The organism is Streptomyces sp. NPDC051315, assembly GCF_044455165.1.
In the GTDB taxonomy this organism is placed as follows: domain Bacteria; phylum Actinomycetota; class Actinomycetes; order Streptomycetales; family Streptomycetaceae; genus Streptomyces.
In genome coordinates, this window is sequence record NZ_JBITEN010000023.1 from 56,725 (window position 1) to 113,162 (window position 56,438).

Genomic DNA, 56,438 nt, shown 5'->3' on the forward strand with positions numbered 1-56,438 from the left:
GGAGAAGCAGGGCGGCAGCGACGTCCGGGCGAACACGACGTCGGCGCGGCCGCTCGCCGAGGACGGTACGTACGTGCTGACCGGGCACAAGTGGTTCTGCTCGGCGCCGATGTCGGACGCCTTCCTGGTGCTCGCGCAGGCCCCGGAGGGGCTGACGTGCTTCCTGGTCCCGCGGGTGCTGGAGGACGGCACCCGCAATCCGTTCCTGCTGCAGCGGCTCAAGGACAAGCTGGGCAACCGGTCGAACGCCTCGGCCGAGGTCGAGTTCGACGGGACGTGGGCGCGCCGGGTGGGCGAGGAGGGGCGCGGGGTGGCCACCATCATCGGGATGGTCACGGCGACCCGGCTGGACTGTGTGCTGGGTTCGGCGGGGCTGATGCGGGCGGCCGTCGCGCAGGCCGCGCACCACTGCGCGTACCGGGAGGCGTTCGGCGGGAAGCTCCTCGACAAGCCGTTGATGCGTAATGTTCTGGCCGATCTCGCGCTGGAGACGGAGGCGGCCACGACGCTCGGACTGCGGCTGGCGGCGGCCTACGACGACGGCGGCGAGCAGGAGCGGGCGCTGCTGCGGATCGCGGTGCCGGCCGCGAAGTACTGGGTGACGAAGCGGTGTACGCCGGTGACGGTGGAGGCGGCGGAGTGCCTGGGCGGCAACGGGTACGTGGAGGAGTCGGGGATGCCGCGGCTGGTGCGTGAGTCGCCGCTGAACTCGATCTGGGAGGGCGCGGGCAACGTCCAGGCGCTGGACGTGCTGCGCGCGTTGCGGCGGGAGCCGCAGGCACTGAACGCCTATCTCCAGGAGGTGGGTCGGGCACGGGGTGGCGATCACCGGCTGGACGCGGCGATCAAGGACCTGTTGACCGACCTGGCGGATCTGGACGGGGCGGAGGCGCGGGCGCGGCGGCTGGCGGAGCGGTTCGCACTGGTGCTCCAGGGGGCGCTGCTCGTACGGTTCGCGCCGCCGGAGGTCGCCGACGCGTTCTGTGCGTCGCGGCTGGGCGGTGACGCGGGAGCGGCGTTCGGGACGCTGCCCCACACGCTGGATCTCCAGGCGCTGGTGGAGCGGGCCCGGCCACTACCCTGACCTGGGCCGGACAGGTGCGGGGGTGGTGCTGCGCCGACACGGCACCACCCCCGCCGCAATGGCCCTGCGAGGCCAGTAACGCCGCTCGGGACGGCGTGCCACAAGTTTCGGACCCCCGCGTGGATGTTGACCAGGGTTGCAGGGGGTTGCAACGTGTCGGACACGGTGTCCGGAGTGTGCCCCTCCGTCACGGGCGGACGGCAAGATGGGACCTCGAGTAAGACCGGAAACAGTCGGCGCAGGAGCTTGACATCCGGTCCTGTGCTTGTGCGCTCTCCGGGGAGGCCCCAGTGGCGAAGTCGCCGATGACCGTGCCGCAACTCGCGGCCGTCGACGCCGCGCGGGCGGCGCGGATGCTCAGTGAGGTGCGGGAGGCGAGACTCGCCGGGCAGCGGGCTCGCGTCGCGCCGCGTCCCGTGATCGAGCAGTCCTGGGAGCGGATGCTGCGCGGTGGCGTCGATCCGGATCACGATGTCAGAGCCGGGCTGCTCAGTGCCGAGGAGGTGCGGCGGCGGCGGGAGGAGTCACCGTTGCGGGAAGTGCTGCCGGTGCTGCGGGAGGGACTGCTGTCGGTCGCGGACGTCGCCCACCACATCATGGTCGTCGCCGACGCGGAGGGCCGGGTGCTGTGGCGGGAGGGCTGTACCCCGGTGCTGCGCAAGGCGGACGGGCTCGGTTTCGAACTGGGCGCGGACTGGCGGGAGTCCGTCGTCGGCACCAACGGCGTGGGCACACCGGCGGTGGTGCGCCGGCCCGTGCAGGTGTTCGCCGCCGAACACTTCGTCCGCTCGCACACCACGTGGACGTGTGCCGGCGCCCCGATCACCGATCCGCGGGACGGCCGGCTGCTCGGCGTGGTGGACGTCAGCGGGCCGCTGGAGACGATGCACCCGGCGACGCTCGCCTGGGTCGACTCGGTGGCGAAGCTCGCCGAGGCCAGGCTGCGGGAGCTGCATCTGGGGTCGCTGGAGCGGCTGCGGGCGGTGGCGGCGCCGGTGCTGGCCCGCCTCGGCGGGCGGGCGGCGGTGGTGGACCGGGACGGCTGGACCGCGGCGGTGTCCGGGATGCCGTACACGAGCCGGATCGCGCTGCCCAAGTCGTCCTCGGGGGGCCGCCGGTGGCTGCCGGCGCTGGGGGTGTGCTCGGTGGAGCCGCTGGCGGGAGGCTGGCTGGTGCGGGCGCTGGACCGGGCCACGGAGCCGCCGCCGACGGGCGCGACGCGGATCGTGCTGGATGTGACGCGGCCGCGCCGCTGGTCGGTGACGGTCAGCGGCGGGGCGGGGTCGTGGTCGCACGACCTCAGTCCCCGCCATGCCGAGCTGCTGTATCTGCTGGCGGTGCAGCGGGGTGGGCGCAGCGCGGCGGGACTGGCCGCGGACGTGTTCGGCGATCCGGGTCGGACGGTGACGGTGCGGGCGGAGATGTCGCGGGTGCGGCGGTATCTCGGGGGGCTTCTGGAGCACCGGCCGTATCGCTTCCGCGAGGACGCGGAGGTGGAGGTCCTCCTCCCGGACGACCTCGGAAACCTCCTGCCGCACTCCACCGCGCCGACGGTGGTGGGGGCGCGGACGACGGATTCCGTGCGGTGAGGGCGGGTTCCGCGGGGGCGGCGGCGCACCACGCCGTGGGGTGTTCCGTGCGATGACGGCGGGGTTCCGGTCCGACGGCGAAGGGGTGCCGGGACGGCGGCTTCGGTGCGGGACGGCGGGTTCGGTGCCGGGACGGTGGACTCGGTGCCGGGACGGCGGGTTCGGTGCCGCGACGGTGGACTCGGTGCCGCGAGGTCGGATTCGATGCCAGGACGGTGGATTTCATGCCGGGACGGCGGATTCGATCCCGTACCAGTGGATCGAGGGCCATGACGGTGGCTTTCCTGCCGTGGCCCGGCATGTCCTGCCGTGCCTACGGATTCCGTACCGCAGGGCCCTCCGGCCGCCGCCTTCGCGCGGAGAAAACCCTTACATGACGGTGTCTTCCGTACATGTGCGAGGTCTTCGTCCCGGGGGCGCGTCGACTGCCGTAGCATCCCCTACGGGTCACCCCACCTGCTCCTCGGTCAACGTACGGATCACACGGCGCAGTTGGCCCGCCTTCGGGAGGACGAATGAAGCATCGTGGCCGACACCGCCGACGCAGGCGGGGCAGGGCCCTGCGCGCGTTCCTGACCGGAACGGCGCTCGCGCTCACCGCCGTCGCCACCATGATCAGCGCTTCCCAGGCCACGGTCACGAACAGCCCCGGGGCCCTGAAGCCGCTCTCCGCCTCCGCCGACACGGACCCGCTGCGGCTGACGGAGAGCCTGGTGCCGCGGGCCTCCCTGGACCGGCTCGCCGCGGAGATGGGCCCGCCGGTCGGGGTCGGCGCGGTGCTCGGCGGCGCCGACCGCACCCTGCGCGACGCGGTCGACTGCACGGACGCGGAGCGGCAGGCGCTGCCCGTCTCCCCCGGCGCCACCCGCGCGTACTGCTGGAACACCGACGACACCGAGGGCTGGCAGCCGGGCGCGGTCACCACCTCGGGCGACGCTGACGACGACGGGCTGTGGGGCGCCCACCGGGTGATCCTGTCCGGCTGGTCGCGCAGCGCCGGCCCGGCAGCCGACCGGGGCCTGGCCCGGATCGCCTTCGTCGACGCGGGCAACCTGAACCGCCTCACCTACACGTGGGCGCTGCTCGCCGTACCGGTCGACGGCGGCCGTGACTACCGCGGCCTCGTCTCCCATGTGTCGGGCATGGTCTGGTACCAGGACAAGCTGCTGGTCACCGCCGACGAGGGAGAGCGGACCGCGCTGTACGTGTACGACGTGAACCGCGTCCAGCGCGCCACCGTCACCGGCGAGGCGATCGGCCGGGTGCCCGGCGGCTGGTCGGCGCACGGCTACCGGTACGTGCTGCCCGCCGTCGCCTCCTACCGGCTGAGCGGCGACGCGGACGCCCCGCACCCGACGGCCCTGTCCCTCGACCGCGGCACCGCCCCCGACACTCTGGTCGCCGGGGAGTGGACCCTGGACGGCGGCGACCGGGGCGCCCGTCTGTGGCGGTACGCCCTGGACACGGCTCCCGGCCGGGCCGGGCTGCCGGCCGCCGACGCCGACGGGCGGGTCCGGGCCACCGAGGCGTACCGGACGAGCATGACCGGAGTGCGGGGTGTGCTCGCGCACGAGTCCGCCTGGTACGTCACCCGCGGGGCCGCCGAGGACGGCACGCGCGGGACGCTGTGGCGGCAGGACACGGGCGGGGCGCGGGCCGCGACGTGCGGCGCCGACAGCAGCCGCAGCTGCTGGAGTCCCCGGACCGAGTCCCTGTCCTACTGGGCGGAGACCGGCGAGGTCTGGACGCAGTCGGACCGCGTGCTGTTCTCGCTGCCCCTCGCCTCGATCGACGGATCGGCCCGGTAGAGGCTCGGTCGCCGATCGACGGACCAACCCGGTCGCGGACCGGTCACTGATCGACGGACCAACCCGGTCGCGGACCGGCCGCCGATCGACAGACCGGCGCGGTGGATGATTCTCTGACCGGCATGACGAACATCCCCGTGACCACCTGGTCCCTGGAGCAGACCGCGCCGGGCGACCTGCTGCCGGCCGCCGCACCCGAGGGCGACGTGCGGATCGTCCGCTCCGAGGTGCCCTCACCGGAGTTCAGCCGCTTCCTGTACGCGTCCGTCGGCGGCGACATCCGCTGGACCGACCGGCTGGGCTGGACGTACGCGCGGTGGCAGGAGCACCTGGGCCGTCCGGGGGTCGAGACCTGGGTCGCCTACGACCGGGGCACGCCCGCGGGATACGTGGAGCTGGAGCCGCAGGACGACGGTGTGGTGGAGATCGTCTACTTCGGGCTGATCCCGGCCTTCCGGGGGCGGCGCATCGGCGGCCACCTGCTGTCGTACGGCGCCGCCCGCGCCTGGGACCTGGCGACCCGCTGGCCGGGGTTGTCGCAGACCAAGCGGGTGTGGCTGCACACCTGCAGCAAGGACGGCGAGCACGCCATGGACAATTACCTGCGCCGTGGGTTCACCCTGTTCGACACCAAGGTCGAGGAGGAGGCCGAGGTGCCCGCTCCGGGCCCCTGGCCGGGCGCATACCCCGCCTGACCTGCGCGGACAAGAGACCGTGCAGCGCATGTGACCGACACCACCCTTGTCTCACACTTCAGGACAAGGGTGTCCACATGGCGGACGAAGCTGGACTGTGTCCAGATCGCCGTGACACGCTTCCGTCATGTCTGGAACTGGAATTGCCTTGGTGAGTCGGCGGCACGTCGACCTCGGCCGCATGTCCAGCGCCATCTGTCCGGCCGGCTGACGAGCCGCAGCACCGCCGACAGTCCCCTCCAGCCTCCCCCGCCTGCGCAATGACGCGCACGCCTGCCCGCGTGCGCCCGTACGCGCAGGTCAGAGCCTCCCCCGTCGCTGTCCCGAAGGACGTATTCACCATGGCCGCCACCCCGCAGAACCCTGCCGCCTCCGCGCCCCGCCGCAAGGTGAGTCGTCACCGCGGTGAGGGTCAGTGGGCCGCGGGTCACTTCACCCCGCTCAACGGCAACGAACAGTTCAAGAAGGACGACGACGGTCTCAACGTGCGGACACGCATTGAGACGATCTACTCCCGGCGCGGCTTCGACTCGATCGACCCGAACGACCTGCGCGGCCGCATGCGCTGGTGGGGCCTGTACACGCAGCGCAAGCCCGGGATCGACGGCGGCAAGACCGCGGTCCTGGAGCCGGAGGAGCTGGACGACAAGTACTTCATGCTGCGGGTCCGCATCGACGGCGGCCGGCTCACCACGCAGCAGCTGCGGGTGATCGGCGAGATCTCGCAGGAGTTCGCGCGCGGCACCGCGGACATCACCGACCGGCAGAACATCCAGCTGCACTGGATCCGCATCGAGGACGTGCCGGAGATCTGGAACCGCCTCGAGGCCGTCGGTCTGTCCACCACCGAGGCCTGCGGCGACACCCCGCGCGTCATCATCGGCTCGCCGGTCGCCGGTATCGCCGAGGACGAGATCATCGACGGCTCACCGGCCATCGACGAGATCCACAGCCGGTACATCGGCAGCAAGGAATTCTCCAACCTGCCGCGCAAGTTCAAGACGGCCATCTCCGGCTCCCCGCTCCTCGACGTCGCGCACGAGATCAACGACGTCGCGTTCGTCGGCGTCGAGCACCCCGAGCACGGCCCCGGCTTCGACCTGTGGGTCGGCGGCGGTCTGTCCACCAACCCGAAGATCGGCGTCCGGCTCGGCGCCTGGGTTCCGCTGGACGAGGTCCCGGACGTGTGGGCCGGCGTGATCGGCATCTTCCGCGACTACGGCTACCGCCGCCTGCGCACCCGCGCCCGTCTGAAGTTCCTGGTCGCCGACTGGGGTGCGGAGAGGTTCCGCCAGGTGCTGGAGGACGAGTACCTCCAGCGCAAGCTGTCCGACGGTCCCGCGCCCGCCGAGCCCGTGGAGCGCTGGCGCGACCACGTCGGTGTGCACCGGCAGAAGGACGGCCGTTTCTACGTCGGTTTCGCGCCGCGCGTCGGCCGCGTCGACGGCACCACGCTGACCAAGATCGCCGAGGTGGCGGAGGCCCACGGTTCGGGCCGGGTACGCACCACGGTCGAGCAGAAGATGATCGTCCTCGATGTCGAGGAGGCGCAGGTCGAGCCGCTGGTCGAGGCCCTGGAGGCCCTGGACCTGACCGCCAAGCCCTCCCCCTTCCGGCGCGGCACCATGGCCTGCACCGGCATCGAGTACTGCAAGCTCGCCATCGTCGAGACCAAGGCGCGCGGTGCCTTGCTGATCGACGAACTCGAGCGCCGCATCCCCGAGTTCGACGAGCCGATCACCATCAACATCAACGGCTGCCCGAACGCCTGCGCCCGTATCCAGGTCGCGGACATCGGTCTCAAGGGCCAGCTCGTCCTCGACGACCGGGGCGAGCAGGTCGAGGGCTACCAGGTGCACCTGGGCGGCGCGCTCGGCCTGGACGCCGGTTTCGGCCGCAAGGTCCGTGGCCTGAAGGTGACCGCCGAGGAGCTGCCGGACTACGTCGAGCGCGTCCTGAAGCGGTTCCAGGCGGAGCGCGAGGACGGCGAGCGGTTCGCCACCTGGGCGGCCCGTGCCGACGAGGAGGCTCTGTCATGAGCGAGCGCGCCGCGCCCTTCTACTGCCCGTACTGCGGCGACGAGGATCTTCGGCCGAGCGAGGAGGGTCACGGCGCCTGGGAATGCGCGGCGTGCAACCGCGCATTCCAGCTGAAGTTCCTCGGGCTGCTCGCCCGGGGCGTTCAGCGCACCGACACGGGAGGGGACCGGATATGACGGCGGTACGGGAAGACCGCAGCACCGAAGAGTTGAAGGCGCTCGCCGAACAGGCGGGACGCGACCTGGAGGACGCCTCCGCGCTGGAGATCCTGCAGTGGGCCGTGGACACCTTCGGCAAGGAGTTCTGCGTGACCTCCTCCATGGAGGACGCGGTGGTGGCGCACCTGGCGTCGCGCGTGCTGAAGGGCGTCGACGTGGTGTTCCTCGACACCGGCTACCACTTCCCCGAGACCATCGGCACCCGGGACGCGGTCGAGGCCGTGATGGACGTCAACGTCATCACCCTCACCCCGCGCCGGACGGTCGCCGAGCAGGACGCCGAGTACGGGCCGAAGCTGCACGACCGCGACCCCGACCTGTGCTGCAAGCTGCGCAAGGTGCAGCCGCTGGAGGAGGGCCTGAAGGCCTACCGGGCGTGGGCGACCGGGCTGCGCCGCGACGAGTCCCCGACCCGGGCGAACACCCCGGTCGTCGGCTGGGACGAGAAGCGGCAGAAGGTCAAGATCTCCCCGATCGCCCGCTGGACCCAGGACGACGTGGACGCCTACGTCGCCGAGCACGGCGTGCTGACCAACCCCCTGCTGATGGACGGCTACGCCTCCGTCGGCTGCGCCCCCTGCACCCGCCGGGTCCTGGAGGGCGAGGACGCGCGCGCCGGCCGCTGGGCGGGCCGGGCGAAGACCGAGTGCGGGCTGCACGGATGACGAAGACCACCGTCGCTCACACGGCGCCCACAGCTGCGGCTGCTACTGCTGTGACCGATGCGACCACTACGACCCAGGAGAATCACGTGACGACCGGAGCCACTGTCTGGCTCACGGGTCTGCCGAGTGCCGGCAAGACCACCATCGCGTACGAGCTGGCCGGCCGGCTGCGCGAGGAGGGCCACCTCGTCGAGGTGCTCGACGGCGACGAGATCCGCGAGTTCATCTCGGCGGGCCTCGGCTTCAGCCGTGAGGACCGGCACACCAACGTGCAGCGCATCGGCTTCCTCGCCGACCTGCTCGCCCGCAACGGCGTCAAGGCGCTGGTGCCGGTGATCGCGCCGTACGCCGACAGCCGGGACGCGGTGCGCAAGCGGCACGAGGCGAGCGGGACGGCGTACCTGGAGGTGCACGTGGCGACCCCGGTCGAGGTGTGCAGCGAGCGGGACGTCAAGGGCCTGTACGCCAAGCAGGCGGCGGGCGAGCTGACCGGGCTCACCGGTGTCGACGACCCGTACGAGGTGCCCGGGTCGCCGGACCTGCGGATCGAGTCCCAGAACCAGACCGTGCAGGAGTCCGCGGCGTCGGTGTACGCGCTGCTCAGCGAAAGGGGACTGGTGTGACGACCGTCGCCAAGGCCGAGGAGGGCACGGCCAGCCCGTACGCCCTCAGCCACCTCGACTCCCTGGAGTCGGAGGCGGTGCACATCTTCCGCGAGGTGGCGGGCGAGTTCGAGAACCCGGTGATCCTGTTCTCCGGCGGCAAGGACTCCATCGTCATGCTGCACCTGGCGCTGAAGGCGTTCACGCCGGCACCGGTGCCGTTCTCGCTGCTGCACGTCGACACCGGGCACAACTTCCCGGAGGTCATCGAGTACCGCGACCGCACGGTGGAGCAGCACAACCTGCGGCTGCACGTCGCCTCGGTGCAGGACTACATCGACCGGGGTGTGCTGAAGGAGCGTCCGGACGGCACCCGCAACCCGCTGCAGACCCTGCCGCTGACGGAGAAGATCCAGTCGGAGAAGTTCGACGCGGTCTTCGGCGGCGGGCGCCGGGACGAGGAGAAGGCCCGGGCGAAGGAGCGGGTGTTCTCGCTGCGGGACGAGTTCTCCCAGTGGGACCCGCGCCGTCAGCGCCCCGAGCTGTGGAACCTGTACAACGGGCGGCACGCGCCGGGCGAGCACGTCCGCGTGTTCCCGCTGTCCAACTGGACCGAGCTGGACGTCTGGCAGTACATCGCCCGCGAGGGCATCGAGCTGCCGGAGATCTACTTCGCGCACGAGCGGGAGGTCTTCCAGCGGGCCGGGATGTGGCTGACCGCCGGCGACTGGGGCGGGCCCAAGGACGGCGAGACCGTCGAGAAGCGGCAAGTCCGCTACCGGACCGTCGGTGACATGTCCTGCACCGGCGCCGTCGACTCGGACGCGGTGACGCTGGAACAGGTCATCGCGGAGATCGCCGCGTCCCGGCTGACCGAGCGCGGTGCCACCCGCGCCGACGACAAGCTGTCCGAGGCCGCGATGGAAGACCGCAAGCGCGAGGGGTACTTCTAAGCATGAGCACCATCACGACCGAGGAACTCTCGGCCACGACCCTGCTGCGGTTCGCCACCGCCGGCTCCGTCGACGACGGCAAGTCCACGCTCGTCGGACGGCTGCTGCACGACTCCAAGTCGATCCTCACCGACCAGCTGGAGGCCGTGGAGCGCGCCTCCGCGAGCCGCGGCGCTCAGGGCCCCGACCTCGCGCTGCTCACCGACGGGCTGCGCGCCGAGCGTGAGCAGGGCATCACCATCGACGTGGCCTACCGCTACTTCGCCACGCCCCGGCGCCGGTTCATCCTCGCCGACACGCCCGGCCACGTGCAGTACACCCGCAACATGGTCACGGGTGCCTCCACGGCCGAGCTGACGGTGATCCTGGTCGACGCCCGCAACGGCGTCGTCGAGCAGACCCGCCGGCACGCGGCGATCGCCGCCCTGCTGCGCGTCCCGCACGTCGTGCTCGCCGTCAACAAGATGGACCTGGTCGACTACCGGGAGCCCGTGTTCGCCGCGATAGCCGAGGAGTTCACGGCGTACGCGACCGAGCTGGGCGTCCCGGAGGTCACCGCGATCCCGATCTCGGCGCTCGCCGGGGACAACGTGGTGGACCCCTCCGCCCACATGGACTGGTACGGCGGCCCGACCGTGCTGGAGCACCTGGAGACCGTCCCGGTCAGTCACGACCTGGCGCACTGCCACGCCCGGCTGCCCGTGCAGTACGTGATCCGGCCGCAGACCGCCGAGCACCCCGACTACCGGGGTTACGCGGGCCAGATCGCCGCCGGCACGTTTCGGGTGGGCGAGGCGGTCACCGTCCTGCCGTCCGGCCGGGCGACGACGATCGCCGGGATCGACCTGCTGGGCAAGCCGGTCGACGTGGCGTGGACGACGCAGTCGGTGACCGTGCTGCTGACGGACGACATCGACGTCTCGCGCGGCGACCTGATCGTGCCGAGCAAGGACGCGCCGCCCACCACGCAGGACGTGGAGGCCACCGTGTGCCACGTCGCCGACCAGCCGCTGACCGTCGGCCACCGGGTGCTGCTCAAGCACGGCACCCGCACGGTGAAGGCGATCGTGAAGGACATCCCGTCCCGTCTCACGCTCGACGACCTGTCCCTGCACCCGCACCCGGGACAGCTCGTCGCCAACGACATCGGCCGGGTGAAGATCCGCACCGCGGAACCGCTGCCGGTCGACTCCTACGCCGACTCGCGGCGCACGGGCTCGTTCATCCTGATCGACCCGAACGACGGCACCACGCTCACCGCGGGCATGGTCGGCGAGTCGTTCGCGTCCCCGGAGCCGGTCAAGGACCAGGCCGAGGACGACGGGTGGGACTTCTGACGTGAACCCGAACGACTACTACTCCACGTTCGCGAAGGAGGGCGGCCGCGTCGGCAGCGGTGCTCTCGGCAGCGGGCAGGGCGGAGTGGCGCGATGTGCGGCGTGACGTACGCGCACTGCCTGCGCGCCCTCACCCCCCACCGCCGTAAGCGAAGACCTGCCGACTTCCCGGCCACGACCTGAGAGACCGTGACCGCCGGGCCAACGAGAGGAACCCCTCCCGTGCCTGCCACTTCCAGCCTCCGCCGCGCCTTCGCGGTGATCGCCGCGCTTCCCCTGCTCACCCTCGCCGCCTGCGGCTACGGCTCCCAGGCCGACGACGACACGTCCACCCAGAAGGTCGCCGCCGGTGCGGAGAAGATCGACGGACTCGACTCCGTCAAGATCGGCTACTTCGGCAACCTGACCCACGGGACCGCCCTCGTCGGCGTGAACAAGGGCTACTTCCAGAAGGCGCTCGGCGCCACGAAGGCCGAGTACCAGACCTTCAACGCCGGCCCGTCCGAGATCGAGGCCCTGAACTCCAAGTCGATCGACATCGGCTGGATCGGCCCGTCCCCGGCGATCAACGGCTACACCAAGTCCGCCGGCAAGAACCTGCGGATCATCGGCGGCTCGGCGTCCGGCGGGGTGAAGCTCGTGGTCAACCCGGACAAGATCAAGTCGCTGAAGGACGTCAGGGGCAAGAAGATCGCGACCCCGCAGCTCGGCAACACGCAGGACGTGGCGTTCCTCAACTGGATCGCGGAGCAGGGTTGGAAGGTCGACGCGGAGAGCGGCAAGGGTGACGTGTCGGTCATCCGCACCGACAACAAGGTCACCCCCGACGCCTACAAGGCCGGTTCCATCGACGGTGCGTGGGTGCCGGAGCCGACCGCGTCGAAGCTGGTGTCCGAGGGCGCCAAGGTGCTGCTGGACGAGGCCGACCTGTGGCCGGACAAGAAGTTCGTGATCACGAACATCATCGTGCGGCAGGACTTCCTGAAGGAGCACCCGAAGGCCGTCGAGGCGGTCCTGAAGGCGTCGGTCGAGATCAACAAGTACATCAACGCCAACCCGGACGCGGCGAAGGCGGCGGCGAACGCGCAGCTGAAGGCGGAGACCGGAAAGGCGCTGCCCGCGGAGGTCCTGGACCCGGCGTGGAAGTCGATCCAGTTCACCGACGACCCGCTGGCCTCCACCCTCAACACCGAGGCACAGCACGCGGTCAAGGCCGGTCTGCTGGAGGACCCGCTGCTGAAGGGCATCTACGACCTCACGCTGCTGAACAAGGTCCTTCAGGCCGAGGGTGAGAGCACCGTCAGCGACGCCGGTCTCGGCGCCGAGTAAGTCCGAAATCACGTGAGTTCCCAGGAGGTGACGACCATGGCCACCACCCTCGCCAAGGCGGACAGCGCCGAGTCGGTGGAGCACGCCGCCCGCATCGAGCACGTCTCGAAGTCCTTCGCCGGGCCCGCCGGGCAGCAGCTCGTCCTGGACGACATCACTCTCGATGTCGCGCCGGGCGAGTTCGTCACCCTCCTGGGGGCCTCCGGCTGTGGCAAGTCCACGCTGCTGAACCTGGTGGCGGGGCTCGACCGGCCCACCGCCGGTTCCATCAGCACCGACGGGCGCCCGGCTCTGATGTTCCAGGAGCACGCCCTGTTCCCGTGGCTGACGGCGGGCAAGAACATCGAACTCGCCCTGAAGCTGGGCGGCGTCCCGAAGAACGAGCGGCGCGGCCGGGCCGAGGAGCTCCTCGAACTGGTGCGGCTGAACGGCTCGTACGGCAAGCGGGTGCACGAGCTGTCCGGCGGTATGCGCCAGCGGGTCGCGCTGGCTCGGGCGCTGGCGCAGGACGCGCGGCTGCTGCTGATGGACGAGCCGTTCGCGGCGCTCGACGCGATCACGCGGGACGTGCTGCACGACGAGCTGACCCGGATCTGGAAGGAGACGGGGCTGTCCGTGCTGTTCGTCACGCACAACGTGCGGGAGGCGGTGCGGCTCGCGCAGCGCGTCATCCTGCTCTCGTCCCGGCCGGGCCGGGTGGCCCGCGAGTGGACGGTCGGCATTCCGCAGCCGCGCCGCATCGAGGACGCCCCCGTGGCCGAACTGTCCCTCGAGATCACCGAAGTCCTGCGTGGGGAGATCCGCCGTCATGGCCAGCACTGAGACGAAGACGACGGACGCCCGCGCCGGGGGCGACCAGCAGGTCGCCTCGGTGGAGGCGGGCCTGGACGCCCTGGAGACCGGCGTCGTCAGCCGTACGCCGTTCCGGCAGACCTTCGTCAACAAGATCCTGCCGCCGATCGTCGCGATCGCGGTGGTCCTGGTGGTCTGGCAGGCGCTGATCACCTTCAGGATCGTCGACGATCCGAGCAAGCTGCCCTCGCCCTCCGACGTGGGCGGCGAGTTCAAGGACGCCTGGCTGGAGGGCAAGCTCCTCGACTACATCTGGACCAGCGTCTCGCGCGGTCTGCTGGGCTTCCTGATGGCGCTCGCCATCGGCACCCCGCTGGGTCTGATCGTGGCCCGGGTGAAGTTCGTGCGCGCGGCCATCGGGCCGATCCTGTCCGGTCTTCAGTCCCTGCCGTCGGTGGCGTGGGTGCCGCCGGCCGTGATCTGGCTGGGCCTGGACAACAAGATGATGTACGCGGTGATCCTGCTCGGCGCCGTCCCCTCCATCGCCAACGGCCTCGTCTCCGGCATCGACCAGGTGCCGCCGCTGTTCCTGCGGGCGGGCCGCACGATGGGCGCGACGGGCCTGAAGGGCGCCTGGCACATCGTCCTGCCGGCCGCGCTCCCCGCCTACCTGGGCGGTCTGAAGCAGGGCTGGGCCTTCTCCTGGCGCTCGCTGATGGCGGCGGAGATCATCGCCTCCTCGCCCGACCTGGGCATCGGGCTGGGCGCGCTGCTGGAGAACGGCCGCAACGCCAGCTCCATGTCCATGGTGTTCGAGGCGATCATCCTGATCCTGTTCGTCGGCATCGCCATCGACCTGCTGATCTTCAGCCCGCTGGAGCGGCGGGTGCTGCGCAGCCGGGGCCTGCTGGTGAAGGGCTGACCCCCATGCACAAGAGGCCGGTTCTTCTCGTCGTCGCCCACGGCAGCCGCGACCCTCGGCACGCGGCGACCGTCCACGCCCTCGTACGGCGGGTGCGGTCGCTGCGGCCCGGGCTGCGCGTGGAGACCGGCTTCCTGGACTTCAACATCCCGTCCGTGCAGGGCGTGCTGGAGTCCCTGGCGGCGGAGGGCGTCCGTGACGTCGTCGCCCTTCCGCTGCTGCTGACGCGGGCCTTCCACGCGAAGGCGGACATCCCGGCGGTCCTGCGGGACGCGCCGCCGCGGCTGCGTATCCGTCAGGCGGAGGTGCTGGGCCCGTCCCCGCTGCTGCTGTCCGCCCTGGAGCGGCGGTTGTACGAGGCGGGGCTGGCGCCCGCCGACAAGTCCTCGACCGGGGTCGTGCTGGCCTCGGCGGGGTCCAGCGACCCGGAGGCGATCGCGGTGATCGCCGACATCGCGCGGGAGTGGTGGCACACCGGTTGGTGCGCCGTGCGACCCGCGTTCGCCTCCGCCTGCCTTCCGCGTACCGAGGACGCGGTGCGCGAACTGCGGGAGCTGGGCTGCTCGACGGTGGCGGTCGCGCCGTACGTGCTGGCGCCCGGCTTCCTGCCGGACCGTATCGCCCGGGGCGCGGCCGGGGCGGACGTCCTGGCCGAGGTTCTGGGGGCGGCGCCGGAGGTGGCGCGGGTGCTGCTGGAGCGGTACGACGCGGCACGGGTGCCCCGGCTGGCCGCGGTCGGGGCCTGAGGCGCCGCCCGGCGACTCCGTCCCGCGACCGACCACCCCACCTCGTCCTGCCCCTCTCCCCGGCCGAGCCGCGCCGCCTCCCCCGCCCGCGGACCCTCGGCTGCCCGGCCGCGGATCCCGTCCGCTCGCCGCCGGCGCCCGCGCGCACGGACCGGGCTCGCACAGGCGTGTGTACCCTCCGTAGCATGATCGAGCAGAGTTTCCTGGTGGGTGGCGAGGTACCGGTCCGTCGGCTCGGCTTCGGCACCGCCCAGCTCACCGGTCCCGGCTACTGGGGTCCGCGCGGCGACGCCCGGGACGCGGTCGCCGTGCTGCGGCGGGCGGTGGAGCGCGGGGTCACGCTGATCGACACCGCGGACAACTACGGCCCGTCCCTCGCGGAGGAGCTGGTCGCCGAGGCTCTGCATCCCTACCCCGAGGGCCTGTTGATCGCCACGAAGGGCGGGGTGGTGCGGACGAGCGACAGCGCCTGGCACGTGGACGGGCGGCCCGAGCGGCTGCGCGCGATGTGCGAGGCGAGCCTGCGCAGACTCCGCCTCGACACCATCGGCCTGTACCAGCTGCACCGGCTCGACCCGGCCGTCCCGATGGCGGAACAGCTGGGCGCGCTCGACGCGTTGCGGGCGGAGGGCAAGATCCGGCACATCGGCCTGGACACGGTCACCGCCGAACAGGTGGCGGCGGCCACGGAGCTGACGGAGATCGCGTCCGTCCAGAACCGCTACCACCTCCTCGACCGGGCCGGTGAGTCGCTGCTGCGGCTGTGCGAGGCGCGCGGCATCGCCTTCCTGCCGTGGTTCCCGCTGGGCAACGGGACGCTGACGACCGACCCGGTGTGCGCGTCGGTCGCCGCCGCGCACGGCGCCACCCCGGCCCGGATCGCCCTGGCCTGGCTGCTGCACCACTCCCCCGTGCTCTGCCCGACCCCCGGCACCGGCACCCTCGCCCACCTGGACGACAACCTGGACGCGGCCGCCGTACGCCTCACGGCGGAGGAGATGTCCCGGCTGGACGCCCTGGGCTGACGGGCGCCGGCCCCCTGCCACGGCCTGCGGAAGCTCACCCCTCCGGCGTCCCCTCCGTCATCTCCACCAGCTTGACGACGGTGTTCCAGTTGCGGGTGGTGGCGATCAGCCCCTTGGTCACCCGGGGGCGGGAGAGCTGTTCGGCGAGCTTGGAGCGGCCCAGGCCGTCGGGGGCGTACAGGTACAGGGCGCGGTCGCCGAGGCGGAACTCCTCGGGCAGGTGGGCGGCCTGGTCGATGCCGGTGAAGCGGTCGGGCCCGACCGGCGCGGAGAAGTAGGTGACGTGGAGCTGTCTGGCCTCCAGGTCGGCGGCCGGGAACGGGCAGGCCTCGGCGACGGCCTTCAGGTAGGCGTGGTCGCGGACGATCACGTCGACCCCGAAGCCGAACTGCTTCTCGACCGCCCGCGTGATCTCCCGGGCGAGGCCGTCCTCGTCGCCGTGGCCGGCGGAGAAGACGGCCTGGCCGCTCTGGAGGTAGGTGCGCACGTGGTCGAGGCCGAGGCCCTCCAGGAGGGTGCGCAGGGCGGCCATCGGGACCTTCTTCGCGCCGCCCACGTTGATGCCGCGCAGCAGCGCCGCGTACGTCGTCGTCATCCGGACACGATAAGGCGGCCGTCGTGCCCCGTGGGGGCGGGCGCGACAACCGCCGCCCGGGCCCTCGGGGGCGGGGGCGCCTGGGGTCGCCCTGGCCCGCCGGGGCGGGGGCGCCCGGGGTTGTCCTGGCCCTCCGGGACGGGGGGCACCGGGGTTGCGTCGAACGCCGACCGATCGGCGGGACGCTGATCACCTTCCGCGGTGACCTGTGACGTGTCCGGCTGGGGTGCGCGACGACAAGGGCAACCCCGTCGGACGGACCGTACGGCTCCGCTTCTTCCCTGATCACCGCCCCCGAGATCGACGAAATAGATGTAAGGGCCCGCGTCCTCCCCTGCGGTGACACGGCGGGGTCCGAGGGGAGGACTCGGGCGGCCGGGACTTCACCGGGCAGCACGACGAGATGGCTTTACGCGGCCCATACCTTCGAAGCGAAAGGTGGCGGCAGGGGGTCGCCACCGCACGTCGAGGGGGCAAGCCCGTCATGGGGAACGGAGATTCGCGGGTGCGGGGCATCGCCGCGCGGGCCGGCGGCTGGAGTGCCCGGCACCGCTGGGCGGCGGTCGGCATCTGGGTGCTGTTCGTCGTCCTGGCCATGGGGCTCGGGTCGGCGGCGGGCCGGGTCGACGTCAAGGACAGCGACCAGCTCAAGGGCGAGACACACACCGCCGCCAGGATCATCGAGGACGCCGGGATCGAGGAGCCCGCCAGTGAGACGGTCCTCGTGCAGGCGAAGGACGACGGGCTGAAGGCCACGGACGCCGAGTTCCGGCAGGCCGTCGAAGCGGTCGTCGAGGCCGTGGAGGGCACCGGCGAGGTCACCGACGTCACCTCGCCCTACGACACGCGGACCATCTCCGAGGACGGGCGCAGCGCGCTGGTGCAGTTCGACATCAGCGGCGACTCCGACACCGCCGGGGAGCGGGTGGAGCCGGTCCTGAAGGCCGTCGAGGGCGTGCAGAAGGACCACGACGCGCTGCGGATCGAGGAGATCGGCGGCGCCAGCATGATGAAGACGTTCGACGACGCGTTCGGTGACGACTTCCAGAAGGCCGAGTACTCCGCGGTGCCGGTGGCCCTCGGTATTCTGCTCATCGCCTTCGGCGCGCTGGTGGCGGCGCTGCTGCCGGTGCTGCTGGCGATCACCGCGATCATGGCCACGATGGGCCTGATGGGCGTCGTCAGCCATGTGATGCCGATGAGCGACACCGCGAACTCGGTGATGCTGCTGGTGGGTCTGGCGGTCGGCGTCGACTACTGCCTGTTCTACCTGCGCCGCGAGCGCGAGGAGCGGGAGGCCGGCCGGGACGCGCAGACGGCCCTGCGGATCGCCGCCGCGACCAGTGGCCGCGCGATCGTCGTCTCCGGTGTCACGGTGTGCGTGGCGATGGCGGGCATGCTGTTCACCGGGCTCGCCGAGTTCGAGGCGATGGGCCTGGCCTCGCTGATGGTCGTCGCCGTCGCCATGGTCGGTTCCGTGACCGTGCTGCCCGCGCTGCTCTCCCTGCTGGGCGAGCGGGTCGAGAAGGGCCGCATACCGTTCCTGCGGCGTCGCAGCACCGCCGGCGGCGGGGGCAGCCGGTTCTGGACGGCCGTGCTGAAGGGCGTGCTGGCCAAGCCCGTGGTCTCCGTGGTCGTGGCGGCCGGCACGCTGCTCGCCATCGCGGTCCCCGCGCTCGGCATGAAGACGCAACAGCTCACCCTGGACCAGGAGTTCGGCGACTCGCTGCCCATCGTGCAGACGTACAACCGGCTCAACGAGGCGTTCCCGGGCGGTTCGGAGCCGGCCGAGGTGGTCGTCAAGGCGGACGACATCAACGCGCCCGAGGTGAAGTCCGCGCTGGCCGACTTCCGTGAGCGGGCGATCAGTTCGGGGGCCTCGCGCGGCCCGGTCGAGATCAAGCTGCACGACGAGCGGAACATCGCCTTCGTGTACGTCCCGCTGGTCGGCGGCTCCGACCTGGACAAGGCGGGCGCGAGCCTGGACAAGCTGCGGGACGACGTGCGGCCCGCGACGCTCGGCAAGGTCGACGGGGTGGAGGCGCCCATCACCGGACAGGTGGCCGGTTCGAAGGACTTCAACGACCAACTGGCCGGAGCGGTCGTCCCGGTCTTCGCCTTCGTCGTGGTCTTCGCCTTCGCGCTGATGCTGCTGTCGTTCCGCTCGCTGACGATCGCGCTCACCTCGATCGTGCTGAACCTGCTGTCGGTGGGCGCGGCCTACGGCATCCTCGTGGGGGTCTTCCAGCACGGCTGGGGCGCGTCCCTGGTGGGCGCGGAGGGCGTCGGCGCCATCGTCACCTGGCTGCCGCTGTTCCTCTTCGTGATCCTGTTCGGCCTGTCGATGGACTACCACGTGTTCGTGGTCTCCCGGATCCGCGAGGCACGGCTGCGGGGCCGGACGACGAAGGACGCGATCACGCACGGCGTGGTCACCACGGCCGGTGTCGTGACGAGCGCCGCCGTCATCATGGTCGCCGTGTTCGCGATCTTCGGAACGCTGTCCATGCAGTCCATGAAGCAGATGGGTGTGGGCCTCGCGGCCGCCGTCCTGATCGACGCGACGATCATCCGGGGCGTGCTGCTGCCGGCGGTGATGGCCCTGCTCGGCGAGCGCAACTGGTACCTGCCGAAGTGGCTGCACCGGCTGCCCGACCTCACCCACGACGAGGAGCCGGAGCCGCTCGCGCCGACGGCGCGGGACGACGAGGGTGAGCCCGTGAGGGTCTGAACCCGCCTGTGCCGAGGGCCCGTTGACCACCGGGGAGTCAACGGGCCCTCACCCGTGCCCGGCCCACGGCGGCGCACCCCCTGGGCGGGCCGCCGTGGCCGGCCGGTCCTCACTCCGGCGGCTGCGCCACCACCGTACGGACCTCCAGGACGTCCTCGTCGCAGCGCACGATCTCCAGGACCCGGCCGGCGCGCGCGCCCTCGAAGGACACCGCTACCCTGCGGTCCCCCACCGCCCGCCAGCGGCCGCGCACCGTGTCCGGGGCGTCGCCGCGCCCCACCGGGTGGTCGGCGAAGCTGCCGTCGGGGGCGAACTCCATGCCACGGCGGCCACGCGCCGGAGGAAAGGGATGGTCCTCCGGCCGGAAGACCGTCACGTCGTCGTGGTCCTCCTCGTAGGAGTGCAGCCAGGCCCGGAACAGGGCCGCCGGGAGTTCTCGCATGAGCCGCCACCCCTTGCCGTCTTGGGAACAAATGGCGGGATGATGCCTGATTGCCTAGAATTTCCAGTGTATGGGCTCATCGGCGGCCGGCAAACGCCCGGCCGGCGTCCGGCGCCCCCAACAGCGCGTGTCCGAAGCGCAGTTCCCCAGCCGCGAGCGTGGCCTCAGCGCGCGAGCGCGGCTTCCGCTCATGTCCCCGAGGGACGCAGTCATGTCCGATGCGCAGTCATTCCTCCGCACCACCTCCGACGACTACAGCCGCTGGTGCGGCACGATGGAGGTACACCGCAGGTTCCTCGATCTGAACCCCGAGTACGCCGACAACCGGACCGTGATCGAGAACACCGCGTTCGCTTACGAGCAGGGCGAGCGGTTCGCCGCCCGGCAGGGCGTGATCGACATTCCCGTCGTCGTGCACGTGGTGTTCAACACCCCCGAGCAGAACATCGGGGAGGCCCAGATTCACAGTCAGATCGACGTCCTGAACCAGGACTTCCGGGGCACGAACCCGGACGTCGGCGCCGTGCCCTCGGTGTGGCGGGACCTCGTCGCCGACCCGCGCATCGAGTTCCACCTGGCCCGGACCGACCCCCTGGGGCAGCCCACGTCCGGCATCACGCGCAGGCAGACCGGGAACCGGGACTTCGCCACGGACGACCTGGTCAAGTTCACCCTGAGCGGAGGCCACGACGCCTGGCCCGCGAACGCGTACCTGAACATCTGGGTCTGCCTGCTGCGCCGCGGCCTGCTGGGGTACGCCCAGTTCCCGGGCGGTGCCGCCGCCACGGACGGCGTGGTCATCACCCACACCGCCTTCGGCACCAACGGCACCGCCAGTGCGCCGTTCAACGGAGGACGCACGGCCACGCACGAGATCGGGCACTGGCTCAACCTGCGGCACATCTGGGGTGACGACGACTCGGGATGCAGCGGCAGCGACTTCGTGGCGGACACCCCCAACCAGGCGGGCCCCAACCTGGGCACTCCCCGGTTCCCGCACGTGACGTGCAACAACGCCCCGGACGGCGACATGTTCGTGAACTACATGGACTACACCGACGACGCGGCGATGTTCATGTTCACCAAGGGCCAGGCGGCGCGCATGGACGCCACGCTCGACAACGCGCGCCTGTCCCTCACCCGGCAGGCCGTTCCCGTGTGACGGAGGCGTCCCCGCGGCGAGCGGCCAGTTCGGCCTCGACGAGGTCGGCCGCCCTGCGGGTGCCGCCCTCCCCCGCCATGCCGGCCTGGATCTCCTTGAGCCGACGGGCGACCTCGGGGTCGTCGACCAGGGCCAGGGCTGCGGCCCGCAGCGCCTCGGCGGTCGCCTCCTCGGCCGGGACGTGCCGGGCGACACCGAGCGCCTGGAGCACGTCGGCGTTCCCGAACTGGTCCACGGCCTGCGGTACGGCGATCATCGGGGTGGCCGTGGCCAGTCCCTCCTGGCTGCCGCCGGCGCCGGCGTGGGTGACGAACAGGTCCGCCTGCCTCAGGATCGCCAACTGCGGCACCCAGGAACGCACCTCGACGGTGTCGGGCACCTCCCCCAGCTCGGACGGGTCGACGTGCCGGCCGATCTGGAGCACCAGGTGCCACCCGGGCAGTCCGGCGAAGGCCCGCACGCAGGCGCGGTAGAACTCCGGCTGCTGGGTGAAGGTCGATCCGAGCGAGACGAGGACGACCTTCTCGGCGCCGGAGGGCCGCGTCCATCCGCCCTCGGCGGACCGGTCGCCCTGGCAGGCGCCGACGAAGGTGTACACGCTCTCGTCGACCCGGTCGGCGTGCGGCTGGAGCGCCTTCGGGATGAGGACCAGGGAGCGGGCGGGCCGGCCGGCGAACGCGTCGGGGTGCTCGGTGATCCCGTTCTCCCTCAGCCAGGCCTCGAAGCGGGCGTAGTAGGCCTGCCCGCGCTCGGTCTTCCTCGGCTCCGCCCACATCGGCTCGCCGACCTCCTCCTCGTACCCCTCCCAGGCGACGAGGTTGGGCGAGAGGGAGATCGCGGGCACACCCCAGCGGTGGGCGAGGACGCGGGCCGGGTAGGAGGTGATGTCGTGCAGGACGAGGTCGGGTTCGTCCCCGTCGTAGGCCTCGATCAGCTGGGGCAGCGCCTGGACGGCGTCGGCCAGGAAGGGCTCCACGTGGTCGAGGAGGGTGGTGCCCCAGGCCGACGGGTCGGCGTCGGGCGAGGGCAGGGTGGAGTGCCACGGCTTCACCTCGGCGCCGGTCGCGGCGACCTTGTCGGCGAAGACGGGCGGAATGGCGTAGGTCACCCGGTGCCCGCGCGCGACGAGTTCCCGGATCACCTCCAGGCTGGGGTTCACATGGCCGTGGGCGGCGATGGAGAACATGGCGATGTGCGCGGGAGCGGTCATGCCCCCGACAGTAAGCGAGACGAGACGTCTCGTGCAATGTAATAGCGCGCCCGGGTGGGTGCCGCACGCCCGGACGGATGCCGCAGGGGTGGGCGCGCCTCGCCCGGGACCGGCGGAGGTGCGGGTGAGGGGCCCGTGCGTGTGGCGTCCGGAGCGGCGCGGCGGAGGTGACAGGGCCTCACTGCCCCAGTGAGCCGCCCGTGTTCAGGATCATGCGCCGGAGCACCTTCAGGGCGGTGACGTAGTCGGTGTCGTCGATGCCCTGGTGGATGCGGTCGCGGATGGCCGAAGGCGCCGCTTGAGACCGGCGCGGGCCTCCTCCCCGGACTCGGTGATCCACAGCCGCCCCTCGGCGTCGCGGGTGAGCAGGCCGCGCTCCAGCAGGGCCTCCGCCTCGGTCTCCGGATCGTCCTCGGCCCTGAGGTAGGAGCGCATGGCCTGCCGGAGTTCGGTGACGGTCATGCCGTGGCCGTCGGGCGAGAGGTCGTTCTCCGACAGGTTGCGCAGCAGCCAGTACTGCGGCTGGGTGTAACCGAGCTCGGCCTGCCGGGCCCGGGTGAAGGCGATGAGGGCCTCATGGGCCACTCCGGTCCAGTACGCGGCCGGCTGTGCGGCGAGTTCGGCGTCGGTGATCCGCTGGTCCGTCATGTCGGCGCCCCCGATGAGTGATCGTTGATGCAGGCACCGTAAAACCTGAAGTCATGTCGAGGTCAAGGCACCGCCGGCCGGTCTCGCAACCCCGCGCCCCCGCGCGGCCGGGCGAGCGGCCGACCGGCGCGCCGCACCCGGTGGCCACCGAAGGCCGCAGAGGTCAGCGCTGGTACCGCGCCAGCACCAGGTTCCCGTCCTCCTCCAGCCGCTCCCGCAGTTCCCCCAGGCCGATCGCACCGCTGTAGTACTCCTGGAAGGCGGGTGTGGCGACCTTGTCCTTCCATTCGGGGTAGCCGCGGACGGACTGCGCGGGCGCCGGGCGCAGGTGCGCGGCCAGTGCGGTGCCGGTGGCCCAGTCGTCCTTCGGGGTGTGCAGGGCCGGGTCGGCGAGCGCCCGGGTGCCGGTGGGCAGCATCCAGTCGCCCAGGGCGAGCCGGACCATGTTCGACGGCCGCAGCAGGAAGTCGATGAAGGCGGCGGCCTCCTCGCGGTGCGGGCTGTCCTCGGCGATGGACAGGGTCTGCGGGCTGACGCCCTGGGTGAGCCCGTCGGTCCCGGCCGGGGCGGGCAGCACCTGCCAGTCGAAGCCCTCCGGCGCCTGCTGGACGATCTGCTGACGGTAGGAGAAGCCGAGCGGCACCATCGCGTACCGGCCGGCGAAGAAACCGGGCAAGGTGTCCGAGCCGCCGCTGCCCAGCAGCGAGGCCGGTGCGCTGCCGTCCTTGCCGACCTGGTCGTGGACGGTACGCGGCACGATCTCGTCGCCGGCCTCGAAGCGGACCGTGACCTTGCCGTCGGCGCCCCGGTGGAAGAGCTGCCCGCCCGCCGACAGGGAGAGGTTGAGGGTGGCGGAGACGGGGTCCTTCAGCGGCCAGGCCACGCCGTACCTGCCGTCGCCGCTGAGCTGCTCGGTGATCTCCCGGAACTCCGCCCAGCTCCACGGCCGTTGGGGCGTCGGGATCCGCACCCCCGCCTCCTTCAGCCAGGTGGCGTTGGCGATGAGGACGCGCGGCTCCTGGAGGAAGGGCACGCCGTAGATGCCGTCCCCGAAGGTCGCCGTCTCCCAGCTGCGCTGCGGGATGTCCGCCCTGAGCCGCTCGGGCAGCAGGTCGGTCAGGTCGGCGAGGTAGCCGCCGTAGGCGAAGTCCGCGAGGTCGTCGGAGGCGTCGTGGATGACGTCCGGCGCCTCGCCGCCCTCGAAGGAGGTGAGGAGCTGGTCGTGGACGCTGTCCCAACTGCCCTGGACGTACTCGACCTTGACGTCGGGATGGCTCGCGTTCCACTCCCGCACCAGCTCCTTGTTGATCTCGACGGACTCCTCCTGCCAGGCCAGGGACTGGAAACGCAGGGTGACCCGGCCGGTGCCGGAGTCGCTGCCGCCGCCCGTGCAGCCGGCGAGCAGGAGAGTCAGGACGAGCAGGACGGTCCATCGGGTACGCATCAGCTCTTCACCGCCCCGGCGAGCATGCCGCTGGTGATCCGCCGTTGGATGACCGCGAAGACGACCAGCGAGGGAAGGGTGGCGAGGAAGGCGGCGGCCGCCAGCGGGCCGAGGTCGGCGACGCCCTCCGCGCCGATGAAGTGGGTGAGGACGACCGGCAGGGTCTGCTTCTCCGGCGACTTCAGCAGCACCAGCGCGAAGAAGAACTCGTTCCACGCGGTGATGAACGCGAACAGTCCCGTCGCCACGATCCCCGGCGCGAGCAGCGGCGCGGTCACCGACACCAGCGTCCTGAGCCGTCCGGCCCCGTCGACGGCCGCCGCCTCCTCCAGCTCGACGGGCACCGCCCGGACGTACCCGGCCAGCATCCACAACGCGAACGGCAGGGCCCACACCACGTACACCAGGACCAGGCCGGGCAGGGAGTCGATCATCCGCAGGTTCTTCAGCACCAGGAACAGCGGGATGATCACCAGCACCAGCGGGAACGCCTGGCTGACCACCACCCAGCCCGTCGCGGCCCGCGCGAGCGGCGTGCGGTGCCGGGCGATGACGTAGGCCATCGGGGTGGCGACCAGGACGGCGATCAGGGCGGCTCCCGCGGCGGCGAGCAGGGAGTTGCCCGCGGCGCGCAGCAGCGGCTGCTCGTCGAAGGCCTGCCGGAAGTTGGCGAGGGTGGGCTCCTGCGGGATCCACGTGGGGTGCAGACTGCCGAGTTCCCGCGGCGACTTGAAGGCCGTGGAGACCAGCCAGAGGAAGGGGAAGGCGAGGAAGACCAGGTAGGCGAGCAGGGCGAGGTACTGGCCGACGCGGCCCGCGGTGCCGGTCCTCATGCCTCGTCACCTCCCCTGAGCCGGCCCACCAGGAAGAGGGCGAGGAGCACCGAGATCACCGCGACCATCACACATCCCATCGCCGCCGCGTAGCCGAACTGTCCGTAGCGGAAGGCCTCCTCGTAGGCGAACAGCATCGGCAGCCGGGTGCGTCCGCCGGGTCCGCCGCTGGTCAGGACGTAGACCAGGGCGAAGGAGTTGACGTTCCAGATGAAGTTCAGGGCGGTGACGGCGAGTGCGACGGGGCGCAGCGCGGGCCAGGTGACCGTGCGGAAGCGGCGCCAGGCGCCCGCTCCGTCGACCGCGGCGGCCTCGTGGAGTTCGCGCGGGGTGTTCTGCAGACCGGCGAGCAGGGCGACGGTCGTCTGCGGCATGCCCGCCCAGACGCCGACGACGATCACGGCGGGCAGGGCGGTCGCCAGCCCGCTCAGCCAGTCCCGTCCGTCGCCGAGGCCCAGATCCCGCAGCGTCTCGTTGAGGACGCCGGCGTCGGGGCTGTAGACGAGCCGCCACATGATGCCGACGACGACCTCGGGCATCGCCCAGGGAACGATCGCGAGCGCGCGGGCCAGCCAGCGCAGCCGTAACTCCTGGTGGAGCAGGAGGGCCAGGCCGAGGGCGAGCAGGAACTGCGGGACGGTCACCCCGACCGCCCAGACCAGCCCGATGCGGAACGACTCCCAGAACAGGGTGTCGTGCCACAGGTCCCGGAAGTTGAGCCCGCCGATCCACTGCGTGGGAGCGGTGCGGCCCGACTGGGCGTCGGTGAACGCCAGCAGGATCCCGTACAGCAGCGGGCCGGCGCTCAGCACGAGGATGGGGATCAGCGCGGGCAGGACGAGGAACCAGGCGCCGTGGCCGGCGGCGAGGCGTGGCGGCGGGCCGCTGCCGGCCGCCCGGCGCGCGGACCCTCTGCTCTCGGCGCCCTTCCCCGCGCGCCCGCTTCCCTCGCGCCCTTGCTCGTCGGTCGTCCCCCCGGTCGTCGACGACACGAAGCGCTCCCCCTTCCCGCAGCGGTGACGGGCCCCGCCATGGTCGTGAAGCCGGCGCACGCCGTCAAGACACCGCGCTCAGGGCCCGACCTGTGCGAATGCGAGACTGGCCGTCGGATGGCCGGAACCCGACGCCGTCCCTGGACCAGCGGGCTCACGACGACACGGAGGCGGACGATGGACGAGGCACGCGCGCGGGAGGTACTGGCCGCGGCGGGAGTGCTGCCCGGTCCGGCAGGCGACGCGCGGCTCCTCGCCCTGGGCGAGAACGCGGTGTTCGCCGCCGGGGACCTGGTGGTGAAGGTGGGCCGTGACGCCGCGCTCCTCGACCGGGCCCGGCGTGAGCTGGACATCGCGGCGTGGCTCGCGGAGGCGGACGTCCCCGCGGTGCGGGCGGCCGAGCCGAGGGCCCTGCTCGTCGAGGGGCACCCGGTGACGGTGTGGCACCGTCTGCCCGACCCGGTACGGCCCGCCGAGCCGCGGGATCTGGCCGAACTCCTGCGCGCCGTGCACGCCCTGCCCTCCCCGTCCTTCACTCTGCCTGCGCGCGATCTGCTGGCCGGCGTGGAGCGCTGGCTGCGGCTCGCCGGTGACGCGGTCGATCCGGCGGACGCCGCCTATCTGCGCGAGCGCCGGGACGGCTTCGCCGCGGCCTGCGCCGCGCTCACTCCGCGCCTCGCGCCCGGTCCGATCCACGGCGACGCGCTGCCCCGCAACGTGCACGTCGGCCCGGAGGGGCCGGTCCTGGTCGACCTGGAGACCTTCTCCGCCGACCTGCGCGAGCACGACCTGGTCGTGATGGCCCTCTCCCGCGACCGCTACGGCCTGCCCGCCGAGGCCTACGACTCCTTCACCCGGACGTACGGCTGGGATGTGCGGGAGTGGGAGGGCTGCTCGGTGCTGCGGGGCGCCCGTGAGACCGCGAGCTGCGCCTGGGTCGCCCAGCACGCGCCGTCCAATCCCAAGGCGCTGGCGGAGTTCCGGCGCCGGGTCGCGTCGCTGCGGGACGGGGACGAGGCGGTGCGCTGGTACCCGTTCTGAGCGGCTCCCTCACCTGGAGCGGCGCCCTCATCCGGAGCGGCGCCGGGCCGGAACGGTCGCCGCGATCGGGTCGGTGCGACACCCGGGGGCCGGCTCATGGCCGGACGCGGTCCCCCGCCAACTCCCGCACCGGCCAGGTGCCGTCGACAACCGCCTCCGCGTCGCCCTTGCGGCGCAGGAAGTCCTGGAAGTCCGCCGCCCACTCGGCGTACCACTCGATCTGGCGGCGGTGCAGCTCCGCTGGGCCGAGGGCCGCGACCTTGGGGTGGCGCTCGGCTATCGCGCAGGCGAGACGGGCCGCGGCGAGGGCGTCGGCGGAGGCGTCGTGTGCCGTGTCGAGGGTGACGCCGTACTCGGCGCAGACCGCTTCGAGGTTGCGCTTGCCGCGGCGGTAGCGGTCGGCCCAGCGGTCGATGGTGTACGGGTCGACGACCGGGGCCGGGTCGAGCCCGCCGAGGCGGTCGCGCAGGGACGGCAGTGCGTACCGCCGCAGTTCGGCGGAGAGCAGGGTCAGGTCGAAGGCGGCGTTGTAGGCGACGACCGGGACGCCCGTCCTCCAGTACTGCACGAGGACGTCGGCGATGCTGTCCGCGACCCGGTCGGCGGGGCGGCCCTCGGTGGCCGCCCGCTCGTTGCTGATGCCGTGGACCGCCACGGCGTCCGCCGGGATCTCCACGCCCGGATCGGCCAGCCACTCCCGGCGCCCCAGAACCTGCCCGTCCCCGACCTCGATCACGGCCCCCGTGACGATGCGCGCCTCGCGCGGGTCCGTCCCGGTCGTCTCCAGGTCGAAGCCGATGAGCAGCTCGCGGTGCCAGGCCATGGTGGCCCCCCTTCTTTGTGGTGCTTCCCCCAGTGGTTCCCACCTTCGCATGCGCCACTGACAATCAGGAGATCGCGTTCCGCTTACCGCGGGGGACACCGGGGAGGTACCGGACGTTCAGGACACCGGCCGCGAATCCGCCCAGGCCAGTTCGAACTCCTCGCGGTACGCGGCGAAGAGTCCGCCGTCGTCGGCCTCACCCGACTTGACCACCCGGCTGCCGTTGCGCAGCACCAGCACCGGCGCCTCCATGCCGCGCATGCGCCGCAGGTAGGACTGGACGACCGCGATGCCGTCGGAGCCGTCGCCGTCGACGAGGTAGGCGGTGAAGCGGGGCGTCTCGTCGTAGACCTGGATCTGGAAGGCGCCCGGGTCGCGCAGCCGGGAGCGCACCCGGCGCATGTGCAGGATGTTCATCTCCACCGCGCGGCTCAACTCACCGCGCTTCATGCCCAGTTCCCGCTCGCGGCGCTTGACCGCGCTGGAGGCGGGGTTGAGGAAGAGCAGCCGGACGCGGGCGCCGGTCTCGGCGAGGCGGACCAGGCGGCGGCCGGAGAAGTTCTGCACGAGCAGGTTGAGGCCGATGCCGATGGCGTCGAGGCGGCGGGCGCCGTCGAAGATGTCCTCGGCGGGGAACCGGCGCAGCAGCCGCACCCGGTCGGAGTGGACGGCGACCACGTCCGCGTACCGGTCGCCCACGAGGTCCTCGACGGCGTCGACGGGGAGCCGGCGCGCGGACGGCACGTCGCCGCCGGTGCCGAGCATCTCCAGCAGTCGCGCGGAGGCGCGTTCGGCCTGGTTGAGCACGGCCTCGGACAGCGCCCGGTTGCGGGAGACGACGTTGCGGGTGACCTCCAGCTCGTCCAGGGCGAGTTCGACGTCCCGGCGGTCGTCGAAGTACGGCTCGAAGCAGGGCCAGTGCTGCACCATCAGCTCGCGCAGCTGCGGCAGGGTGAGGAAGGAGATCACATTGTCGTCGGCCGGATCGAGCAGGTAGCCCTTGCGGCGGCTGACCTCGCGTACGGCTACCGCGCGCTGCACCCACTCCTGTCCGGCGGGGCCGGCCGCGGCGACCACCCAGTCGTCGCCGTGGACGGGTTCGTAGATGGGCCGCAGCACGGCGGCCACGACGGCGCGCAGCCGTTGCTCGACGAGGTTCAGCCAGATGTAGGCCCGGCCGGCCCGCTGGGCGCGGGTGCGTACCTCCCGCCAGGCGTCGGCGTCCCAGTCCAGCTCCGGCCCGATCGCGCCCTCCATCGGCCGGGCCAGGGACACCGTGCCGGGCGGGATGTCTGCGGAGGAGCCTCCCTCGTGACCTTCGTCACCAGGGGGCAGTTCCAGCCCTCCCGAGCCCACCCAAGCACCGCCTTCCGCTCCCCCGAGCACTCCCCGTCCCAACGATCAAGGAAGGGTACTCCGGGAGCGGTCGGCGGTGCAGCCGGATGGACAGGTCGTTTCTCAACTACCGGTGTCCGGGCGCCCGTTCTCGCCCGCGAGGGCGCGCGGAGTGAGCGGATTCATAGCGGTGACGTCCCGGGGGGCGATGGAGAAGCCCTGCCAGTGGACCGGCATGGGCTGCTGGTCCTCGTCGCGCGCGACATGGTGGAAGCCGACGTTCACCCAGGCCACGGGGTGGGTGAGGGTCTGGCCGTTCACCCACTTGTCGACGGAGTAGCCGTGCAGGGGGCTGCCGCAGTCGCGCACGTTGTTGCTGGCGTACTGCTCGCACTTGTTGTACTGCGTGAAGTAGACGTCGTGCCGGGTGAAGGAGCGTCCCGGGTACTTCGTGCTGGCGCCGGGGACGATCTCGTACGAGCGCGGGTGGCCGTCCTTGTTCTTGCCGGTCGCGCTGACCATGCGCCACCAGCGCATGTTCTGGGCGTCGCCCGCGAGTTCCTTGGTGACGGGGGTGCGGGTGGTCTTGGTGGTCGGGCCCTGCCGGCCGGGGGCGGCCGGGCTGACCACCGAGTCGTACTGCTCGACCTTGGTGTTGGAGGAGCCGTCGAGGCCGAAGTCGAGCCGCCAGAACACGTTGTGGTTGTGGCTGGTGGAGTAGGCCTTGGCACCCTTGCCTATCGGCCAGCCGCGGCCGTCACCGGCGTCGTAGTCGAAGGGCGAGAGGCTGCCGGTGGCACCGACGTTCATGCTGATGGCGCCGTCGTCGGAGAAGCGCCACTCGGTGATGTACTCGTACCAGCTGACCTTGTTGACGGTGTAGACCAGCAGGTCCTTGCCCTGGGCCTGGTAGACCTTGCCCAGGTCGGTCTGCATCCGGTAGGCGTGCCCGCGCGCGCGGGTCGTGGTGCACAGGCCCTTCACGTTCGGGCTGTCGGAGTTGTAGGCCTCGGGGACCTTCACCGTCTTGATGGTGCCGCCGGGGCACTCACCGGGGGCCATGTTCACCAGGCCCGAGCCGAAGTTGTAGTCGGTGATGTCGTTGTACTCGTTCTTGCCGTCGTCGTACGGCACGTGGATCTGGGCGATCTTGGCGCTGTTGAGGACCCGGATCGGCTTGGCCTCGCCGGGCGGCTGGTAGGAGACGTTCTCCAGGATGAGGCCGGACTTGGCCTCGTAGCGCCAGCACATGCGCCAGGTGGTGCCGGAGGCGAGCTTCTGCTGGATGCGGTAGGTGGCGCTGCAGTCGGCGGCGGCCGCCGGGGCCGCCTTGGGCTGGGCGGCGGCCGGGCCGGTGCCGGTGGTCGTCGCACCGGCGGCCAGCGCGGCCACGGACAGGCCGAGGGCCGCCCCCTTGCGGGCACGGCTGATTCTCCGCGGCCGCGGGCCGCTGACGGAGTACTTCACGCGCATGAGGACATGACTCCCTGTCCCTCCCCGTGACGGGAGGGTGAAAGGTGGGAAAGTGGACGGAGGGGCACGGCTCAGCCGGTGAGCTTGCCCACGGTGCCGGCGCTGAGGTCGATGACCAGGGACCGCGCGTCGATCCACGGTCCGTTCTTGACCTTCGGCAGCAGCCGGACGCAGCGGTGGACCCCGCACTGGTCGAAGGCGGCGGGCTGGGCGCCCGGCGAGGCGCGGTACACCATGCCCGCGAGGACCAGCTGGTCCGGGGAGGTGAGTTCCTTGCCGGTGGCGTCCTTGTAGTCCGCCTTCAGGCCCGCGCCCAGCGGGTCGGCGATCAGCAGCCGGGCCGCCTCGTCCTGCTCCGCGGAGCTCAGCGGCGGCTGGACGCCCTGCTGGGTGCCGGTGCTCTCGACCTTGCCGGTGTCGAGGTTGACGGTCTTCGTGACGAGGGTGTCGTCCTTGTAGTCGTAGAACGTCACCTCCGCGCGCCGGGGCGCGTCCGCGTCGTCCACCTCCGCCGCCTCGGGCTCGGCGAGGTCCACGCTCAGGCGCTGCGGGCCGCGGTCGCCGTCGACGTCCTCACTGGCGTTGAAGAGCTGCCGGTTGAGCGCGATGCGTTCGACCCGCGCGATCTCGTCGTCGGTCAGCGGGTCGCGGCCCTTGCCCCGCGCGCCCTCGGCGGGCACGTCCTCGACGACACCGGGCTCCACGGCGGCCGAGCCGCCCTGCTGCCCGGCGCCCTGGCCGGTCCCCTGTTGTCCGGCCGCCTGTCCCGCGGCCTGCCCGGTGCTCCCTCCGGTTCCGTCCGCACCTGCCGTGCCCGGCAGGGTGACCGCGATCATCGCGGCCGTAGCGGCCACCGCGATGGCCGTGCCTGCCACCACCTTGCCCAGGTGGCGGCGCACTGTCGTGCGCACATCTTCCCCCTACTCCCCCATTGCCCCGGGAGTACGTGATTGCCCCACTGGTTCGGCGCACGCCGTTTACCGGCGTGCGCACTGGTCGACGGGTAAGAGGGGCGTAAGTCACAGGTGGTTCCATCACTTTCCGGGAGACTCGATGCCAAGGCACCCCCAGCGGGGCGGCACACCTGAAAGAGTCGTATCCATGCAGGTCTGGCCTGGAGAGGCATATCCCCTCGGCGCCACGTACGACGGCGCCGGTACGAACTTCGCGGTCTTCACGGAGGCCGCGGACCGAGTAGAGCTGTGTCTGCTGCACGACGACGGCTCCGAGACGGCGGTGGAACTGCGCGAGAGCGACGCGTTCGTGCGGCACGCGTACGTGCCGGGCATCATGCCCGGGCAGCGCTACGGCTTCCGCGTCCACGGCCCGTACGACCCCGGGCGCGGGCTGCGCTGCAACTCGGCGAAGCTGCTGCTCGACCCGTACGCGAAGGCGATCAGCGGTTCGATCCGGTGGGGCGAGGAGGTGTACGGCTACCACTTCGGCTCCCCCGAACGGCGCAACGACCTGGACTCGGCGCCGCACACGATGTCGTCGGTCGTGGTCAACCCGTACTTCGACTGGGGCGACGACCGGCGCCCGCGCACGGAGTACCACCACACGGTGATCTACGAGGCCCATGTGAAGGGCCTGACGATGCGCCATCCAGGGCTGCCGGAGGAGCTGCGCGGCACCTACGCGGCGCTCGCGCATCCGGCCATCATCGAACACCTCACCGAACTGGGCGTCACGGCCCTGGAGCTGATGCCCGTCCACCAGTTCGTCAACGACCACCGTCTGGTCGACATGGGCCTGAACAACTACTGGGGCTACAACACCATCGGCTTCTTCGCCCCGCACAACGCCTACGCCTCCTGGGGCGACCGCGGGCAGCAGGTGCTGGAGTTCAAGTCGGCGGTGCGGGCGCTGCACGAGGCCGGCATCGAGGTCATCCTCGACGTGGTCTACAACCACACCGCCGAGGGCAACCACCTCGGCCCGACGCTGTCCTTCCGGGGCCTGGACAACGCGTCGTACTACCGCCTGGCGGACGACCCGCGCTACTACATGGACACCACGGGAACCGGGAACTCGCTGCTCATGCGGTCCCCGCACGTGCTCCAGCTGATCATGGACTCGCTGCGGTACTGGGTCACCGAGATGCACGTCGACGGATTCCGCTTCGACCTCGCGGCGACCCTGGCCCGCCAGTTCCACGAGGTGGACCGGCTGTCGTCCTTCTTCGACCTGGTGCAGCAGGACCCGGTCGTCTCCCAGGTGAAGCTGATCGCCGAGCCGTGGGACGTCGGTGAGGGCGGCTACCAGGTGGGCAACTTCCCGCCGCTGTGGACCGAGTGGAACGGCAAGTACCGCGACACCGTGCGGGACCTGTGGCGGGGCGAGCCGCGCACCCTCGCGGAGTTCGCCTCCCGGCTGACCGGCTCGTCCGACCTCTACCAGGACGACGGCCGCCGCCCGCTGGCCTCGATCAACTTCGTGACCTGCCACGACGGGTTCACCCTGCGCGACCTGGTGTCCTACAACCACAAGCACAACGACGCCAACGGCGAGGACAACCGGGACGGCGAGAGCCACAACCGGTCCTGGAACTGCGGCGTGGAGGGCGACACCGACGACCCGGCGGTGCTGGAGCTGCGCGCCCGGCAGATGCGGAACTTCATGGCCACGCTGATGCTGTCCCAGGGCGTGCCGATGATCAGCCACGGCGACGAGGTGGCGCGCACCCAGCGCGGCAACAACAACGCCTACTGCCAGGACAGCGAGCTGTCGTGGGTGGAGTGGCCCGATCCCGACGGGGACGGCAGCGACCTGCTGGAGTTCACGCGCGCGGTGGTGCGGCTGCGCAAGGAGCACCCGGTCTTCCGCCGCCGCCGCTTCTTCCACGGGCGGCCCGTGGAGGGCACCCACGACGAGCTGTCGGACATCGCCTGGTTCACTCCCGAGGGCAAGGAGATGACCCAGCGGGACTGGAACTCCGCGCAGGCGTCGGCGCTGACGGTGTTCCTCAACGGCAACGCGATCTCCGAGCCCGGCGCGCGCGGGGAGCGGATCACCGACGACTCCTTCCTGCTGATGTTCAACGCCTCCGCCCGGCCCATGGACTTCGTGGTGCCGGTCGACCACGGGCGGCAGTGGCAGGTGATCGTGGACACCGCGGACCCCGAGGCGGCGGGCCGGGGAACGGGCGCCAAGGTGGCGGCCGGGGACCGCCTGACGCTGGTGGACCGCAGCATGACGGTGCTGCAGCGGCCGGCCTGAGACGGACCCCGGCCTCCGTCCACCTGGCGGGCTCGATGACAGGAAAGGGGACAGGGCGGGTACCTAGGTCTGCATGACCTCTGAGCGCCCTGCCCCCGTCGTGCCCACGGCCACCTACCGGCTCCAGCTCCAGCCCGGGTTCCCGTTCGCGGCCGCGGCGGCGGCCGTGCCGTACCTGGCCTCGCTGGGGGTGTCGCATCTGCACCTGTCGCCCGTCCTGGAGGCCGTCCCGGGCTCCCTGCACGGGTACGACGTGGTGGACCCCGCGCGCGTGCGCGAGGAGCTGGGCGGCGAGGAGGGGCTGCGGGCGCTGGCGCGCACCGCGCGGGAGCACGGGCTCGGGCTGGTGGTGGACATCGTGCCGAACCACATGGCGGCGGTCCCGCGCCACAACCGCGCCCTGTGGGAGGTGCTGCGGGAGGGCCCGAAATCACCGTACGCGCGCTGGTTCGACATCGACTGGGAGGCGCAGGGCGGCCAGGTGCTGCTTCCGGTGCTCGGCGGGCCGCTGGGCGAGGTACTGGGGGAGCTGCGCGTCGACGGCGACGTCCTGCGCTACCACGACCACGTCCTCCCGCTGCGCGCGGGCACCGGGGACCTGCCGCTGCCGCAGCTGCTGGACGCGCAGTGGTACCGGCTGGTGTGGTGGCGGCTGGCCCGTACCGAGCTGAACTACCGGCGGTTCTTCAGCATCTCGGAGCTGATCGGGGTGCGGGTGGAGGACCCCGAGGTGTTCGAGGCCACGCACGCGAAGATCCTCCAGCTGCTGCACGAGGGCGTGGTCGACGGGCTGCGCGTCGACCACCCCGACGGCCTCGCCGACCCCGACACCTATCTGGAACGGCTGCACGAGGCGAGCGGCGGCCGCTGGACGGTCGTCGAGAAGATCCTGGCGGACGGGGAGCGCCTGCCGGGCTCCTGGCCGGTGGCCGGCACCACCGGCTACGACGCCCTGCGCCACGTCGACGGCGTCTTCACCGATCCGGGGGGCGCCGGGGAGCTGGTGGAGCTGTACCGGCGTTTCGCGGCCCCGCAGACGGACCGGGGCGGGGACTGGGCGGCGACGGTGCGGCGGGCGGCGTACGCGGTGCTCTCGCACGAGCTGGCCACCGAGCTGGACCGGCTGACCCGGACCGCCGCCCGCGTGTGCGCCACCTCGCCGGACCCGGCGCTGCGCGACCGGGCGCCCTGGGCGCTGCGCACGGCCCTCGAGGAGCTGCTGGTGCGGCTGGAGGTGTACCGGCCCTACGCCTCGGGCGACGCGGCCGCCGTCGTCACCGAGGAGGCGGCAGCGGAGGCACGGCTCGCCTTCGTCGTGCCCGAGGAGGCGGGAGCGGTCGACGTGATCCGCGCTCTCGTGCTGGGGCGGGGCACGGGGCCCGCCGCCGTGGAGTTCCGGACGCGGTTCGCGCAGACGGCGTCCGCGCTGCGCGCGAAGTCGGTGGAGGACACGGCGTTCTACCGGTACGTGCCGCTGCTGTCGGTGAACGAGGTGGGGGGCGATCCCGGCCGCCAGGGCGTCTCCCCGGACGCGTTCCACGCCTACTGCGCGCGCGTGCAGCGCGACTGGCCGGTCACCGGGACGGTCGTGTCGACGCACGACACCAAGCGCAGCGCCGACGTGCGGGCCGCGCTGGCGGTGCTGTCGGAGTGCCCGGGGCGCTGGGCGGAGCTGCTGGCCCAGGTGACGCACGGCGAGGAGGCCGTGCCGGACGGGCAGGTGGCGTGGGCGGCCTGGCAGACGGTGTTCGGGCTGGGGCCGGCGGCCCCGGAGCGGGTCCGGGAGGCGCTGCTCAAGCATGTGCGCGAGGCGGGGCTGTACACGAGCTGGACGGAGCAGGAACCGCCGTACGAGGAGGCGGTGGCCGCGTTCGTGGCGGCGGGGCCGTGCGGGGCGCCCGGCGGGCGGGTGGCCGCGCTGCGGGACGCGCTGGAGCCGCACATCCGGGCGAACGTGCTGGGCACGGCGCTGGTGCACCTGACGATGCCGGGCGTGCCGGACGTCTACCAGGGCGGCGAGGGTGAGTACCGGGCCCTGGTGGACCCGGACAACCGGCGGCCGGTGCGGTTCCCGCCGGACGACGCGGGCGCCAAGGGCGAGGTGACGGCGGCGGCGCTGCGGCTGCGCCGGCGGCGGCCGGACGTCTTCGGGGAGTCGGCGACGTACGAGCCGCTGACCGCCGAGGGGCCGGCCGCCCGGCACTGTCTGGCGTTCGCGCGCTCGGGTGAGGTCGTCACGGCCGTGACGCGGCTGTCGCTGCGGCTGGCGGAGGCGGGCGGCTGGCGGGACACCCGGCTGGCGCTGCCGCCGGGGAGGTGGGCCGACGTCCTGGACGGCGAGCGGAAGTTCACCGGGCACGCGCGCGTGGAGGAGTTGTTCGCCCGGCTGCCGGTGGCACTGCTGGAGCGGGTGGGCTGAGGGCGCCACCCGCACCGACACGGGCCCCTCGTGCCTCCGGGCGCCCCGGGGAGCCGCCCCGGCATGTTCTTGACAGGGCGTGGAGTCCGTGGGGTACTGCGGATGCGAAGGCCGGGCGGACATGACGGGGGTGAGTCTCCTGCCGGAGCAGCGCTACCCCACGGTGACCGAACTCACCCTTTCCGCCACGGCGTTGGCCGCGCTCCAGCCCGGTCTGTGCGCGCTGCGGCAGGTGGGTCTCTCGCGCGCGGGGCGGCCGCTGCACCTGCTGTCCGTGGGCCGTTCCCGGCGTGCCGTGCTGGTGGTCGCGGGGGCCCACGCGAACGAGCCGACCGGCGGGCCGACGCTCCTCGCGCTGGCCCGGCGGGTGCTGCAGGAGCGGGAGCTGCGGGACGGGATGTCCTGGCACTTCCTGCTGTGCGCGGACCCCGACGGGGCGAGTCTGCACGTGGCCCCGGCTCCGCGCAGTCTGCTCGAGTACCACCTCGGCTTCTTCCGGCCCGCGGGCCCGGAACAGCCCGAGTGGTCGCCGGCCGTCCTCCCGCCGGACCGGCTGCCGCCCGAGACGCGGGCGCTGACCCGTGTCATCGACGAGCTGCGGCCCTACCTGCAGGTGACGCTGCACGGCACCGACCTGGGCGGCAGCTGGGTGCAGCTGACGAAGGACATCCCGGGTCTCGCCGAGCCGTTCGCCAAGTCGGCGGCGCAGTTGCACATCCCGGTGGAGACGGGCGCCTCCGACGCGGCGGGCTGGCCGGCGTCCGGGCCGGGCGTGCACGTGATGCCGGAGCCGGGGGCGGGGATGGCGTACCCGAGCATGCCGGACGACGCTCGGCACAGCACCTGGTACCACGCCCACCGCTACGGCGGGCTGACGGCGGTCGTCGAGGTGCCGATGTGGGCGAGCGACATGGTGGACGACCCCGCCCCGCACCCCGCTCCGGCGGCGGCGATCGGGCGTCTGGCGCACCGGCTGCTGCGGGACACGCGGGAGGTGGAGCGGGTGCTGGCGGAGGCGCTGCCGCGCCTGGAGGGCGTCGACGGACCGCTGCTGAGGGCGGTCCGGTGGGGGCTGGAGCTGGTGCCGGGCCTGGCCGCGGACCTGACCCACATCCCGCCGGCCGACACGACGATGGCGTACGTCGGGAGCGTGGACGCCTTCGCCCGACGGCTGCCGTTGCGGGCGGCGGCGATGCTGCGGCGGGTCCTGCGGGCGCGCGACGACCGGGCGGCTCCCCGTCTGGAGCAGCTCGTGGAGATGTGGAGCGAGGCCTTCGCCGAACGCTTCCGCGCCCGCTGGGTGCCCGTGGAGCACCAGGTGGAGCACCAGTCCCGCACGGTCGTGGCGGCGGCACTGCACGCCCGCGAGGGGACGGCGTAGGGCTCGGACGGCGCAGGGCCCGGCGCGTGACGGCGGCGCGGGGCGGCGGGGGCTTCCGGCCGCGGACAACGGTTGCCGGCCGGCAGGTGTACGAGGGCTTGCGGCCGCGGACGGCCGTTGCCGGGCGGCGTACGGCGGCTCAGCTGCGCAGGGCCGCGTACGGCGGCTCCGGGCACGCGCGCGTGGGCGTGCCCGGAGCCGTACCGCGGGCGTCAGGTCCCGGGGAGGTCGGACAGGTCCGGCAGCCTGCGCGGCCGCTCGTCGTCCAGGGCGAACACGGCGCCCGTCTCGGCCTGCATCACACAGGCGTTGGCGAAGGTCTTCGCGTACCCGACCGGGCGCCGGTTCCACCAGCCGCGCGCCTGAGCGGTGACCGGTGCGTACACGAGGGAGCAGATGCCGTCCTTCGGGGGGATGGCATGGATGTCGCCGCCCGCGGCGGCGAGGTCCGCGCAGGCCTCGGCGGCGCGGGAGTGTCCCCGGGGCGGGTCGCACAGCAGCAGGGTGCCGCGGGAGTCGCCGGTGCGGGCGTCGCCGTGGGTGACCGTGATGCGGAGCCAGTTGGCGGGCAGGGAGTCGCGGGGCGCCGAGGCCCGGGCGGGGGCGACGGCGACGGCGGCGAAGACGAGGGCGGCCGCGACGGGGAGGGCGCCGCGCGGGTGCGGGGTGGGGAAGTGCTTCATTCCCGGTGCATCGGCACGGCGGCCCGCGTTCCCCAGTCCGTCTCACCCGATCGTGCGGGCTCGGGGGCGTGCCGTCCGGCGAGTTCGAACGCGGCGAGCACCACCCGCGTCTGGTACTCCACCTGGCGGGCGACGGGGATCCAGCGCGCTCCGCAGCCGTCGTGGTAGTCGGCGCACCAGGCGTCGACGAGGCCGTCCAGCTCCGGCAGCACCCCGGCCGGGTCGTGTCCGGCACCGGTGACGAGCTGGTGCAGCAGGCCGGCCGTCCGGACGGCGATGCGGCGTCCGGCGATGCGCAGGGCGGCCAGATGGCCGGTGCTCAGCGGGGGGAGCGGGTGCGTGGGGTCGCCGGCGTCGGGGTCCCAGGCGTCGGCGAGGCCGGGGCAGATCAGGAGGTAGTCGTCGACCGGGGCGAGCAGGCGTGCCGCGTCGGGGACGTCGGCGAGACGCGGCCGCACGCGCGTGAGGACGCGTTCGAGGACGCGGGTGTCGTGCCGCAGGGTCCGGCTCACCGTCCGCAGTGCCGTGTCCCGGTCGGCGGGCGGGGAGTCGTCCTCGACGGCGGCGACGCCCCACATAGGCGCCTCGACCACGGCGGTGACCGTGCCGTGCCGGTGCGGGTGGTACCAGGTGGACTCGACGGCGGCCTCGGTGATGGCGGCGGCCAGGTCGCGCGGGCGCGGCGGCGGGATCCGGTAGACGGCGGGTCCGAGGCTGGGCCAGTAGAGGGTGTCGTAGGGGCCGAGTTCTCGGGGGATGCCGAGGCGGGCGGCGGCGTGGGCCACGCGCTGGGCGAGTCCGGGCAGGTCGCGGGTGAGTTCCACGAAGCCGCCGCCGACGTCGACGCCGTGCAGCGAGCACTGGAAGAAAGGTTTCAGCTCATCCAGGAGGCCGAGTAGCGCCCGGGTCTCCGGCAGTGCGGCGGCCGCCGCGCCGTCGGGCAGCCATTCGGGTTGTTCGAGGAAGCCGGGGCGGAAGAACCGCCGGAAGTAGCGGCCGAGGGTGTAGGGGCCGGAGAGCCAGCCCTCGTTGTGACGCAGGCCGTCGGGGTCGAGGCACAGCAACAGGTTCCAGGTGGCGTCGGCGCCCTCGGTCAGTCGGGGGTCGGCGAGGACGCGTTCGGCCAGCCGCAGGACGGTGGCGCCGCCCACCGGCTCGTTGGCGTGCGGGCCGGCGACGACGAGGGCCTGGCGGGCGCCGTGGCCGACGGAGAGCAGCCACAGGGGCGTGCCCGCGCGGGAGAGCCCGAGGCGGCGCAGACGGGCGGCCCCCGGCCGGCGGGCGACGAGGGCGGCCGCGCGGGCCGCGAGCTCGTCCACGGTCGGGTAGCGCAGGAGTGGCGGCAGAGCACACCTCCGCGTCGGGGCGCCGTCGGTTCACCGGGTGTGTGCGGTGTACGCACAGTGAGTCATGACGCGGGAGGTACGTCAACACCGCCCCCGGCGCGTGGACTTGGCGGGAGGTCAGTTCGCCGAGAGGCGGAAGGCCATCCGTCCGAAGGCGACCTGGTCGCCCTCGCGGACGACGGCGGCGCCGATGACGCGGCGCCCGTTGACGGTGGTGCCGTTGGTCGAGCCCAGGTCGCGCAGCACCCACATGCCGCCCTGCCGGCTGAGTTCGGCGTGCACGCGCGAGACGCTCTCGTGGGTCAGCCGCAGACCGCTCGCGGGGTCCCGGCCTATGCGCAGGGTGTGCTCGGTGCCGGGGTGCGGCAGCAGCAGCTTGGGCAGCCGCTCGGCCTGCCAGGCCCGCCGCAGCCGGACGGTGAAGCCCGAGACCGCCTCGACGGTGCCGAACACGACACGGGAGAAGCGGCTCTCCCTGGGCAGGTCGGCGGTGAGGGCGGCCAGTTCGTCGGAGCGGCGGGCGGCGAGGGCGAGCTCCATGCGCCGGATGAACGTGTCGTGCGACAGGCGGCCCACGGCGACGCCGTCACGGAGCACCTTCAGCACCCTGTCGCGCTCCGCGTCGGACAGCCGCGCGGGGTACGTGTTGAACTCGAAAGACGACGTCACGCTGGTGATTGTCGGTCAGTGAACCCCGGGTGTCCAGAAAACGGGAAATCCGTGCCTCCCCCGCGCGTGCCCGGGTGTCCCCCGGCGGATCGCGCCCGTTTGGAGCACGATAAGACCGGCTACATCACGGTGAACAGACGAAGGGGAACCGTCCGTGCAGTTCGAGGTGTGGGCACCGCAGGCCGAACGCGTCGCGCTCCAGTGCGACGGCGTCACGCGCGCGTTGGAACGCGATCCGGAACGGGCGGGATGGTGGACCGGCGAGGCGGAGGCCGGGGACGGCTCCCGGTACGGCTTCGCGGTGGACGACGGCCCCGTCCTGCCCGACCCGCGCTCGCGCCGCCAGCCGGACGGCCCCGACGGCCTGAGCGCGGTCGTCGACCAGACCCGGTACGCGTGGCGTACGCGGTGGTCCGGGCGCCCGCTGCCGGGCGCGGTCCTGTACGAGCTGCACGTGGGCACCTACACGCCCGAGGGCACGCTGGACGCGGCCGCCGAGCGGCTCGGGCACCTCGCCGAACTGGGCGTGACGCACGTCGAGTTGATGCCCCTGTGCCCCTTCCCCGGCCGGCACGGCTGGGGCTACGAGGGTGTCTCGCTGTGGGCCGTGCACGAGCCGTACGGCGGGCCGGAGGCGCTCAAGCGGTTCGTGGACCGGGCCCACGGCCTCGGACTCGGCGTCGTCCTGGACGTCGTGCACAACCATCTGGGCCCGTCCGGCAACTACCTGCCCGTGTTCGGGCCGTACTTCACGGACACGCACCACACGCCGTGGGGGTCCGCCGTCAACCTGGACGCGCCCGGCTCGGACGAGGTGCGCGCCTATCTGCTGGGCAGCGCGCTGGCCTGGCTGCGCGACTACCGGCTGGACGGGCTGCGCCTGGACGCGGTGCACGCGCTGGCCGACACGCGCGCGTACCCCTTCCTCGAGGAGCTGTCGGCGGCCGTGGACGCCCTCGCCGCCGAGACGGGCCGGCCGCTGTTCCTGATCGCCGAGTCCGACCTGAACGACCCACGGCTCATCATGCCCCGCCGGGAGGGCGGCCTGGGTCTGCACGCGCAGTGGAACGACGACTTCCACCACGCCCTGCACACCGCCCTCACCGGCGAGTCCCAGGGCTACTACGCCGACTTCGCGCGCGATCCGTTCGCCGCGCTCGCCAAGACCCTCACCGGCGGCTACTTCCACGACGGCACGTACTCCAGCTTCCGGGGCCGCCGCCACGGGCGTCCGCTGGACCGCGCCCGGCTGCCCGCGCACCGGCTCCTCGGCTACGGCCAGACCCACGACCAGGTCGGCAACCGCGCCCAGGGCGACCGTCTCTCCGCCCTGCTCTCCCCCGGTCTGCTGGCCTGCGCGGCCACCCTGACGCTGACCGCGCCGTTCACCCCGATGCTGTTCATGGGCGAGGAGTGGGCCGCGGGCACCCCCTGGCAGTTCTTCACCGACCACACCGATCCCGAGCTCGCGGAGGCGGTACGGCGGGGCAGGCGCCGGGAGTTCGCCGCGCACGGCTGGGCCGAGGAGGACGTGCCCGACCCGCAGGACCCGGCGACCCGCGAGCGCTCCTGCCTGGACTGGTCCGAGCCGCGGCGCGAGCCCCACGCCCGCGTGCTGGCCTGGTACCGCCGGCTGATCGCCCTGCGGCACGAGCTGGCCGACCTCACCGACCCCGACCTCGCCGACATCAAGGTCGCCCACGACGCACAGGCCCGCTGGCTGGCGTTCCGGCGCGGGGACGTACGGGTCGCCCTGAACCTCGGCAAGGCGCCGGCGGCGATCCCCCTGGGGCCCCGGCCCGCGCGCGTGCTGGCGGCGTGGGAGCCGGTGGAGGCCCCGGGTCCGGACGGGCTGCTGCACGTGCCCGGGGAGGCGTGCGTGGTGCTGGAGCAGGACTGATCCGGCCGGGCCGGCGCGTCGGCGGCCGGGGTCCGCGCCCGAGGACGGGGACGGGCGTACGGCCGGGGCCGCTCACCGGGCGCCCCCGCCCACCCCGGGGGCGCCGCGCTCCTACTCCTGCTCCCCCTCCGCCCCGTCCTCCCGGAACTCCGTCACCCGCTCCAGCAGGATCGCCTCCCAGGCCCGCCGCAGCTGCGTGCGCAGCAGGGGCAGGGGGTCCGTGCCGTGACCGTCGAGGCGTTCGGCGAGGTGGACGACGGTGTCGCAGCGGGCGAGCCAGAGGCCGCGCAGGCAGGGGCGGGCGCCGTAGCCGGCGAGGGTGGCGGCGCGGACGGCGGCGCCGGAGCCCACGGCGAGCGCGAGGCCGGCGACGTCCTCGGCGGGGTCGCCGAGGACCGCCCGGCTCCAGTCGAGGACGCCGCGCACCCGGCCGTCGGCGCTGACGACGAGGTGCTCGCCCCGGAGGGCGTGGTGGACGAGGACGGCGGTGGCGGGCTGGGCGGTGAGCTGGGCCGCTCCGGGCGGGGTGAGCTGCTGGAGGCGGGCCGGGTCGAACTCGTCGGCGCGGCCGAGGCGTGCGGCGGCGGTCACGGCCATGCGGCGCAACGCCTCCAGCGAGCGGGGCGCCGTGCGCGGCACACCGAGGGTCTCGGCCTGACGGGGCGGCACCTCGCGCAGCCCGCCGAGCAGCCCGGCCAGGTCGGCCTCGCCGACGGCCGACACGTCGTGCTCCTCGCCCGTGCCGCCGGGCACCTTGGTGTCCAGGGTGTAGGTCAGACCCGGGGACCACTCGCCGTGCGCGACGCTCGTCGGCACCGCGACCGGGACGTGCGGGCGGACGAGGTCGCGCAGCCGCAGTTCGCGGCGCTGCCGGACGGCCGCCTCCCGGTCGGGGGCCAGCCGCAGCACATGGCGGGTGCCGACCCACCACGTGCGCTGCTCGCCACCGCCCGCGCGGACGGGCCGTACGTCGACTCCGGCGCCGCCCGCGCCGTTCCTGCCCTTGGTGCCCCCCTCGGTCTGCTCGAGGAGCGCACGGACCAGTCGGCGGACGGTGTCCGCGGTGGGGGTGGGTGCCTGGGTCATGGTCGCCGTCGCCGTTCGGGGTGGGGTGCCGGGACTCCTGAAAGGGCTCAGTCCACTATGACCAGTTCGCGGGTGGTGTCGTTGAGACGGCGGCCGCCGTCCTCCGTCACCGTGACGATGTCCTCGATGCGGACGCCGAAACGGCCGGGCAGGTAGACGCCGGGTTCCACGGAGAAGCACATGCCGGGCACGAGGGGCTGTTCCTCGCCCTCGATCATGTACGGCGGCTCGTGCGTGGTGACGCCGATACCGTGACCGGTGCGGTGGATGAAGTACGCGCCGTAGCCGGCGTCGGCGATGACCTTGCGGGCGGCCCGGTCGACCTCCTGGCAGGGGACGCCGGGCCGCACCGCCCGGAAGCCGGCCTCCTGGGCCTCGCGCACCAGGTCGTGGATCCGGCGCTCCTCGTCGGTGGGCTCGCCGACGTGGACGGTGCGGGAGGTGTCGGAGCCGTAGCCGTCCTTCAGGCCGCCGAAGTCGAGGACGACCATGTCGCCGTGCTCGATGACACGGTCGCCGACCTCGTGGTGCGGGTTGGCGCCGTTGGGTCCCGAGGCGACGATGGTGAAGTCGACCTGGGAGTGGCCGAACCGCCGCAGCAGGCCGGCGAGGTCCGCGCCGACCTCGGACTCCCTGCGGCCGGCGAAACGAACCTTCCGGATCTCCTCGAACGTCGCGTCGGCGGCCGCTCCCGCCGCCGCCATCAGCTCCAGCTCCGCCGCGTCCTTGACGGCCCGCAGCATCGGCAGGGCCTCGGTGAGGGAGGCGTAGGAGCTGCCGGGCAGGGCCTTCTGCAGGCCCAGCAGGTGGAGCGCCCAGGCGTTGTCGCTGACGCCGAACCGTCCGCGCCGGTCCAGGAGGGCCGCGGCGGTGGCGTAGGGGTCCTTGCCGTCGGTCCAGTCGCGCAGGGTCAGCGCCGGGGCGCCGGGCGCCTTCGCGGCGTCGGGGGCCTCGAGGGTGGGGACGACGAGGACGGGATCCCGGCCGGGGGCGAGGACGAGCAGGGTGAGCCGTTCGGTGACGGCGGGGGGCGCGTAGCCGGTGAGCCAGACGAGGTCCGGGCCGGGCGCCACGAGCAGTCCGGCCAGTCCCGCGTCGCCGGCCGCGTGTGCGGCCCGCTCCATGCGGGACCGGTAGTCGTCGGCGGTGAAGGGCGCGGGCGTACCGGTCATCCGGTCCTCCGTGACAGGCTTGTACGGGACGTGGTGGCTACGGGCAGCATCCTGCCCGGACAGCGGGGGCGGCGCGAGCCGATTGACGTGGCTTCCGGTACAAAGCCGGGACGCGGAGCGGCCTCCGGGGCCGCCGGGTCCTCCGGTTCCCTCGGGCGACGGCACACTCGGTCGACGGCTGCGGATCGACGGCCCGTGAGGCGGAGCCGTCGACGCGCCGGCGCGGGGTGACGCGGGGTGTCGGGTCTTGGCGACGGGTCTGGTGCCGCCTAGGTGGCAGGTGACGGCGGGGGGCCGCGTGACGGCGGGGGGTCGGGTGCCGCCGAGGTGCCACGCCGGTATCTCGAGGTCCCGCCGAGGTGCCGCATGACGCCGGGGTGGCGGGTCGCGGTCCGAACCGGGCGGCGGCCCGGAGTCGGGTGACCGCCCTGTCGGCCAGGAGTCAGGTGATCACCCCGGGAACGACCACCAGCTGCTGGTAGCCGCCGCCGCGGTGCCGCACCGTGAGGACGACCTCGCGCCCCGGCCGTGCTTCGTCGACGGCTCGGGCGAGGTCCGTCGCCGAGTCGATCCGCCGCTCGCCGAACATCAGCAGGACGTCGCCGCGCACCAGGCCGGCCGAGTAGCCGGGGCCCGGGATGTGGACGGCGACGATCCGGGCGCCCGCCTTCTCCGCGTCCACGGCCTCCAGGCCCAGGCTGGCATCGGCGGGGCCGGGATCGGCCCGGGCGGACGGGCTCGGGTCGGGGGCGGTGCCCGCCGCGCCGGGGGTGTCCCGGCCCGCCTTCCGTTGCAGTTCGGCCAGTTCGCTCATCCCGATGACGGTCGCCCCGACGGTGCCGAGCCCGACGCCGGACAGGACCAGGAGCGTGCCGACGAACAGGCCGGACAGCAGGGTCGTCAGCCGTCGGCCACGCCGGCGCGCGGCGTGCGGGCGGCCGGCCGGTCGGCCGGCGGGGGTGTTTCCGCCGGGCTCCTGCCCGGGCATGGGCTTGGGACGCAACGCAGCTTGTTCCATGGATCGCCTCCGGCTGGTGCTCTACCCGGCGCGCCGGTGCACCACGAGCCACGAACGAGTGAGACTGACGGGGCGTCAGCAGCGGTACGCGCCCCCTCACTCCCGCACGGCCAGCGCCTCCGCCAACGCCCCCGCCGCCCCGGTCGGTGTCCCCGCGTGCACGAGTTCCACCCGGTGGACGACCCGCGGCTCGGCGAGCGGGACGGCGGCCGCCCCGGGTACGCCCGTCGCCGCCGAGCGGGGCAGGAGCGTCAGTCCGTGCCCCGCGGCGGCGAGCGCGGTCAGGACGCGGACGTCGGTGCCGTCGTAGCGCAGGGCGGGCCGGACCCCGTGGCCGCCGTTCGCGGCGCGCAGGTGGGGCAGGGGCAGGCCGGTGTCGGGGGCGTCGATCCAGCGGGCGTCGGCGAGGTCGCCGAGGCGCAGGCCGGCCCGCCGGGCGAGGGGGTGGGCGACGGGCAGCAGGACGCAGACCGGTTCCTCGCCGACGCCGTACGTGGTCAACGGGGCCACGTCGGGGAGGCGGAGCGGGTCGCTGGGGGCGGCCAGGCCGTCGACGAGGCCCAGGTCGGCCGTTCCGGCGGCGACGGCGGCGGGGACCTCGTCGCGGGCGAGGACGCGCAGCGTCACCCCGGCGGGCGGGAGGGCGGTGAGGGCCGCGGGGGTGAGCGCGGTCGGGGACGTGGCCAGCGTCAGTCCGTGCGCGGGCGCGGCGGCCATCCGGGTGACGTCCGCGCGGGCCGCCTCCAGGCGCAGCAGCAGCGGGCCCGCGTGTTCGAGGAGCCGCTCGCCGGCCGCGGTGGGGACGACGGGGCGGCGGGTGAGCAGGGGCGCGCCCAGGTCCTGTTCGAGGGCCGCGATGTGCTGGGACACGGCCGACTGGGTGTAGCCGAGGGTGCGCGCGGCCTCGGAGAAGGAGGCGAGGCGGGCGACGGTGACGTAGGTGCGCAGGAGGTGCGGGTCCATCCGCCCAGGGTCCCAGGTCGCATCAGTTCTGCTTATCGAGGGTGCAGGAATCATCGTTGGACGTGAAGCGGAGCCCGCCCGGAGGATGAGGGCATGACCGACAGCGCAGCTCAGATCGCCAAGGTCGCCCTCGTCGGCGACCACTCCCCCCACGTCGTCTCGCACACCCGCGTCCCGCTCCTGCTGGACGCCCTGGCCTCCCGGGACCGGCTGGTCCTCGACCCCTACTGGGTCCCCTCGGGGGACGCCGAGGCCGAGGACGCCGTACGCGGCTTCGACGCGGTGTGGGTGGTGCCCGGCAGCCCCTACCGGAGCGAGGCGGGTGTGCTGTCCGCGATCCGGACCGCCCGCGAGGAGGGCATCCCCTTTCTCGGCACCTGCGGCGGCTTCCAGCACGCCCTGCTGGAGTTCGCCCGCAACGTCTGCGGGCTGACGCACGTGGCGCACGCCGAGAACGAGCCCGGAGCCGACGACTTCCTCATCGAGCCCCTGGCCTGCTCCCTGGCCGGACATGAGGACACCGTCCTGCTGGAGCCGGACTCGCTCGCCCACTCCCTGATCGGCGCGGAGCGCACGGTCGAGCGCTACTCCTGCCACTACGGCCCGTCCCGCCACCTGGACACCCTGCGCGCCCACGGCCTGCGCTTCACCGGGCGGGACGGGGCGGGCGCGGTGCGCATGGCGGAACTCCCCGGCCACCCCTTCTTCCTGACCTCCCTCTTCCAGCCGGAGCTGCACGGCGACGGCTCGCGCCCGCACCCGATGGTCCGGGGGCTGGCACGAGCCGCGGCCGAGCACGCCGCACGCCGGTCGGAGCAGCAGCGCGTGTGAGGCGTCAGCCGACCGGGAGCACGCGGACGGCCGCCGGTGGGCGGCCACCGGGCACGGCGGGGACACCGGGCAGGCCGGGGACGGCCGGCGGGCGGTCCGGGAGGAAGCCGTGGGCGCGGCGGGCGAGGTAGTCCGGCTTGTACCGGTCGACCTCGCGGTGCCAGTGCAGGATGCCCGCCAGCCAGTTCTGCAGGTCGGCCACGTATCCGCGCATGGCCTCGCGGGCCTCGGACGACAGGTCGAAGTCGTCGTAAAGGACGGGCAGTTCGTGCGCGACGACGTGCTCGAACTGCTCCATGCGCTGGGTCATCAGGTCGTGGACGACGCCGAGCGCGGTCGGGTAGTCGCAGCCGAAGAAGTTCTGCACGACGAGGATCGCGTTGTGGATCTCGCCCTCGTACTCGATCTCCTTCTGGTACGAGAAGACGTCGTTGACCAGGCAGGCGTAGTCGATGGCGGCGTTCTCGAGGGAGCGGACGGGGCCGCTGCGGTAGATCTCGGGCGGGACGGCGGGGCCGTGGCCCATGCGGCACAGGCTCAGGGTGAGGTCGGAGCCGAAGGTGGCGCGCCGCATCTCCAGGTAGTCGACCGGGTCGGGCACGCGGTGCTGGAGCTGGTTGGACAGCTCCCACACCCAGCTCTCGGTCATCACGTCGACCGCGTCGCGCAGGGTGCGCCGCTGGTCGGGGGTCATGGCGGCGGTGGTCCGCGTCCACAGGTCGACCAGGCCGCGTTCCATGCCGTTGGCGGGGAGGGGCGGTTCCTCCCCGTCGACGGGCATGCAGGCGTGCAGGCGGGCCGTGGTCAGGCGGGCGGCGGCGAGGTCGCGGCGGTGGCCGAAGACGAGGGGGTAGTAGTCGTCGCCGTAGGTGCCCCAGGCGAGCCACTGGGAGCTGAGGTCGAGCTCCTCGGGGGTGGCGTCCGGGTCGAGGCCGGCGGAGCACAACGCGAGGTCGTAGGCGGCGAGTTTGTCCTCGTCCCAGACGCCCTCCTCCAGGATGCCCATCCGGTGGCACCAGTGCGTGAGCCGCCCGCGGGCGCCCTCCAGGTGCGGGCTCAGCTCCACCTGGAACGGCATGTGGAAGTCGGGCAGCAGCGACGGGCCGACCTTCTGGTAGGGCACGTGCGTGTAGGCCCGCAGGCGTTCCGCGGCGGCCGCGGCGAGGAGCGCGCCGACGTCGGCGGCGGAGGTGCCCGGGCTGGTCAGCCTCTCCCAGGGCGCGGTGGAGGTGGCGCCCTCGTTCATGTACCGGCTGGAGCGCATGTGCCACTCGTGGCCGCCGGACTGCCAGTCCTGGAGTCCCTTGGTGTAGGCGGCGATCGCGGCGACCTCGTCGGGCCTCAGGCCCGTGTCGAGGGCCAGTGCGGGCACTTCGGTGAGCGCGGTGTGCTCGAACTGGTGGAGGCGGGAGGTGAGGATGTCGTTGACGGTGTCGGCGGCTTCCTGGGTGGTGCAGCCGAAGAACGTCTCGAGGACGAGCACGCCGTTGCTGTTCTCGCCCTCGTCCTCGACCTCGCGCTGGTAGGAGAACAGGTCGTTGCGCAGGTGGACGGCGTCGGAGAAGGTCTCCATCAGCACGCGCAGCGGCCTGGACCCGGCGACGGCGGCGGGCACTTCGGCGGTCGCGTACTCCACGAGCCCGGCCGACCAGGGTGCGCCGCCCACCTTGCGGCGCATCTCGATGTACTCGACGGGGTTCGAGATCCGCCCCTCGTTGATGTTGGACAGCTCCCACATCGACTCGTTGAGCAGGTGCTCGGTGGCGACGGCGAAGCGGCGGCGCCAGTCGGCGGACATCGTCGGCACCGTACGCGTCCACAGGTCGGCGAGGCCCGCCTCCACCGGGTTCTGCGGCTCGGGCACGGGGGTGGACAGGTCCAGCGGCATGAACAGCGGCAGCCGGTCCAGGTGGGCCTTCCCGGCGGCGCGGTCCTGGGTGCGCTTGAACATGTCGAGGAAGTGGTCGTCGAAGAAGAAGACCCACACGTACCAGTCGGTGATCAACGACAGCGCGGGGCCGCCGCAGTCGGGGTGGGTGTAGGCGCACAACAGGCCGTAGTCGTGCGCCTCCAGGTCGGCCTGCTCCCAGACCCCGGAGCCCTCCAGCATGCCCATCGCGCGCGCCCACTCCGTCGAATGGGCCCGGGCCTCCTCGACATGCGGGTTCAGCCGCGCGGGATACGGCATGTAGAAGTGCGGGAGTTCGAACGGCTGCGTCATGGCCGGGCCCTACCCGGGGGCGGGAACGGCCATCCGCGGCGCGGCACATGATCACACCATCGCGTGAAACGGCCCGGAGTTCTTGCGCCGGGCGGCATCCGTATCGCGGCGAGGTCCCTCGTTCGGGGCCGACCGCTGCCGCGGCCTTGCCGCGCACCGGGCGCCGGGTCACCGTGGTCGCATGGAATCCTTCGTGCTCCCCCATGAGTTGGTCGGCGACGGCGCCCACAAGGTGTTCGCGGTGCACGGCTGGTTCGCGGACCGGTCCGCGTTCGCGCCCGTCCTGCCCGACCTGGACCGTACGGCGTTCCAGTACGCGCTGGTGGACCTGCGCGGCTACGGCGCCGCCAAGGACGCCGTGGGGACGTACGCGACCGCCGAGGCGGCGCTCGATCTCGTGGCGCTGGCCGACCGGCTCGGCTGGGAGCGGTTCTCCGTCGTCGGGCACTCGATGGGCGGCGCGATCGGGCAGCGGCTCCTCGTCCACGCCCCGCACCGGCTGCGGCGGCTGGTCGGCGTCTCCCCCGTGCCCGCCTCGGGTCTGGCGCTGCCGCCCGGGCAGTGGGAGCTGTTCGCGGACGCGGCGCACAGGCCGGAGAACCGGCGCGCCATCCTCGACGTCACGACGGGCGGCCGTCGCCCGGCCGCCTGGCTGGACCGGATGGTCGACCGCTCCCTGGAGGTCAGCGACCCGAAGGCGTTCCGGGCCTGGCTGGACTCCTGGGCGGGGGAGGACTTCCACGAGCGGGCCGAGGGGGCGGCGGTGCCCGCGCTCGCCGTGACCGGCGCCCTCGACCCGGCGCTGTCGGCCGCGTTGATGCGCGAGACGTGGATGCGGTGGTATCCGCGCGCCGAGTCGTACGAGCTGACGGCCGCGGGGCACTACGCGATGGACGAGACGCCGCTGGAACTGATCAGGGTGGTGGAGGACTTCCTGCGGGCGGACGGAGAGGACGGCCCGGCCTGACGGACCTCGTCCGTCGGGGGTGAGCGCGCGTCATGTCCTGACCTGGATCAGGGCGTGGGTGCCGCCCGTCCGCCACCGCTGCCCCTCGGCGGTGACCAACGCGGCCTCGGTGTCCGCGGACAGGCCGGTGATCACGTCGGACTTCAGGGTGCGCAGGGCGGCGACCGGGCCGGGGAAGAAGGCGGTGACGTCCGCGAAGCCGGTCGTCGGCGGCCAGGGCCGGTCTCCCACGAGACGGCGGTAGTTGAGGTCGCCCTTCACGATCGTCAGGGTGGCCGCGGCGAACTCCGCGCGCAGGTCGTCCGGCATCTCGGCCCAGGGCAGCGGGGCGGCGGCGAAGGGATGGGCGCGCACCGTGAGGGAGCCGTCCGCCATCGCCGCCCACAGGCGCCGGCCGTGGGCGGCGGCCTCGCCCGGCGCGGCCGTCAGCCGGCGCAGCGCGTCGACGACGTCGGCCGTCGTGGCGTCGGAGACGTAGTACGGGTACGGCTTGACGTGCAGGACGACCCGGCCGACGCGGCCGTGGGCGAGGAGGTGGGCGGCGAGGAGGAGGTCGGGGATCAGTTCGCGGCCCGCGTTGTCGGCGACCAGGCACAGGGTCCGGCCGCTCGGCCGCGAGGCGGGCAGCAGCGACCAGAGGACGTCGCTGTCGTCGGCGACCAGTCCGGGGACGGCGGCCCGGCCCTCGGCTCCGGCGTCGGACAGCCGGAAGCCCAGGTCGGCGCGGTTGCCCCACAGCGAGCCGTGCAGCAGGGCGTGCGCCTGTTCCGCGGCGGGCCGGGAGGCGAGGTGGTCGAGGGCGGCGAGCTCCTCGTCGGTCTCGGGAGCGTCGAGCTCGGCGAGCTTGAAGGGGCGGAACGGGTCGATGCCCTGCCAGGGACCGGGACCGAAGTAGCCCACGGCGTGCAGGAGTCGGCGGTAGAAGTAGCTCTCCGACCACAGCCAGGGCACCTCGAACCAGGACCGGCCCGCGTACGTGTCGAGCCCCCAGGACCGCCACCGGTCCCGGTCGTGGGCGTCGGCGGGGAGCGGTTCGATCACGCCCTGCGTGCAGCTCTCCAGCAACGCGTCCAGGGCGCGGTGGACCGGGGGGTCGTACGGGAAGGCGTCCCGTACCTGCCGGATGATCGCGGGGTGCCGTTCGGCCAGGACACCGTGGGGGAAGGAGCCGGGCTCGTCACCGACGATCACGGGCGGGGCGGGGGTGTCGGGCATACGACTCACGGTATCGCGGGGTGCACGGCGTCCCCGGCGCGCGACTCCCGACGACTCCGCCGGGGTGTTCGCCGCGGGCCCCACGGCCTCCGTCACGGGCCTCCCCCACGCACGCGGCCGGGGGATCGCCCGCGGGCCGCCCGGTCACACCGCCGCCATGACCTCCCGTTCCAGGCGGGCCGCGAGGCTCAGGTAGCGCGGTCGGCGAGGCACCGGGACCAGTCCGCGGATCAGGACGTGCCACATCTCGGCCATGCGGCGCGGGAGGCGCGCGTTCGGTTCGCGGGAGCGGCCCACCACGCGGGTGCCGACGAAGAAACAGACCAGGGAGTGGGCGACCGCGTCCACGTCGACGTCCGGATGGATGTCGGCCTCCTTCACCGCGCTCACCAGCCGCCGCGACACCAGGTCCAGCCACTCCGTGAAGGGGTGCGGCACCGGCGGCCGGACCGGGACCCCGCCGGTGGCGAGCCGCAGGCCCGCGCGGGCGATGGGGCCCTCGACCGACAGCCGGGTGATGCCGAAGGTGAGGCGCATCAGGGCTTCGAGGGAGGGATAGCCCCGGTCTTCGATGTCGCCGGCGACCCGGCGCCAGGCCTGGGACTGCAACTCCATGATCGCGTGGGCCAGGTCCTCCTTGGCCGCGAAGTGGAAGTAGAGCGCGCCCTTGGTGACATGCGCGTGCTCGACGATGTCACTCAGGCTGGTCGACTCGTAGCCGCGCCGGTCGAACAGGTCGGCCGCGGCCGTGATGATCGTCGCGCGGGTCTGTTCGGCGCGTAACTGCCTCGCCATCGGCTGAATTCTCCCGGGCCGGTAAAGAACGGGTCGTGCCGTTTGTTTCTTACCCGCCGTACACAATAGCTCACCGTCAGGCGGTCCCGACCAGGCACTCGAAGACGGCCGACTCGCCTTGGACGCCCCGGACCTGCACGTCGGTCCCGTGCCCTCCTTTTGCATCTATCCAGATGGGTTCGTCCAGTTCCGCGTACCGGTGGAAGTACGCGTCGTAGGCCACCGGCGCCCGTGCGCCGTGGGTTCTCAGCCGGGCCGCCTGGCGGGCCGCCTCCAGCAGGAGCATGCCGGGGACGTGATCGAGGGGATGGTCGAAGAAAACGGGGTGTGCGGTATCTACTCTCAACTGCCAGCGCGCGGGACGGTCGGTGGCGGCGAGGACGACGTCGGAGGGCAGGGCGCGGCCGACTTCGGCGGCGGACAGGCCGGGCGGGACGGGGACGGCGGTCACGGTGTCCGGGGTACGGCCGCCGCGCAGCCTGCGGTAGACGGGTCCGCTGACGCAGGTGAAGGCGACGTCGGCGGCGGCGACGCGCTCACCGTCGCGCAGGACGTGCGCGGTGTAGCGGGCGGCGGCGGGGCGACGGCTGCGGTACTGGACGTCGGTGAAGACGAGTTCGACCTCCGGCTCGGCCGGCAGCGGGCCCACGTCCAGCCGCTCGGCGGTGGTGCTGACCTGGAACTCCTGCAGCACGAACTGGTGGTCCAGGGGCACGTCGTACTCGGCGTGGGTGATCAGCGTGCCGCTCTGCCGGATCGTCTCGACGACGAGCAGCGGGTCGTACGCGGACCAGTCCGGCGACACGTGTAACCCGTGTGCCCGGGGCCACTGGGCGGAGACCGAGAAGCGGTCCGTGCCCGCCCGCCGCCAGCCGGTGAGGAGGGTCTCCGCGACCGCGGCGCGATGGACGAGTTGGCGTGGCACGGTTGCCGTCAGGGACGGGGCATCGGCAAGCTGCCGCGGTCGAGTCATCTCTCTCCCTACGGTCCCCCGAAGGCCACGGCAGACGGCGAACCGTCCGCTCCGGTGAGCGTTAGAGTACGAGGCGACCGGTTTGTTTTCAATGAGATCAGTCGACGGCATCCTATGATCGGGCCGACCTCGCTCACGATCGCGGGGCCTGCCCAACTCAGTGCCGTGAAGGGGCTCTTATGGCGAAACAGGAGCGCGCGATCAGGACGCGCCGGGTGATCCTGGAAGCGGCCGGCGCGGTCTTCGACGAGCACGGCTACACGTCCACCACCATCGCCATGGTCCTGGAACGCGCCGAAGTCACCAAGGGCGCCCTGTACTTCCACTTCCCGTCGAAGGAGTCGCTCGCCCAGGCGGTGCTCAACGAGCAGGTGCCCTTCGGGGCGGTCCCGCCGCAGCCGTGCAAGCTGCAGGAGATCGTCGACATGACGTTCGTGGTGGGCCATCGGCTGCTGAGCAACGCCCTGTTGCGGGGCAGTGTGCGGCTCGCGGTGGACCAGGAGACGCCGTCCGGCGTCGATCACGGGGAGCCGTTCCGGCAGTGGGCGCAGCGGCTGAACGGGCTGCTGGAACTGGCCCGGGAGCGGGGTGAGCTGCTGCCCACGGTGAAGCCGCGGGAGACGGTGGAACTGCTGGTGGGCGCCTTCACCGGCATCCAGTTGATGTCACGGGCGCTGACCGACCGCGCGGACCTCGCCGAGCGGCTGTCGGTGATGTGGGCGCACATCCTGCCGAGCATCGCGGTGCCCGGGCTGCTCCCCGGCCTCGACGCCCGCGCCGACCGGGGCGAGCGGGTCCTGGCCTCGCTGGAGCGCGCGGCGTCCTAGGACGCGTGAGGCGGGCCGGCCGGTGTCCATCCACACCGGCCGGCCCGCCCGTTCACACAGGAGTCACGGCTCTCCGGACCCGTGGCGCTCGAAAGTCACGGCCTTCTGACGTGGTGGCTCTCGAAGGTCACGGCCCGCTGACGTCGTGGTTCTCCGACGTCACGGCTCTCTCAGAAGGTCAGCTTCCAGTTGTTGAGCCGGCCCGTGTCCTGCGCGGCCACGTCCTGGACGCGCAGCTTCCAGGTGCCGTTGGCGACCTCGCCGGAGGCGTTCACCGTGTAGGTGGCGATGACGTTGTCCGCGGAGTCCGAGGTGCTGGAGCTCTTCAGGCGGTACGTCGAACCGTCCGGCGCCACCAGGTCGATCACCAGGTCACCGCGGTAGGTGTGGGTGATGTCCACGCCGACCTGGAGGGTCGAGGGCGCGTTGCCCGTGCGGCCGCTGACCGCGATGGCGGACTCGATCGCCGAGCCGTTGTCCGGGATGGACACGGCGGTGGTGTTGGCGAAGGTGGTGCCCCCCGTGGAGCCGCCGGAGCCGCTCACCGCCTGCACCGTCTTGGTGGCGTCCGCCAGACCTGCGCCGCAGCCGCCGGAGCAGGCGCCGGGCAGGGCACGGGCGTTGGACTTGATGGCCGACTCGATCTGCGCCGGGGTCAGCGCGGAGTTCGCCGACTTCATCAGCGCGGCCAGGCCCGCGATGTGCGGGGTGGCCATGCTGGTGCCCTGGTAGTAGGCGTAGTTCTCGGTCGACGGGGTCTTGGTGCCCGAGTTCAGCGTGGACAGGATGCCGTTCGCGGTGCCGGTGCTGGTCTGGCCGCCGGGCGCCGAGATGTCGACGAGGGAACCGTAGTTGGAGTAGGACGCCTTGGCGCCGGTGCGGTTGGTCGCGGCGACCGAGATGACGTTGTTGCAGTTGCCCGGCGAGTGGTTCGCGACGTTGTCGTTCTCGTTGCCCGCGGCCACGACGACGGTGGTGCCGCGGTTCACGGCCGCGTTGATCGCGCTCTGGGTCGCCGAGGTGCAGGCGCCGTCGCCGCCGAGGCTCATGTTGATGACCTTGGCGACGTTGGAGTTGGCGGGCACGCCGGAGACGGTGCCGCCGGACGCCCAGGTGATGGCGTCGATGATGTCGGAGTCGTAGCCGCCGCACTTGCCGAGGACGCGGACCGGGGAGATCTTCGCGCCGTAGGCGATGCCCGCGACACCCTTGCTGTTGTTCGTGACGGCGGCGATGGTGCCGGCCACGTGGGTGCCGTGCCAGGAGGAGTTGCTGGCGGGGATGCCGGCGCCGCACTCGTTGGCGTTGTACCAGTCGCCCGGGTCGGCCGGGTTGCTGTCGCGGCCGTTGCCGTCCACCGCGACGGCGGTGTCGGCGATGAAGTCGTAGCCGCCGACGATGTTCGCGGCGAGGTCGGTGTGGGCGACGTAACCGGTGTCGATGACGGCGACGGTGACGCCGGTGCCGGTCGTGGTGTTCCAGGCGCCGGGCACGTTCATGCCGGCGGTGGCCTCGAACAGGTCCCACTGCTTGGCGTACTCGGTGTCGTTCGGGTCGGCCTTCGCCGTGTTCAGGCGGTCCGGGACGACGTAGGCGACCTGCGGGTCGGCCTGGTACTCCGCCACGACGTCGGCGACGTCGGCGCGGGTGAGGTCCTCGCCCAGGTCGACCAGGGCGGCGCCGGTGCCGAGGCGGCGCTGGAAGTCGACGTCCTCGCCGGCCTCCTTGCCCTTGGCGGCGGCGTCGGCCTCGGCGGCCGGGTTCGACTTCGCCTCCTCGGCGCCGGACTTGTAGCCCACGATCAGGCGCTCGGCCGGGGCACCGGGCGCGGCCTCGGTCTGGGCGGCCGGGACGGTGGCGGCCTGGGGCGCGCCGTCCTGGGCGACGGCGACCGAGGCGGTGGAGGCGGCGGTGAGGAGGGCCGCGGAGACCGCGGCGGCGGATATCAGCTTCCGTCTGAGGGCAGGTGACGTGCGCAAGGGCGTGCCTTTCGTGGCCGGCTCCGGGCAGGGCGGAGCGGCGGTCGATTCGCTTCGTCGTCGAAGCGGCGGGGGGTGAATCGAGGAGCAACGCGATGGCCGGCCAGGCGCGGTGCCGACTGCGGAGGGGTTACCTGTGGGTCGGCTGTGTCCGGAACGATAGGCAAAGGATCAGCTGTTCGGATACAGGGGAAACCCTCGATCCGCCCTCGATCCGGCCGGAAACCCGCCCCGGGTGGCG

47 protein-coding genes and 2 pseudogenes (1 of these 49 running past the window's edge) are annotated in these 56,438 nt (G+C 72.7%); 26 read left to right on the plus strand and 23 right to left on the minus strand.

What is annotated here, in order from left to right:
- The 16 genes from ACIBBD_RS33370 to ACIBBD_RS33445 form a co-directional block, all read left to right on the plus strand.
- On the plus strand, positions 1 to 1,084 hold the 3' portion of the coding sequence (locus ACIBBD_RS33370) for an acyl-CoA dehydrogenase family protein (RefSeq protein WP_399423313.1). 551 nt of this gene lie to the left of the window's left edge; only the last 1,084 of its 1,635 coding nucleotides appear in the window; its start codon lies beyond the left edge, outside the window; the stop codon is at positions 1,082 to 1,084.
- A gap of 305 nt (positions 1,085 to 1,389) precedes the next feature.
- Positions 1,390 to 2,673: a GAF domain-containing protein gene (locus ACIBBD_RS33375; protein WP_399423380.1), complete on the plus strand. Its 1,284-nt coding sequence runs from the start codon at positions 1,390 to 1,392 to the stop codon at positions 2,671 to 2,673.
- A 515-nt stretch (positions 2,674 to 3,188) separates the two neighbouring features.
- Positions 3,189 to 4,481 carry a hypothetical protein gene (locus tag ACIBBD_RS33380; RefSeq protein ID WP_399423314.1) on the plus strand — a complete coding sequence of 431 codons (1,293 nt, stop codon included), beginning with the start codon at positions 3,189 to 3,191 and terminating at the stop codon, positions 4,479 to 4,481.
- A gap of 122 nt (positions 4,482 to 4,603) precedes the next feature.
- Positions 4,604 to 5,176 carry a GNAT family N-acetyltransferase gene (locus ACIBBD_RS33385; RefSeq protein ID WP_399423315.1) on the plus strand — a complete coding sequence of 191 codons (573 nt, stop codon included), beginning with the start codon at positions 4,604 to 4,606 and terminating at the stop codon, positions 5,174 to 5,176.
- Between the two features lie 127 nt (positions 5,177 to 5,303).
- The gene (locus ACIBBD_RS33390; RefSeq protein ID WP_309500612.1) at positions 5,304 to 5,387 is read left to right on the plus strand and encodes a putative leader peptide; all 84 of its coding nucleotides are present in this window, start codon (positions 5,304 to 5,306) and stop codon (positions 5,385 to 5,387) included.
- 130 nt (positions 5,388 to 5,517) lie between these two features.
- Positions 5,518 to 7,215 (plus strand): nitrite/sulfite reductase, encoded by a 1,698-nt coding sequence (locus tag ACIBBD_RS33395; protein WP_399423316.1) that lies wholly within the window; start codon positions 5,518 to 5,520, stop codon positions 7,213 to 7,215.
- Positions 7,212 to 7,391 carry a hypothetical protein gene (locus ACIBBD_RS33400; protein ID WP_189939785.1) on the plus strand — a complete coding sequence of 60 codons (180 nt, stop codon included), beginning with the start codon at positions 7,212 to 7,214 and terminating at the stop codon, positions 7,389 to 7,391. Before ACIBBD_RS33395 ends, ACIBBD_RS33400 begins: the two co-directional genes overlap by 4 nt.
- Positions 7,388 to 8,098, plus strand: a complete 711-nt coding sequence (locus ACIBBD_RS33405; protein WP_399423317.1) for a phosphoadenylyl-sulfate reductase — start codon at positions 7,388 to 7,390, stop codon at positions 8,096 to 8,098. Before ACIBBD_RS33400 ends, ACIBBD_RS33405 begins: the two co-directional genes overlap by 4 nt.
- The gene (gene cysC, locus ACIBBD_RS33410) at positions 8,095 to 8,721 is read left to right on the plus strand and encodes an adenylyl-sulfate kinase (RefSeq protein WP_399423318.1); all 627 of its coding nucleotides are present in this window, start codon (positions 8,095 to 8,097) and stop codon (positions 8,719 to 8,721) included. The genes ACIBBD_RS33405 and cysC overlap by 4 nt, the downstream gene beginning before the upstream one ends.
- Entirely contained in the window at positions 8,718 to 9,653 is a 936-nt protein-coding gene (gene cysD, locus ACIBBD_RS33415; RefSeq protein ID WP_399423319.1) for a sulfate adenylyltransferase subunit CysD, read from the plus strand. Before cysC ends, cysD begins: the two co-directional genes overlap by 4 nt.
- 2 nt (positions 9,654 to 9,655) lie before the next feature.
- Positions 9,656 to 10,990 carry a sulfate adenylyltransferase subunit 1 gene (locus ACIBBD_RS33420; RefSeq protein ID WP_399423320.1) on the plus strand — a complete coding sequence of 445 codons (1,335 nt, stop codon included), beginning with the start codon at positions 9,656 to 9,658 and terminating at the stop codon, positions 10,988 to 10,990.
- A 222-nt stretch (positions 10,991 to 11,212) separates the two neighbouring features.
- The gene (locus ACIBBD_RS33425) at positions 11,213 to 12,319 is read left to right on the plus strand and encodes an ABC transporter substrate-binding protein (RefSeq protein ID WP_399423321.1); all 1,107 of its coding nucleotides are present in this window, start codon (positions 11,213 to 11,215) and stop codon (positions 12,317 to 12,319) included.
- Positions 12,320 to 12,355: 36 nt separating this feature from the next.
- Positions 12,356 to 13,141, plus strand: coding sequence for an ABC transporter ATP-binding protein (locus tag ACIBBD_RS33430; RefSeq protein ID WP_399423322.1), 786 nt, complete (start codon positions 12,356 to 12,358; stop codon positions 13,139 to 13,141).
- On the plus strand, positions 13,128 to 14,033 hold the full coding sequence (locus ACIBBD_RS33435; RefSeq protein WP_399423323.1) for an ABC transporter permease: 906 nt from the start codon (positions 13,128 to 13,130) through the stop codon (positions 14,031 to 14,033). The genes ACIBBD_RS33430 and ACIBBD_RS33435 overlap by 14 nt, the downstream gene beginning before the upstream one ends.
- A 5-nt stretch (positions 14,034 to 14,038) precedes the next feature.
- Positions 14,039 to 14,779: a sirohydrochlorin chelatase gene (locus tag ACIBBD_RS33440; protein ID WP_399423324.1), complete on the plus strand. Its 741-nt coding sequence runs from the start codon at positions 14,039 to 14,041 to the stop codon at positions 14,777 to 14,779.
- 185 nt (positions 14,780 to 14,964) lie between these two features.
- Positions 14,965 to 15,804 carry an aldo/keto reductase gene (locus tag ACIBBD_RS33445; protein ID WP_399423325.1) on the plus strand — a complete coding sequence of 280 codons (840 nt, stop codon included), beginning with the start codon at positions 14,965 to 14,967 and terminating at the stop codon, positions 15,802 to 15,804.
- Positions 15,805 to 15,838: 34 nt separating this feature from the next.
- On the opposite strand, the gene ACIBBD_RS33450 is transcribed toward ACIBBD_RS33445, so the two are convergent.
- A complete protein-coding gene (locus tag ACIBBD_RS33450; RefSeq protein ID WP_399423326.1) occupies positions 15,839 to 16,399 on the minus strand; it encodes a DUF1697 domain-containing protein in 561 nt (186 codons plus the stop codon).
- A 484-nt stretch (positions 16,400 to 16,883) separates the two neighbouring features.
- On the opposite strand from ACIBBD_RS33450, the gene ACIBBD_RS33455 reads away from it, so the two are divergent.
- Entirely contained in the window at positions 16,884 to 19,130 is a 2,247-nt protein-coding gene (locus ACIBBD_RS33455; protein WP_399423327.1) for an MMPL family transporter, read from the plus strand.
- A 109-nt stretch (positions 19,131 to 19,239) separates the two neighbouring features.
- On the opposite strand, the gene ACIBBD_RS33460 is transcribed toward ACIBBD_RS33455, so the two are convergent.
- A complete protein-coding gene (locus tag ACIBBD_RS33460; RefSeq protein WP_399423328.1) occupies positions 19,240 to 19,572 on the minus strand; it encodes a hypothetical protein in 333 nt (110 codons plus the stop codon).
- Between the two features lie 211 nt (positions 19,573 to 19,783).
- Here ACIBBD_RS33460 and ACIBBD_RS33465 point away from each other — a divergent pair, with 211 nt between their 5' ends.
- On the plus strand, positions 19,784 to 20,734 hold the full coding sequence (locus ACIBBD_RS33465) for a zinc metalloprotease (protein WP_399423329.1): 951 nt from the start codon (positions 19,784 to 19,786) through the stop codon (positions 20,732 to 20,734).
- Here ACIBBD_RS33465 and mgt read toward each other — a convergent pair.
- From mgt to ACIBBD_RS33490, 5 genes and pseudogenes are all read right to left on the minus strand, one after another.
- Positions 20,709 to 21,987: pseudogene (gene mgt / locus ACIBBD_RS33470) on the minus strand (macrolide-inactivating glycosyltransferase). The gene ACIBBD_RS33465 and the pseudogene mgt sit on opposite strands and share 26 nt — an antisense overlap.
- Before the next feature lie 135 nt (positions 21,988 to 22,122).
- Positions 22,123 to 22,592: pseudogene (locus tag ACIBBD_RS33475) on the minus strand (MarR family transcriptional regulator).
- 163 nt (positions 22,593 to 22,755) lie between these two features.
- Positions 22,756 to 24,036, minus strand: a complete 1,281-nt coding sequence (locus ACIBBD_RS33480; protein WP_399423330.1) for an ABC transporter substrate-binding protein — start codon at positions 24,034 to 24,036, stop codon at positions 22,756 to 22,758.
- Positions 24,036 to 24,869 (minus strand): carbohydrate ABC transporter permease, encoded by an 834-nt coding sequence (locus tag ACIBBD_RS33485; RefSeq protein ID WP_399423331.1) that lies wholly within the window; start codon positions 24,867 to 24,869, stop codon positions 24,036 to 24,038. The genes ACIBBD_RS33480 and ACIBBD_RS33485 overlap by 1 nt, the downstream gene beginning before the upstream one ends.
- The gene (locus tag ACIBBD_RS33490; protein ID WP_399423332.1) at positions 24,866 to 25,861 is read right to left on the minus strand and encodes a carbohydrate ABC transporter permease; all 996 of its coding nucleotides are present in this window, start codon (positions 25,859 to 25,861) and stop codon (positions 24,866 to 24,868) included. The genes ACIBBD_RS33485 and ACIBBD_RS33490 overlap by 4 nt, the downstream gene beginning before the upstream one ends.
- A 177-nt stretch (positions 25,862 to 26,038) precedes the next feature.
- Between ACIBBD_RS33490 and ACIBBD_RS33495 the strand changes: the two genes are divergently transcribed.
- Entirely contained in the window at positions 26,039 to 26,902 is an 864-nt protein-coding gene (locus ACIBBD_RS33495) for a phosphotransferase enzyme family protein (protein WP_399423333.1), read from the plus strand.
- A gap of 94 nt (positions 26,903 to 26,996) precedes the next feature.
- On the opposite strand, the gene ACIBBD_RS33500 is transcribed toward ACIBBD_RS33495, so the two are convergent.
- From ACIBBD_RS33500 to ACIBBD_RS33515, 4 genes are all read right to left on the minus strand, one after another.
- A complete protein-coding gene (locus tag ACIBBD_RS33500; RefSeq protein WP_399423334.1) occupies positions 26,997 to 27,725 on the minus strand; it encodes a 3'-5' exonuclease in 729 nt (242 codons plus the stop codon).
- Positions 27,726 to 27,842: 117 nt separating this feature from the next.
- Entirely contained in the window at positions 27,843 to 29,081 is a 1,239-nt protein-coding gene (locus tag ACIBBD_RS33505) for an SAV2148 family HEPN domain-containing protein (RefSeq protein ID WP_399423335.1), read from the minus strand.
- Between the two features lie 102 nt (positions 29,082 to 29,183).
- Entirely contained in the window at positions 29,184 to 30,533 is a 1,350-nt protein-coding gene (locus ACIBBD_RS33510) for a copper amine oxidase (protein WP_399423336.1), read from the minus strand.
- 71 nt (positions 30,534 to 30,604) lie between these two features.
- Positions 30,605 to 31,444, minus strand: a complete 840-nt coding sequence (locus ACIBBD_RS33515) for a Tat pathway signal sequence domain protein (protein ID WP_399423337.1) — start codon at positions 31,442 to 31,444, stop codon at positions 30,605 to 30,607.
- A gap of 190 nt (positions 31,445 to 31,634) precedes the next feature.
- Here ACIBBD_RS33515 and glgX point away from each other — a divergent pair, with 190 nt between their 5' ends.
- The 3 genes from glgX (at position 31,635) to ACIBBD_RS33530 (ending at position 37,552) form a co-directional block, all read left to right on the plus strand.
- Complete coding sequence (gene glgX / locus ACIBBD_RS33520; RefSeq protein ID WP_399423338.1) at positions 31,635 to 33,752, plus strand: glycogen debranching protein GlgX; 2,118 nt, start codon at positions 31,635 to 31,637, stop codon at positions 33,750 to 33,752.
- A gap of 73 nt (positions 33,753 to 33,825) precedes the next feature.
- The gene (gene treY, locus ACIBBD_RS33525) at positions 33,826 to 36,171 is read left to right on the plus strand and encodes a malto-oligosyltrehalose synthase (RefSeq protein ID WP_399423339.1); all 2,346 of its coding nucleotides are present in this window, start codon (positions 33,826 to 33,828) and stop codon (positions 36,169 to 36,171) included.
- 130 nt (positions 36,172 to 36,301) lie between these two features.
- Positions 36,302 to 37,552: a M14 family zinc carboxypeptidase gene (locus ACIBBD_RS33530; protein WP_399423381.1), complete on the plus strand. Its 1,251-nt coding sequence runs from the start codon at positions 36,302 to 36,304 to the stop codon at positions 37,550 to 37,552.
- Between the two features lie 212 nt (positions 37,553 to 37,764).
- Here the strand turns inward: ACIBBD_RS33530 and ACIBBD_RS33535 are convergent, their stop codons facing one another.
- From ACIBBD_RS33535 to ACIBBD_RS33545, 3 genes are all read right to left on the minus strand, one after another.
- Positions 37,765 to 38,235, minus strand: coding sequence for an SSI family serine proteinase inhibitor (locus ACIBBD_RS33535; RefSeq protein WP_399423340.1), 471 nt, complete (start codon positions 38,233 to 38,235; stop codon positions 37,765 to 37,767).
- The gene (locus tag ACIBBD_RS33540) at positions 38,232 to 39,554 is read right to left on the minus strand and encodes a M14 family zinc carboxypeptidase (protein ID WP_399423341.1); all 1,323 of its coding nucleotides are present in this window, start codon (positions 39,552 to 39,554) and stop codon (positions 38,232 to 38,234) included. Before ACIBBD_RS33540 ends, ACIBBD_RS33535 begins: the two co-directional genes overlap by 4 nt.
- Before the next feature lie 144 nt (positions 39,555 to 39,698).
- Positions 39,699 to 40,250 (minus strand): FHA domain-containing protein, encoded by a 552-nt coding sequence (locus ACIBBD_RS33545; RefSeq protein WP_399423342.1) that lies wholly within the window; start codon positions 40,248 to 40,250, stop codon positions 39,699 to 39,701.
- Between the two features lie 154 nt (positions 40,251 to 40,404).
- Here ACIBBD_RS33545 and treZ point away from each other — a divergent pair, with 154 nt between their 5' ends.
- Positions 40,405 to 42,150 carry a malto-oligosyltrehalose trehalohydrolase gene (gene treZ / locus ACIBBD_RS33550; RefSeq protein ID WP_399423343.1) on the plus strand — a complete coding sequence of 582 codons (1,746 nt, stop codon included), beginning with the start codon at positions 40,405 to 40,407 and terminating at the stop codon, positions 42,148 to 42,150.
- Between the two features lie 111 nt (positions 42,151 to 42,261).
- On the opposite strand, the gene ACIBBD_RS33555 is transcribed toward treZ, so the two are convergent.
- From ACIBBD_RS33555 to ACIBBD_RS33570, 4 genes are all read right to left on the minus strand, one after another.
- Entirely contained in the window at positions 42,262 to 43,236 is a 975-nt protein-coding gene (locus tag ACIBBD_RS33555) for an aminoglycoside phosphotransferase family protein (RefSeq protein WP_399423344.1), read from the minus strand.
- Between the two features lie 47 nt (positions 43,237 to 43,283).
- Positions 43,284 to 44,408, minus strand: coding sequence for an aminopeptidase P family protein (locus ACIBBD_RS33560; RefSeq protein ID WP_399423345.1), 1,125 nt, complete (start codon positions 44,406 to 44,408; stop codon positions 43,284 to 43,286).
- A gap of 442 nt (positions 44,409 to 44,850) precedes the next feature.
- Complete coding sequence (locus tag ACIBBD_RS33565; RefSeq protein WP_399423346.1) at positions 44,851 to 45,426, minus strand: PDZ domain-containing protein; 576 nt, start codon at positions 45,424 to 45,426, stop codon at positions 44,851 to 44,853.
- 96 nt (positions 45,427 to 45,522) lie between these two features.
- Positions 45,523 to 46,389, minus strand: coding sequence for a LysR family transcriptional regulator (locus ACIBBD_RS33570; protein ID WP_399423347.1), 867 nt, complete (start codon positions 46,387 to 46,389; stop codon positions 45,523 to 45,525).
- 93 nt (positions 46,390 to 46,482) lie between these two features.
- Here ACIBBD_RS33570 and ACIBBD_RS33575 point away from each other — a divergent pair, with 93 nt between their 5' ends.
- Positions 46,483 to 47,220 carry a hypothetical protein gene (locus ACIBBD_RS33575; RefSeq protein WP_399423348.1) on the plus strand — a complete coding sequence of 246 codons (738 nt, stop codon included), beginning with the start codon at positions 46,483 to 46,485 and terminating at the stop codon, positions 47,218 to 47,220.
- A gap of 4 nt (positions 47,221 to 47,224) precedes the next feature.
- Here ACIBBD_RS33575 and cyc2 read toward each other — a convergent pair whose 3' ends face one another.
- Positions 47,225 to 49,441, minus strand: a complete 2,217-nt coding sequence (cyc2, locus tag ACIBBD_RS33580) for a germacradienol/geosmin synthase Cyc2 (RefSeq protein WP_399423349.1) — start codon at positions 49,439 to 49,441, stop codon at positions 47,225 to 47,227.
- A gap of 181 nt (positions 49,442 to 49,622) precedes the next feature.
- On the opposite strand from cyc2, the gene ACIBBD_RS33585 reads away from it, so the two are divergent.
- Positions 49,623 to 50,408, plus strand: coding sequence for an alpha/beta fold hydrolase (locus tag ACIBBD_RS33585; RefSeq protein WP_399423350.1), 786 nt, complete (start codon positions 49,623 to 49,625; stop codon positions 50,406 to 50,408).
- 30 nt (positions 50,409 to 50,438) lie between these two features.
- On the opposite strand, the gene ACIBBD_RS33590 is transcribed toward ACIBBD_RS33585, so the two are convergent.
- The 3 genes from ACIBBD_RS33590 to ACIBBD_RS33600 all read right to left on the minus strand — a co-directional run bounded on the left by ACIBBD_RS33590 (position 50,439) and on the right by ACIBBD_RS33600 (position 53,391).
- Positions 50,439 to 51,623, minus strand: a complete 1,185-nt coding sequence (locus ACIBBD_RS33590; protein ID WP_399423351.1) for a damage-control phosphatase ARMT1 family protein — start codon at positions 51,621 to 51,623, stop codon at positions 50,439 to 50,441.
- A gap of 144 nt (positions 51,624 to 51,767) precedes the next feature.
- Positions 51,768 to 52,418 carry a ScbR family autoregulator-binding transcription factor gene (locus ACIBBD_RS33595; protein ID WP_399423352.1) on the minus strand — a complete coding sequence of 217 codons (651 nt, stop codon included), beginning with the start codon at positions 52,416 to 52,418 and terminating at the stop codon, positions 51,768 to 51,770.
- A gap of 76 nt (positions 52,419 to 52,494) precedes the next feature.
- Complete coding sequence (locus tag ACIBBD_RS33600) at positions 52,495 to 53,391, minus strand: ScbA/BarX family gamma-butyrolactone biosynthesis protein (protein WP_399423353.1); 897 nt, start codon at positions 53,389 to 53,391, stop codon at positions 52,495 to 52,497.
- A gap of 179 nt (positions 53,392 to 53,570) precedes the next feature.
- On the opposite strand from ACIBBD_RS33600, the gene ACIBBD_RS33605 reads away from it, so the two are divergent.
- Positions 53,571 to 54,218, plus strand: a complete 648-nt coding sequence (locus ACIBBD_RS33605) for a ScbR family autoregulator-binding transcription factor (protein WP_399423354.1) — start codon at positions 53,571 to 53,573, stop codon at positions 54,216 to 54,218.
- Between the two features lie 170 nt (positions 54,219 to 54,388).
- Here ACIBBD_RS33605 and ACIBBD_RS33610 read toward each other — a convergent pair whose 3' ends face one another.
- Positions 54,389 to 56,197 (minus strand): S8 family peptidase, encoded by a 1,809-nt coding sequence (locus ACIBBD_RS33610; RefSeq protein ID WP_399423355.1) that lies wholly within the window; start codon positions 56,195 to 56,197, stop codon positions 54,389 to 54,391.
- Positions 56,198 to 56,438: the final 241 nt, after the last annotated feature.

What these genes read in the sequence shown, in the direction of transcription:
- ACIBBD_RS33375 (WP_399423380.1), top strand. Translation starts at nt 1,390, where the DNA reads ATGACCGTGCCGCAACTCGCGGCCGTCGACGCCGCGCGGGCGGCGCGG.
- ACIBBD_RS33380 (WP_399423314.1), top strand. Translation starts at nt 3,189, where the DNA reads ATGAAGCATCGTGGCCGACACCGCCGACGCAGGCGGGGCAGGGCCCTG.
- ACIBBD_RS33385 (WP_399423315.1), top strand. Translation starts at nt 4,604, where the DNA reads ATGACGAACATCCCCGTGACCACCTGGTCCCTGGAGCAGACCGCGCCG.
- ACIBBD_RS33390 (WP_309500612.1), top strand. Translation starts at nt 5,304, where the DNA reads ATGTCTGGAACTGGAATTGCCTTGGTGAGTCGGCGGCACGTCGACCTC.
- ACIBBD_RS33395 (WP_399423316.1), top strand. Translation starts at nt 5,518, where the DNA reads ATGGCCGCCACCCCGCAGAACCCTGCCGCCTCCGCGCCCCGCCGCAAG.
- ACIBBD_RS33400 (WP_189939785.1), top strand. Translation starts at nt 7,212, where the DNA reads ATGAGCGAGCGCGCCGCGCCCTTCTACTGCCCGTACTGCGGCGACGAG.
- ACIBBD_RS33405 (WP_399423317.1), top strand. Translation starts at nt 7,388, where the DNA reads ATGACGGCGGTACGGGAAGACCGCAGCACCGAAGAGTTGAAGGCGCTC.
- cysC (WP_399423318.1), top strand. Translation starts at nt 8,095, where the DNA reads ATGACGAAGACCACCGTCGCTCACACGGCGCCCACAGCTGCGGCTGCT.
- ACIBBD_RS33420 (WP_399423320.1), top strand. Translation starts at nt 9,656, where the DNA reads ATGAGCACCATCACGACCGAGGAACTCTCGGCCACGACCCTGCTGCGG.
- ACIBBD_RS33430 (WP_399423322.1), top strand. Translation starts at nt 12,356, where the DNA reads ATGGCCACCACCCTCGCCAAGGCGGACAGCGCCGAGTCGGTGGAGCAC.
- ACIBBD_RS33435 (WP_399423323.1), top strand. Translation starts at nt 13,128, where the DNA reads ATGGCCAGCACTGAGACGAAGACGACGGACGCCCGCGCCGGGGGCGAC.
- ACIBBD_RS33440 (WP_399423324.1), top strand. Translation starts at nt 14,039, where the DNA reads ATGCACAAGAGGCCGGTTCTTCTCGTCGTCGCCCACGGCAGCCGCGAC.
- ACIBBD_RS33445 (WP_399423325.1), top strand. Translation starts at nt 14,965, where the DNA reads ATGATCGAGCAGAGTTTCCTGGTGGGTGGCGAGGTACCGGTCCGTCGG.
- ACIBBD_RS33450 (WP_399423326.1), bottom strand. Translation starts at nt 16,399, where the DNA reads ATGACGACGACGTACGCGGCGCTGCTGCGCGGCATCAACGTGGGCGGC.
- ACIBBD_RS33455 (WP_399423327.1), top strand. Translation starts at nt 16,884, where the DNA reads ATGGGGAACGGAGATTCGCGGGTGCGGGGCATCGCCGCGCGGGCCGGC.
- ACIBBD_RS33460 (WP_399423328.1), bottom strand. Translation starts at nt 19,572, where the DNA reads ATGCGAGAACTCCCGGCGGCCCTGTTCCGGGCCTGGCTGCACTCCTAC.
- ACIBBD_RS33465 (WP_399423329.1), top strand. Translation starts at nt 19,784, where the DNA reads ATGTCCGATGCGCAGTCATTCCTCCGCACCACCTCCGACGACTACAGC.
- ACIBBD_RS33480 (WP_399423330.1), bottom strand. Translation starts at nt 24,036, where the DNA reads ATGCGTACCCGATGGACCGTCCTGCTCGTCCTGACTCTCCTGCTCGCC.
- ACIBBD_RS33485 (WP_399423331.1), bottom strand. Translation starts at nt 24,869, where the DNA reads ATGAGGACCGGCACCGCGGGCCGCGTCGGCCAGTACCTCGCCCTGCTC.
- ACIBBD_RS33495 (WP_399423333.1), top strand. Translation starts at nt 26,039, where the DNA reads ATGGACGAGGCACGCGCGCGGGAGGTACTGGCCGCGGCGGGAGTGCTG.
- ACIBBD_RS33500 (WP_399423334.1), bottom strand. Translation starts at nt 27,725, where the DNA reads ATGGCCTGGCACCGCGAGCTGCTCATCGGCTTCGACCTGGAGACGACC.
- ACIBBD_RS33510 (WP_399423336.1), bottom strand. Translation starts at nt 30,533, where the DNA reads ATGCGCGTGAAGTACTCCGTCAGCGGCCCGCGGCCGCGGAGAATCAGC.
- glgX (WP_399423338.1), top strand. Translation starts at nt 31,635, where the DNA reads ATGCAGGTCTGGCCTGGAGAGGCATATCCCCTCGGCGCCACGTACGAC.
- treY (WP_399423339.1), top strand. Translation starts at nt 33,826, where the DNA reads ATGACCTCTGAGCGCCCTGCCCCCGTCGTGCCCACGGCCACCTACCGG.
- ACIBBD_RS33535 (WP_399423340.1), bottom strand. Translation starts at nt 38,235, where the DNA reads ATGAAGCACTTCCCCACCCCGCACCCGCGCGGCGCCCTCCCCGTCGCG.
- ACIBBD_RS33555 (WP_399423344.1), bottom strand. Translation starts at nt 43,236, where the DNA reads ATGACCCAGGCACCCACCCCCACCGCGGACACCGTCCGCCGACTGGTC.
- ACIBBD_RS33560 (WP_399423345.1), bottom strand. Translation starts at nt 44,408, where the DNA reads ATGACCGGTACGCCCGCGCCCTTCACCGCCGACGACTACCGGTCCCGC.
- ACIBBD_RS33565 (WP_399423346.1), bottom strand. Translation starts at nt 45,426, where the DNA reads ATGGAACAAGCTGCGTTGCGTCCCAAGCCCATGCCCGGGCAGGAGCCC.
- ACIBBD_RS33570 (WP_399423347.1), bottom strand. Translation starts at nt 46,389, where the DNA reads ATGGACCCGCACCTCCTGCGCACCTACGTCACCGTCGCCCGCCTCGCC.
- ACIBBD_RS33575 (WP_399423348.1), top strand. Translation starts at nt 46,483, where the DNA reads ATGACCGACAGCGCAGCTCAGATCGCCAAGGTCGCCCTCGTCGGCGAC.
- cyc2 (WP_399423349.1), bottom strand. Translation starts at nt 49,441, where the DNA reads ATGACGCAGCCGTTCGAACTCCCGCACTTCTACATGCCGTATCCCGCG.
- ACIBBD_RS33585 (WP_399423350.1), top strand. Translation starts at nt 49,623, where the DNA reads ATGGAATCCTTCGTGCTCCCCCATGAGTTGGTCGGCGACGGCGCCCAC.
- ACIBBD_RS33590 (WP_399423351.1), bottom strand. Translation starts at nt 51,623, where the DNA reads ATGCCCGACACCCCCGCCCCGCCCGTGATCGTCGGTGACGAGCCCGGC.
- ACIBBD_RS33595 (WP_399423352.1), bottom strand. Translation starts at nt 52,418, where the DNA reads ATGGCGAGGCAGTTACGCGCCGAACAGACCCGCGCGACGATCATCACG.
- ACIBBD_RS33600 (WP_399423353.1), bottom strand. Translation starts at nt 53,391, where the DNA reads ATGACTCGACCGCGGCAGCTTGCCGATGCCCCGTCCCTGACGGCAACC.
- ACIBBD_RS33605 (WP_399423354.1), top strand. Translation starts at nt 53,571, where the DNA reads ATGGCGAAACAGGAGCGCGCGATCAGGACGCGCCGGGTGATCCTGGAA.